Genomic DNA, 57,671 nt, shown 5'->3' on the forward strand with positions numbered 1-57,671 from the left:
CCCATATTGCAAATCGTAAACCTTAAAACTAAAAAGGCCTCACTAGAGGCCTTTTTAGATAGTTATTTAAGAATTACTCTCCCAAGAACGGGTATCTGTAATCGGTTGGCGTTACAAAAGTTTCTTTGATCAAACGCGGAGAAACCCAGCGCAATAAGTTGATCATTGAACCTGCTTTGTCGTTTGTACCAGAACCTCTAGCTCCACCAAATGGCTGCTGTCCTACAACGGCACCGGTTGGCTTATCATTAATGTAGAAGTTACCTGCAGAGTTTTCCAAGGCTTTAATTCCTACCTCAAGCGCGTACCTATCAGCAGAGAAAAGCGCACCCGTTAATGCATAAGGCGAAGTGTTGTCTACCAATTCTAAAGTAGCTTCGTAATCTTTTGGCTCGTAAACATAAATTGTAATTACCGGGCCGAAGATCTCTTCGCACATGGTTGTGTACTTAGGGTCTGTTGTTAACAGTACAGTTGGCTCAATAAAGTAACCTTTCGATTTGTCGTAACCACCACCCGCAATTACTTCTACTTTATCGCTTGCCTTGGCATCGTCAATGTATTTGGCAATTTTATCGAATGATTTTTCATCAATTACAGCGTTAATAAAGTTGCTGAAATCTTCTGTACCGCCCATTTTGAACGACTTCAAATCTTCGATTACATAGTTCTTCACATCTTCCCAAAGGTTAGAAGGAATGTATGCACGTGATGCGGCAGAACATTTCTGACCTTGGAATTCGAATGCACCTCTAGAAATAGCGGTCGCCACTTCTTTTGCTTTAGACGATTCGTGCACCATGATAAAATCTTTACCACCAGTTTCGCCTACAATTCTTGGGTAAGAACGGTACTTGTAAATGTTGTTTCCAATGGTTTTCCATATGTGCTGGAAAACACCTGTGCTACCTGTAAAGTGAATTCCACCGAAATCTTTATGTTCGAAAATCACCTCACCTGCTGTTGGGCCATCTACAAAGAAAAGGTTGATTACGCCATCAGGAACACCTGCTTCGCGGAAAACTTCCATCAAAACATTCGCAGAATAAATTTGAGTGTTTGAAGGTTTCCAAACTACGGTATTACCCATCATGGCTGGTGCCGAAGGAAGGTTACCTGCAATAGCTGTAAAGTTGAATGGAGTTAAGGCAAACACGAAACCTTCTAGTGGTCTTTGTTCTACTCTGTTCCAAATGCCTGGTGCAGAATCGGGCTGTTGCTTGTAAATCTCGGTCATGTACTGAACATTGAACCTTAAGAAATCTACAATCTCGCAAGCCGAATCGATTTCTGCTTGGTAAGCATTTTTAGACTGACCCAGCATGGTTGCTGCGTTCAATTTGTCTCTATAAGGTCCAGCAATAAGCTCGGCAGCTTTCAAGAAAATACTTGCTCTGTTTTCCCAACTTGTGTTGGCCCAATCTTTTTTTGCAGCCATGGCAGCGTCAATCGCAGCCGAAACATGAGAGGCATCTCCGTTAGAAAAGTAACCTAAAATATGTTGGTGATCGTGTGGAGGGCTTAGTGGAGATTTATTGTCAGTTCTCACTTCTTTTCCCCCGATAAACATCGGAATATCCACTTGTTTCGAACGCGCTTCGGCAAGAGCTGCCTGCAAGCTTTCACGCTCAGGAGAGCCTGGCGCATAGTTTTTTATTGGTTCGTTTCTAGCGGGAGGTACGTTGAAGAATCCTGTTGCCATAATTTCTTTTTTTGAATTTGTTTTCTGTTTTTTCCCCAAAGCATTTCAGGGTCATAAATTGACTTGGGCAAATATAAGGTTTCGCCTATGGATTAAAAACCCGATTAGCTAGAGTAAGTTCCTTAATTGGCTAAGCATTTGAATCTCGTATGTAGGCGGAAAATCGCTTGTTAGTTTGGTGGGGTTAAACCAAATATGATCCATACCAAAATTTCGTGCGCCTTGAATGTCAGATTCCAAGTTATCGCCAATCATGATGCTCTCATTTAGCTTGGCGCCAGCCCTTTGTAAGGCTTGTTCAAAAATAGGAGCGGAGGGTTTTCTGGAATTTGAGTTTTCAGAAGTTACGATCGCATCAAAGTAATGATCTAGTTTGGCGCTTTTCATTTTAATTGTCTGCACATCGTCAAAACCATTAGTGATAATGTGTAGTTGGTAGCGCTCTTTCAGGTAATCTAAAACATCGTGAGCTCCTTCGAAAACAGCCTCTTTAGTTGGGCAGAGTTCTACATATTCACAATCCAATTGTTGCGGTATAATGTCGAGTTTGGCATTTAATCTCTCAAAAATTGTGGCAAACCGCCTTTCTCTAATTTGTTCGCGCTGAATTTGGTGTTTGTTAAAAAGGCTCCAAAGTTCGTTGTTCACCTGAAAAAAGTGCTGTACAAAAGTGTCTTTGTCAAAATGAGTAATGTGCTCGAACCTATAATGGTCATAAAGTTCGTGTAGGGCCGTCATGGCGTTGGTGTCATAATCCCAAAGTGTATGGTCCAAATCGAAAAAGATATGTTGGTAGTTTTTCAAAATAAAGAATGGAAATTATGGAAACTCAAATTGACCAACCTTGTTTAGAAATTCTATTTTCGGCCAGTTCACGATTCGATTTAAGTATTTCGTAAGTCTCTTGGTCTTTTTGTAAACGAGCATCTTTATTTAAGAAATTGAAAATTTGTATCATCACTAGTTCCACTTCTTCTCTAATACTATAAAAAACCCACTGGTCGTGTTTGCGGGCATTCACAATATTTGAATTCTTTAAATAAGTAACATGTCTCGAAGTTTTGGTTTGGGTGTAATCTAAAATGTGTTCTAGGTCAGAGATCGTCATTTCTCCGTTTTTCAAAAGTAAGTGAAGAATTCTTACCCTAGCTTCGTCAGATAAGGATTTAAAGATTTGCGCCCCAAAGGGAAGACTAAAATTTTTGAGTTTCATTGAATTGACTTTGCTTTCATGGTTTTAAAACTGTTGTTAATCTATGATTTTTACCAAAGAAAGGCTGGGGTTAATTATTGTTAAATTGAGAAGAATAATTGGTTTAAGCCAACACAATTCCCCTTTTTGATTGTTAATATTGCGAAGCGAAAAAAAATAAGTTCTATCTTCTTATCTTTAAGTCTAAGTTCACGTAGAACACAATCAAAAGCACAAGTATATTGAAACAAACTGTAATCACATATTCTCTACGCGCCATTGTGCTTTGTGCTTTTCTTTTTTGCAGTGCTCAAAAGGGTTTTGCGCAGAATAACAATTCTGGTGTAGTTCAACTTTCGGGGCTTGTTATGAATGCCGATAGTACCGAAACGGTTTTTGGAGTTCATATTTTTGCCCTCAAAACAGGCCGGGGAACAGTTTCAGATTACAGAGGTTGGTTTAGCAAGGCTTTTTACGCTGGCGATACACTGATATTCACTTCCATAGGCTTTAAAGACCGTAAAATAGTTGTTCCTGATTCAGTGGGCGATCAATACACTATTATTGTGGCTATGGAAGAAGAGGTTACTCAACTTCCTGATGTAGAAGTAAGTCGTTTTCCGAGTGAGGAACTTTTCAAAGAGGCATTTTTGGCCATGAATTTAAATGAAGAGCAAGAAAGTGTTCTGAATGCTTTTGCGCCTGAGGCTGTACAGCGAATGGTGCTCACCATGCCTATGGGGGGTAGCCCTGATGCCAATTATAGGTACATGATGAATCAGCAATATAATCAGATGCAGTACCGTTCGGGGCCAACAACAAATCCACTGCTGAATCCTTTTGCTTGGGCAAAGTTTATCAATTCGCTGAAAAAGAAGAAGTAGCTTTTTCTAATTCCTCGTTAGCTTTAGGCTAATAAACCTGTCTGTTCCCAGCCAACAATTTTCATTATTTGTATACCATGCCCTGTGCATCGGAATTCGCATTCCATTCTGAATTTCTAAACCTTCAATAACAATGTATTCGCCATCATTTTCGGCTTCGTTATGAAAGAAACGATAACCTACTAAAGCATAAGTTTCTGGGTGGAAATAGAAATACCAAGTGTCGGAACCTACGTTTTTATCATAGGTAACTTTGAGTGCTAAAACAGGCTTTCCGTCAAAAGTAGTGCTTTGAACCACTGGGTCAATATTCGTTCCCTTGTCCTTTAACTTCATTGGTAAGCCGTATAAATAACTATAATAGTTTCTCCATCTTCTGGCCCTATCGGGGCTCAATTGTAACGTATCGACCCTTACGGAATCCGTGATTACTCTGTAATCCATAAATGATTCGGTTGAGTCTAGTCCATCTACTTTCCAGTTAAATAAGTGGTTGTCTTTTACAAACGATAACTCAAACGCTCCTCTCTGATTGTCAATAATAACATGTGAGGGGCGAACCGATCCATTTGGCATTTCCTGATCAATCACTAATTCCATTTTTACTTTTTGCCATTGCCCGCTGGGGTCATGAAAGGAAATGCTTCGATTTAAAAGTTCTGTACCAGAGATTTGCTCTTCTTGAGCACTCAATACCGAGCAGGAGATAAACAATAAAAGAAAGATGGGTGTAAAGTAGCGGGTCATAATGTTAAATGATGTTGAATTTAGATGGTTCTACACGTAAATGTAAGAGATGTTCTTATTTTTGCAATCTGACTCAACGGTAGCAACAGCATGCAAATTCCAATTTGGGACCCTTCCTTTTTAGAACCAATTTTAGCAATTGGCCTTCTCACTATTGGATTTAGTGTCTATCACTTCGTTTCTATTTCGCCAAAAGTTAAAGAGCGTTTTGCTAAAAAATATGGTGAAGTAAGAGGTAATACAAAGGCCTTGTGGTATTTCAGGTACTTAGGAGCCATGACTATCGGAGTAATTCCGGCTATAATCATGATGGTGATTTTAGATAAAACCCCTGCTGATTACGGAGTAACATTTAAGAATCATGCCACGTCTCTTTATTGGATTTTAGGTTTGGCTGCCGTGATTGTACCGATGAATTTTTTCAATTCTAAAAAAGAAAAGAACTTAGCCTTTTACCCAAATGTAAGGGAGAAGGAGTGGACAAAAGCCATGGTAGCCAAAAACGCCTTCACCTGGGTGTCTTATTTATTCGGTTACGAATTAATGTTCAGAGGATTGTTGCTTTTTGCTACAGTTCCCTTGCTGGGCGAATGGCCGGCTATTGTATTGAATGCGGCTTTATATGCCTTAGTACATGTGCCTAAAAACTTAGAAGAAACCATTGGGGCAGTTCCATTGGGGCTGTTGCTCTGCCTCATTACTTTAACAACAGGAACGATTTGGGTGGCTTTTTTCGTTCACATTACCTTGGCACTGTCCAACTTTTTCTTTTCGCTAAGGCATCACCCTGATATGAAAGTTATTTAATGAGTAAAAAGATATTTATTACTGGAAGTACAGGCTTTATCGGTCAAAAATTGACTCACACTTTAGCCGAACAAGGGCACAGAGTAACTGCTTTGGTTCGATCTAAGGCCAAGGCTGAAACGTTAATTCACCCCAATATTGAAACCGTAGAAGGGGACTTATTTCATACTGATGCCTTGCAAAAGGGTATGGAAAATTGTGATGAGGTTTATCATTTGGCGGCCTTTGCAAGCGTTTGGGCCAAGGACGATACCTTTAAAAGAGTGAATATTGATGGCACCACCAATATTTTAGATGCGGCCAAAAACCAAGGCGTTTCTAAAGTAGTGGTTACCTCAACTGCAGGCGTAATTGGTCCGGCCATTGATGGCCCGGTAAATGAAGACACACCACGACAGGTTGATTTCTTTACCGATTATGAAAGCACAAAACACCAATCGGAAGAACAAATACGTCAGCGCGCTGCTGATGGACAACATATTGTAATTGTAAACCCAACAAGGGTGTATGGTCCGGGGCCTCTCAATGTGAGTAATTCTGTAACCAAATTGGTGAAGCAATACATTGATGGTAAATGGAAGTTCATGCCAGGTGACGGGCTCAGCACTGGCAATTATGTGTATGTAGAAGATGTAATTCGTGGGCACATGCTGGCCATGGAGCATGGAAAATCAGGGGAACGTTACTTGCTTGGAGGCGAAGATGCTACCTATCATGAGCTCTTTGATATGATTGCTGAGATTGGTGGTAAAAAATATAAGCTCTATAAAATGCCCTTGGGAGTTATGCTTACCTTCGGCAAGGTTCAGTTATTTTTAGCTGAAAATTTTGGTAAACAACCTATGATAACGCCAGGATGGGTAAGAAAATACCTGTATAAATGGAGCGTTTCAAGCGATAAAGCTCAAAAAGAACTAGGCTACCAGATAACACCACTCATGAGTGGAATTCAGCAGACGGTAGATTGGTTAAGAACAGACAACAAATGACAAATTCAAAGAAATTCGCATTAGTAACAGGTTCTAGTAATGGCATTGGTCGTGCTATTGCAGAAAACTGTGCAGCCAGAGGCTTTAATGTTCTCTTGGTGGCACTACCAGAAGCTAAACTTGAAGAAGTAACTAATGCATTAGCTGCTAAATACCCGAAACAAGAATTCCACTGTTTGGGAGTAAACCTAATGGATGCTGAGGCACCTCAAGAGGTTTTTCAATGGTGCCAGAAGAACAATTTTGTAGTTGATATTTTGGCAAACAATGCTGGTTTGGGTAATTCTGGAGACTTCCTTTCTAAAAAAGCAGAGTTTTATTTTGGCCAAATGCAATTGAATATGGTGGCTATGGTAATGCTTACCCACCATTTTTTACCCGAAATGCAAAAGCTTGATAAGGCATATATTTTAAATGTGGCCAGCATGGCCTCTTACTATGATATTCCGTTCAAAGGCATTTATGCAGCCAGTAAGAAATTTGTGAGTTCATTCTCTCATTCGCTTCGTTACGAATTGAAGGACTCTAACGTTTTCGTTTCGATTCTTTGTCCTGCGGCTGTGCTTACCAACCCTGAAGTGATTAAGCGCGATGCAAACATGGGTTTCGTTTCTAAAATAACAAGGCAAACGGCTGAGCAAGTGGCCGAATATGCGTTAAGCCGAATGTTTAATAGAAAACCAGTGTCTATTCCGGGCGTTTTCCCTAAATTTTACAGAACCTTGGGGCGGGTAATTCCACACCGAATGCAATTGCGAATGCTCGCAAACGCTTTTATTAAGCAGTCGAGGGAGTGAGAGACATTAGATATAAACAAGGCAGCTTAACGGCTGTCTTTTTTATTAAAGTACCTCTAGTTGAAGCTTCTCGCTTCGACCTATATAACCCAAAGGGCATAAAAAAACCCGATCATTTCTGATCAGGTTTTCTTTCTCTGTAGCCCCAACCGAACTAATGTCGAACCTTTTTCTTGCAGATTTAGAAAGGCTAGGGAGATTATATAATATTTCAAAGACATGTTAACTTAGTGCTCTAAGACGCTTTAAAAGCATCTGAAACAGCAAATGTAGTTAATTTCTATTCGGACAAATGGGTTCTGAAGGTCATCTAGCTTTTCGTTTGTTCTTTTGTAATCCGACAAACTAATAATCTTCGCTAGATTCATCATCCGAAAATTCGTCTAACATATCTTCCATCAGTTCTTCTTCAGAAACATCATCATCTAACTCTTCGATGTCAAGATTTTGGTACACTTCTGTTTGGTCTATTAAACCGGTTTCATCCACTGACCGATCAGATTTTGAAGCTGCCTGAACTAGTTTACGCTTGTGCTTCTTTACGGACTGTATTAGATCGTCAAAAAAGATTTGATCAAGGCTTTCTTTGTGGATCTCTTTTTCAAATATCTCAACCGATGGAAGTTGAATATTAAGACCTTCTCTAGTTAAGAAGGCTTTAAGCTCCTTATAAGCTTCTATGTTAGTGGTATCAAGATTAATCGCCATCAAATTACATTCTAAGGAAAGGCTTTTGCTTATCAGATCGTTTTCTTCATTCTCCATTAGATAAGGGTTTAGAATCAGCGACTTCTGAAAAAAGTTTCTTGAATTTTGGATGAGGCTTAGTGCCTTGTCTATGATTTCTAATGACTCAACAAATTCCTTAGCGTACCATAGGCTCTTGGCTATAAAGTAATGTGCAATACTACAGTCATCGTGCTTCAAACAGGGTCTAAGGGTTTGAATGGCTGAGCTATGTTCTCCAGATAAAAACTGAACTGTTCCGCTTAAGAGGTTTAGCCTATATGATGGTTTACTCGTCTGTGAAGAGGCGTTTATGGCCTCACTTGCTTTCGACAATAAATTCAAAAAGATATTATTTCTTACGAAGTCCTGATCATTTGAAGTGTAGGCAAAGGCCTGCAAAAGGTGTTCATAACCCTTTGTGTAATCTGATTTAATTATGTCATTTAAAGCATTGTGTAGGTAATGATTTCCTACTAAAATTGGATTTGTATACTTAAGTAAGCCATACTGCCTTTTGCCCTCAATATTGAATGATTCCAGTTTGTCGCTTGCCGAATTCTTGAGAAAGTCTTTTATCGTATTGTCAACCTGTATATCAGAGAATTGAACCTTCTGGCTCAAATACAGCCCTTCAAAAGATGTCACTCTACTTAAGGCAACATAGGCCTGACCATAGGCAAAGGTACCATCACCAAAATCCACCCTCAATCTTTCAAAGGTCATGCCTTGGCTTTTATGAACAGTGATTGCCCAAGATGGCTTTAGTGGGAATTGTTTATAGGAACCAACCACTTCCTGTTCTACCTTGCCCGTATCTTTATTGAACTTGTATTTTACATTCTCCCATACTTCTTTTTCTACGGTACACATACCACCATGATCCAACTCTACTCTAATGATGGAGTCGGATAATCCAGCGACTATGCCCAAAGATCCATTGACCCATTGACCTTCTGGATTATTCTTAATAAACATGACCTGCGCACCAATTTTTAACTTAAGGTCTAAGTCAGAGGGATACGCCACTGAATCAAAATTACCTGATATTTCCGCTCTGTAAAGCCGCGATTCTCCATCAAGTTCTGATAATTTGGATTGATTGATCTTTTGGGAAGCGTCAAGCTTTGTGGTGAGAGTTAAAATGTGGTTTCCAGTTTCTGAGATTGGCACCGGTAGAACTCTGGAATTCAATTGATCCAGTTCTGCGTTAGTTAATGTTTTAGTTCTAATCTTATCAAGAAGGCTTACAAAAAGTGGGTCTTTTTGACGATATACCTCTTTTAACTCGATAGTAAACAGTTTTAAATGCCTGAAAACATGAGCTTGATAAAAACGTAGCCCTCCATAAATCTCATTAAGTGTCTGCGTTTCCTCATTTTTCCCTTGAACGATTGGTTCAAGTTGATATAAGTCACCTACTAAGACTATCTGCTTACCTCCAAATGGCAAATTAGGGTTTCCTCCATTTTTCCGTAAAGAAAAGTCAATGGCATCAATCACATCTGCCCTGACCATTGAAGCTTCGTCTAAAATTAATGTGTCAAGTGATTCAATTAGCTTTCTCTTCTCCGAACCCTCCCAAAAGGTCTTAATTCCTTTGTCTTTGGGTAAAAGAGGTCTTGGTGGAAATTGAAAAAACGAATGGATGGTAACCCCTTTTATATTAAGGGCAGAGATTCCAGTAGGGGCTAAAACAACAAAGTTCTTGTCTATTTTGCGGGTGATTTTGCTTAGGAAAGTAGACTTTCCTGTACCTGCCCTTCCGGTGAGAAAAAAGGATAGGTTTGTGTTTTCCACAAAGTCAAATGCAGCATCAAATTCCGTATTGTTCATTTTTATAGAAGCTCCTTATATAAATCAATTTCCAATACTCATCATGAAGGATAAATTTAACTATACTTCCTTCTTTAATAAGCTAACCATTTTCTGTTCATGTTCAGGAAAGCCAGTGGGGTTTTTCCAAAACTCTTTCCAGGCAGTATTCAATGTGTCTATTATCAGCGTATCTGTATTGTCAGAAGCTATCTTGCACCCAAGCGCTTTAATGCCTTCCAGGCAATAAGTAGCTGCACTTTTTAAGAAATGATCAGGTAGAGCAATATGATATTCGGTTTCGGGAGAAATATCCAGAACTCCAACAAAGTCATTCCATTCTTTTTCTATTGCTGCTTTCTCTTGAGTAAAGCCCATTAAATCTAGTGCATGAAACATAGTGGTCATTCTCGCACCAGCTGGTGGATGAGAGGTTTTTTGATAGTAAGGAACTCCAAAAAGATTCCAATCCATTTTCGCGCACATGTGAAGATTACTCCAGACAAAAGCTGGCCCCAGAGTATAGGTGGCAAACAGATCACAGAAAAACTCCTCAGCCCAGCTTTCTATCCAGCTGTCACGCCAGATATAATAAGGGCGTATGTTATTGCCATCACCGAACTTATTCAACTTAAGCCGGGCAATCTCTTGGGTAAAGTGTTTTTTTATATCTCGATTGAGTTGCCCCATACTGACCCTTATAGGTTCTGTAGTAGGGTTATCCACTGATATGAGAGGATGGCAAAGCTCGTGGTAGAGATCTGGAAGATGCAGCAGGAAGTCAGCTTCCAACAGCGGCATGCACATCAAATTATACTGTGGAAAAATTCTATAATAGTGCTGTGAAAGGCACGAAACCACAGGGGGCTGAATAGGGTATTCGATTTCTGAACAAACGCGTCTTACCAGCTTGTTGACATATTCATCATCATCATGTTTTCGGCTAATGGCTGCGACAATCACATTTTCCAAAACGTGAAGCTCGCTCAATATGGATTTGAACTTGCTGAATTTATGTAGTAAGTTCTGTGGTTTCGAATAGTCCTGATTGTAAAGCAAAGCTGAAAGCCTGTCTATCATCAATTCAATTTCGACCATAGCTTTAGCGATCAATGGGTCAAAATACAAGCTCGACTCCTTAGCTCTGGGGAACTTACTTTTGAGTATTCTCGATTTTTGGATGCTTTCCATTATTGCACCATCAATGTATTCAGTCATGATTCTTTGCTCATTTTAGCCAAGGCATGAGAATATTCACTGTCTAAGGCATTGACAACATGGTGTAAGTTCTTGGATAGCGATTCATATTTTTTTTGATTGATATCAGCCGCAATGCCATTAAAAAACTTGGACTTCGAGAAGTTCTTTTTCCTCAGCTCAGCCTCAATTATCACACTTAACACCTGAATTCTCGGGTCAATGCTCTCATCGTCTTTGAGCTTCTCAAACAACTCCTTAACTTCCTTATATTTCTCAGCAGGCACTTTTTCTGAGTCGTTCTTTATGGCGATCATAAAGTCGTTAAGTAGTCCCAAGTACTTACTTGTCAAGTAGTAGATATTGGCATTCAATCCTGTATCACTCATGTCTGTATGTCTATTGATTAATGGATTTCATTAAATTGATCTTTTGAGAATTATAGGAACTCCCCAAAAGGTTGATTCTCCTGTCCGTCATTTTGATGGTTATTGGGTTTCGCGAACAGTCATCAGGTTTGGTATAGGCAAGATGAGATAAAAAGAATATGTCCTCCAGTACATTTTTGAAAGGCATAGAACCAGAAACATGTTTTACGTATAATGGCTTGGAAGTTCCTTTTTTACTATACTCCCTGCCTGTAGTGCATACGTAGGCTTCATAATCGTTAAGGAGTGCATAGGTTCCCATTTGAGGATTAAGAACTTTGCCATTGTCCTCATGTTCCTTCCAGATGTCAAAAGTTTTTGTGACGTCAAATAAGCGGAAAGGCACTTTGGATTTTTTTGGTATTTCAACAACTGTATATGAGGTGTCGGGAGGCAAGGTTCCTGTTTCAACTAGAAGTTTGATAGCGCTCTCTATACCCGCTTTTTCGGTTTGAAAGATGCGTCCATCTCTATGGAAAGTGATTGTTTTGATTGGTTGATCTGAGAACTCCGCAAATTTTGTGATATTTTCAACAAGAATCCGGCTCACTTGATCTGAAGAAAGCTTTTCCTTGTTCTGTGATTTGTCCCAAGCGGGTAGAATGTTCTTAGAATACTTATCTACAAATGTGAATCCGGCTATATGTTGCTTAACATCAATTCCAATTACCAAATCGGCATGGAGAGGGGTGGCTAGAATAAAGGGCCACCGCTCATTGTTGAGAAGAACCTGGTTAACGGCCACTCCAAAAAGGTAACCTTGATATAGCCTTTCAAGTTTTTTGTTTTCACCTCTTTTGATATAATACTTGGACTCCCCATTTACCTCTTCATGCCCATAACATTTTTCGAGTATTCTGGTGTGCATAATGCTCGCACTAACATTGTAATCATTCAAGCATTCCGAGACTACCAATGCAGCGGTTTCATCATGCATCTTTTTATTTCTCTCCAAATGGCTTGGTAGGATTACTACAGCATAACCTTCCAGCATCATAGTGGTGTTTTCACCTAGTTTTGAAATAATTTCTAGGCCAATATCCAAGGAATTGGTTTTGTTTCTATCATCATACGGTACAACTATGGGTTTCCATCCCGAGCTCGTGGGGTGCATTTTATCTACCATGGCAGCAAGGTCTTTCAAGAAATACTTCTCGTTGCCGAAGCTGTTGTGTATGGTTTCTGGCACAAGTATATATTGTCTGGTAAATGGAGCATTGGTATAAAAACCGACTTTGGGCGAAAGCAATAATTTCTTCCTTTCCATTCCAAGTTTTTGCTTTTCTACGCGAAGATTGGCTTTACTGGAGGTTTCGCATCCCAGAACTATATCGTTATTGAACTGAAGGTCCGGAAAGTCAAACAGACCTAAGTCTGGGCTTAAGGGAGTTGTGGAAATCTGAATTTGTACATTACCATGCTTTAACTTATTCAAATACTTTGAGATTACTGTGCTGCTATACTTTCTTCTGAAAAACGGAGGTATGATGGAAGCCCTGTGTAATCTACTTACCTCTCTATCTTCCGTATCATAGGTAGCATAGCACATAGCGGCCACAGCTCCTTTAGGTTGTTTTTCATTGTTCCGATAAACTAAAACAGAGGCACTATCTGGAATCTTGGCTAAGTGGGGAGGCATAGTTCCATTGTAGATTTTTCGAATATCATCAAGTAAAGTCACAGAGCCCGATTCTCTTTTGAAACGATATTTGGAGATATCCAAGCTACTGAGTTCGTCTGGTTTGATCTCAAACCAGTTTTTGCCGTAGCGGTAAACCAGCCTTCTTTTCTGTCTTTTGAGGTTGTTGAATTCGGCATTGGAAAGGTGCGCGCGTAAGGGGTTTTTGGCCATGTACTTTTTGGTGATATCTACACAAATCCCATATCCACCAGTAGGCAATGCCACAACACGAGGTATAAATCCATTGAAGATAGCAACTTGGTTTGACCCTGCATTTCGTGCTGGTTCTTTGCTATAAAAGGCATCACCTGTTCGTGGCTGCCATAAGCGTGGGTCTTTTCTTATCTCACCCGAAAGGTCAAACTGCAAAAAGCGTAGGATGATCTGTTTTTCTGATTCATCCTCACTTTCAAAATCAAGAAACCTTACCTGATCGGTATCTTTAAAATAAACAAAATCACCATATTTTGCTTCCAAACCATCATTCGGGATAGCCCGTAAAATCTCTGCTTCATCTTTCACAATCAAGAAAGGTATGCCCTCACGGTGAATGACGATAACGGGATGTCTTAGGGAATAGGAAAGCTTTTTGGTGATATACTGTATGTTGATATCATAATCATCTCCTGTGCTGTTAAGGCCGATAATTTCCAAAAGTCTATAGTCAGCTGATAAGGCCGATAGATTCTCAATTGGGAAAATGTTGCTTTCTTTAATCATATCAATCGGGTTTGCAAATTGGTTTAAAAGAACAATTACCACAGGCCGATGGGTCGGTTGTGGTCGGGAATTCCTCTGGGGAACATTCACTAAATTTTCGATTAGCTCCTAATCGGTACATCTTTAAAAGACCTGTGGCGATTTCGTCTTCGGTATTCCTAATGTCATCTTGGGTGATTTCATAATCACGGGACTCATCGGTAAGCAGTTGAAACTCGGTCAACCTGTAGTCAAGCACGCTATAGCTTTTCAAATTCGCTGGAAAATCCTTATGAGGGTTTACTTTGCTCAGCGAAAATGCATAGGCCAGTAACTGATCTTGGTACGTTTTAGTAGCAAAAGTGTGAACCTTCCAATCAATAATGTGCGGTGGTTCATCTTCAAAAAACAGGATTAAATCTGGACGGCCGATTACCCGAAACCTACTGAAAGGGAGGGAAAGTGTCCGTTGGGTTAGCCATTGATCGGCCGTGCGTAAATACTCAATTAAATCTTCCCTTTCTATGAAATTCTTGAGGGCTTGATGTGTATCGTTTCTAACGCGTTGTAATTCGCTTTCTGCTATTCCTTTATCGTTATCAAAATCAATAATCGCTGAAAAATCATCATAATCTGAAAACACAATGTTGGGTTCACGGTATTTCTTTTTTCTGGCAAAATCGAGTCTTTCATCAAACTTTCTGTTGGCTACCCATAACAAGGTATCCTCGTGCAAGCTCTCTTTCTTACGAATTCTACTGATCGCTACCTGACCTATAACTTCATCAACAATATCTCCTCTCCAGGCATCAAGTGTCTTTAGTTTGGAAAGGATTGTCACTTCCCTGCGAAAAGGATCTTTGACCGTTCCGTGCGCTACAATATTTTTATAGTACCATTGACGGTTACATTTGAGAAATTGCCTATATCCAGAGTATGACCAATTCATTATTATGACTTTCTGTTCCTGATGAATTTTAGATACTGAAGAAGTTCTACTTCTTCTTCATTGCTTATCTCACCAAGTTTATTTTTAGCAGCTGATGAAATGCTCTGGTCTTTTGGCAGAGCATTGCTTTTAGAAACCGGATAGCCCACTTTTTCCATTAGCATTTCATAAGAAACCTGATAAAATTTGGCAAGTCTATATAGGGTATTGGGTGATGGTTGCTTGACTTTACCAGATTCCAATTGGCTCAGATAAGCATTTGACACATCTGTCTGACGTTCCACCTCTCTTAAGGTCGCTCCTTTTGATTCTCTGAGGGCTTTGAAATATTGACCATATCCATCCATTGCTTAAAAATTGTTTCGTTGCTAAATATCGCAAGCAAATATATGTAGCTTTGCTTGATATCGCAAGCAATAGATAAAATTATTTTATCAAAGGGTTGTGCTTTAAGGAAATATATGCCTTGCCACTGGCTAAATCCTTAAACTTAGTAGCAGTAACTCTCATAGCGTACTGCGCAAATCTCTTTACTATGGGTATATTCATGTTTATCATTTCATTAAAAGCAGACTAAAAAGGTTTACAAGGAATCTCTTAAAGCTTGGCTGTTTTTTAGGTTTTACTCCCTAACGTTCATCTTTCAAAAACGCTACCGGGTTTTTACAGATCACCCGAAATACCCGTGCACTCACATAGCCAAATAAGAGGGCTGCAAGTATACCAATGGGCAACAAAAAATGGGCGGGTGACAATGTTATGCGGTATGCATAGGCTTCCAGCCATTGCTCGGAGGCGTAATAAGCTACGGTAAGACCAATAAGGATGGCCAAGGCAAAGAGTAGGGCAATCTCGCGGCTCACAAAGCCAAACAGAGCTTTCCTTGAAGCACCCAGAATCTTTTTGATGTTCAGTGCTTTGGTTTTTTGCAGGATCAATTGGTTTAAAACCCCAACCAAACCGATCAGACTGATAAGCAAGCTTACCAAACCTGCACCCAGTGCCAGGTCTGATTGCAATTTTTCAGACGCGTACTGGGCATGGAGCTGGTCTTCCAAAAAGCTGTAGTGCAGTTCAGCCCCTGGAAAAACCTCTTTCCAGATACTTTCTATTTGAGGCAATACGCTGGCGTAGGATACACCATCGGCCAGTTTCAGACTGAAATACCGCCCTATGACCGGATTGAGCATATAGGCCACCGGTTGAATGTTTTCTTTGAGCGATTCCTGGTTGAAGTCACGGATTACCCCTTTAACTGTATTGCCCACACGGTTGCTGAATAGATACAAGCGCTTGCCAATGGCCTCTTCGGGAGTACCCAGGCCCAACTGGCGCACGGCCTGTTCATTCAAAAGGACATTTTGAGCGGTATTGTCCTTGGAAAGATGGGCATAGAGCTTTTCCCCTGCCACTACATCAAAACCATAGAGGTCAATGTAATCCGCTTCGATCACCGCAGCGCTGACCATAGTTCTGGAGGAACTTTCAAACCCATGTGCCTGATAGGTTTTCCACTGTATGGCACTACCGGGTATGGCGGTAGAATTGGCCATGTACTTAACCTGTGGCATCCGGCTCATCTCTTGCTTAAAACGTTCGACCTGATAACGGATGGAATCGCTGTTTGCCAAAAGGGGCTTTTGAAGGATCATCACGTTGGAGGGGTCATAGCCCAGATTGTGGTGCTGTTGAAACTGAAATTGCCTTATGGTGGTAAAAGCAAACAGGATAAACCCAAGGGAAAGGGTGAGCTGCAATGCAGTAAAGACCTGCCCAAGGCGGTTTTTACCACTTTCTGCCAACAGGCTGGAGGGCCTGCGCGAAACACCCGCCTGACGATGTGCTGTGCGGCCTAACAAAAGCCCGTGCAGCAAACAGAAACCCAGCACGATAACGGCCAACCACAAAGCCTGTATATAGGTTAAGGGCATTCTTTCACCAAGCCCCAAGCGTGTCAAAAGTGATCCGGGCAAGCTGTACAACAGTCCCAATGACAGCAGCAATGCCACACCCATATGGGAAAGGTTGTAGCGCACAAAAGACCGGACAAAGTGCTGTTTTGATGCCCCCAGAATGTTGCGGATTGCATAACTTTTTAGCTTGCGCCTGTAGGCAGAAAAGCTAAATACTGTATAATTTGCCAGGGCAACCACCAGCACAAAAATTGCGGCCAAAGACAACATGCGGATGTTGCTTTGGTCTATCATGGGGTTTTCTTCTCCTATATCCCCATAAGTCAAATGCACCTGTTTTAAGGGAGTAAGCGATACCTGCATATTGTCCGTGGTTTTCAGGGCGGAGCGCAAGGTCTGTTCTACCTGATTTTGGAGTGCCGAGGGCGGAACATGTGAAGGCTTTAAAAGATAGAAAGCATAATAGGCACGGTCAAGATCAGTTGCGGTTTTAAAGGAATCCCAATTGTCGCTTTCTGACAAAGGCAAAATCATATCGAAAGAGAGGTGTGAATGCGTTTGATCTTCTACCACGCGGGCAATCTCAAAATCACCCTTTTTATCGACATGTAGAACCTGGCCTTCTACCTTGGTATGGCCAAACATGCGTTCGGCAAGCTCTTGGGTTACAATAATCTGGGAAGGTTTTATGAGTTGGGCATACCCATTGTTGGGCAACAGCAGGGACACCGCAGCGGGGTCTGCATATAGGCTTTTGCGCACAATGAACATCTGTTCGCCCAATCGGACATACAATCGGGAGGTTTCGGTCAATATCCGCCCCACCTTATCCACCGCATCGGGAGATTCTAAATTATACAAAAGCCCGGCAGGTAAGGCAGGGTGTTTTTTAAGCTGACCATCACTTTGGGTGGTCACCGATACACGGAAAATGTCCGATTGTTTGTCGAGGTGGGTATCATAAGTGTTGTGCCAGCTGACAGTGTTGAAAAGGATCAGGCCAACGATGAAAGACAGTGCCAGTCCGGCCACAAGAAAGGTAGAATTAGGGGTGAGAAAACGCATAACTACAAGTTAATCAGATCATTGTATTGACACAAGAAAATAGCCATATATTTATACTAATCAAAAACAACAAGTCATGAATTATTCCATCACCGGGCAGCGTTTACTGTCCTGGCCTGCGCTTTTCTTAAGCGTTTTGTTGTTCTCTTCCTGTAATAAAAATGAAGTTTCTTCAGATCGGGAAGCACAGAAGTCTGCCATTGCCATGCAGGCCCCTGAAGGGTTTTTGGTACTGCAAAAGGAAAAGCAGCTTAAAGTGCGCTACCATGCTTATTTGACCGATCATTTTGTAAAAGCCGCAGAAAGAAGGTCAGAAATAATTTCTGAGGTGCCCATCTCGGGCCTGCGCTTAACTCAAATGGATATTATGGAAGGTGAACGTATCAATTATTTGACCTTCAACGCGGATTATCAAGACATCCACCTCAAGGCTGCTTTTCCGGTCTACAAGGATAAGAAAGGCATTTACCTCTATGGTAGCCCTACAGAAGCAGGAATAGATTCCCGCAAGGCCGCCATGTTTGAATGTCCGTGCAATGGTCACACCTGTGAGGGTTCCAACTGTTCGGAATGTGTTTTCAGGAAAACAGGGGATTGTATTACGGGCTGCCTGTGCAACCGGTCCAGCGGGGTTGGTCAGTGTGACCACTCGGTAAGCACCTTTCCGCCAGGTGCTTGCGACCCGCAATAAAAGCAATTTTTAAATCATGCCCACATCCTGATTTGTATCAGGATGTGGTTTTTTTACAGATGGCTTGGTAAGTGTTTTATTCTAAAAGTCAGGATAAAAGATGTGCTGGTGATTTGAGCAAGGTTCACCTCGAAACTCATGCTACTCCATAGAGCCCAATGTCAACCAGATATGAACCCATACATATTCTGACCAAAATAACAGACGCACCTATAGCTTCTCTATATCCCCGGGTTATCATACGGTTACCCCGGCCTGACCATACCTCAGCCGTGCTTTGCTGTTGGTGAATTGTAACCCATTTTGTAATATCCCAACTGGTTGTTAAGGACTTCGATCTTTGGAAAAAAGTAAATTAGTCTGTGTATGAATTTATCGCTTGTGATAGATTCCTAGTTGAAAATCACGAACTTTGATTATTCATGGCAGGACTAATTTAGAGAATCGAACCCTCCAAAAACCAAACTTGAAAGTTTCATTGTTTTAGCTAATGGCTTTGAAACTAAATTTACCTACTCTTAAAAGTCTATGAAACCACTTCCTCTTCTCCACATCAAAAACATGGTTTGCCCCCGCTGTATTATGGCGATAGAAGGAGTATTGAAAGAGCTAAATATTGATTACAACAAAGTGACACTGGGCGAAGTAAGTCTGAACAAAGAAATCACTCTGAGCCAGCAAGTGGCCTTGAATAAAAAGTTACAAGCCCTGGGTTTTGAATTGCTGGAAAGCGGTAAATCCGCACTGATCTCCCGTATTAAAACCCTGATTGTGGAGCAGATCCACCATAAAAAGGAAAATCTACAGGTCAACTTCTCTACCTTTCTGTCCGATCAATTACACCATGACTACAGCAACCTGAGCCGCCTGTTTTCTTCGGTGGAGGGCATTACCATTGAGAAATTCATTACCCGGCAAAAAACAGAGCGTGTAAAGGAATTACTTTTTTACAATGAAATGAACCTGTCTGAAATTGCTTTCCAAATGAACTACAGCAGCGTAGCCCATCTTTCCGCCCAGTTTAAAAAGGAAACCGGAATGACCCCTTCTGCATTTAAAAAAAATGCAAAGCCTGGTCACAATGCATTAGATTCACTTTGACAGAATTCTGATTAGTGTCAAAAGTATATTTATTAAGATTAGGAATAAAGGATGAGAAGATAAGAAGGGTCTATCGGTTTTATCTTAAAAAACGATACAGGATTAGGGTAAGTAATAATTATGAACGTAGGGTTTAAAATAAACTAATGTACTGACTACATAACCCAATCGCCATAATGCTAAATTTAAGGTGGTAATAAAAAATTTCTAAATTGCTACATTGGAATTATGAGTATATATAAAATTAGCATTTCATTTTAAGACTTGTTTAAAATTGATATAAAATTATGAGCACTACATTGTTATCTAAAGCATATCCTACAGCGGATGAATGGAAAAAACTTGTTAACCAATTTGCTCCAGAGGCTATAGCTCATAAATTGCTCCTTGCAAGTGTGCCTTTTGTTTTCAAAGAGGAGCCTTTAAAATTTGCATTGTTCAAAAGAAATATAGCTGACGCTTTTGGAGTAGCACCAACTGACGTATTTATTGTGGGAAGTGCTCTAGCTGGAAGAAGTCTGAAAGGAAGTAGCATAAATAAAGAATATTCTTCAGCCAGCGATATTGATACTTTGATAATCTCTGAACACCTTTTTTCAAAGTATGTGATGCATTCTTTTGATTGGGTTAAAAGAATTACTACTCCTGAGGATTATGATGAGATCTATAAACCGCCCAAACTAAATGAACAGGATATTACAAATATTGGTAGACTTTCCATGAATGCTTCAAAAGGAATATGGAGACCAGATAGCTTACCTCCAGGGGCAGCTGCAAGAGATGACTTTTTCAAAAAGTTCGGTGACGTATCCTTAAAAGTTTTGGGTCTACAACTTTCTGAAGACACTGTTTCAAAGGTAAATGGAAGGGTAGCACGCTCATTTGATGATGCTGTGGAAGACCTATCCCATAGCATCTATAAACTTAAAAAAGAATTTGAATTTATTGAAAAAGATAAAAATAAACTAAAGAACTAAACAAAGAGAACCTAGATGAAAGACATTTAAAATAATTTTGACTTTCACTCTTACTAATTAAAGCTACTGATGTTTAGCCTATCTTTCCGCTCCGTTTAAGAAGGAAACCGGCATGACCCCTTCTACATTTAAAAAATCTAAAAAGCCCGGTCATGCTTCATTAGAAAACCTCTGACAAAATCTTGTAACTCTTAAACCAGATTGTATAACAACCATTTCCTTATAGTGGGTGAAATTTGTAGTGTTTAAAAATTACAAACGCTTATGGAGACTATCACCCTTCCCACAGCCCCTGCACCCAAAGGGAAAACCGTTAAAGAATCCTTTCCCGTAACGGGGATGACCTGTGCCGCCTGTGCTTCAAGTGTAGAATCTATCTTGAGCCATACAGAAGGGGTGCATGGAGCCACCGTAAATTTTGCCAATAGTTCAGTATTGGTGGAATACAACAAGTCATTCACGCACGATGATTTACAAAAAGCCTTACAGTCTGGAGGCTATGACATCATCGTAGATGTAGAAGACCCTTCAACAGTACAGCAGGAGCTTCAGGAAAAGCATTATGAGGAGGTGAAAAAACGAACCATTTGGTCGGCCATTTTAACCTTGCCCGTATTCATTATAGGGATGTTCTACATGGATTGGGTGCCGGGACGATGGATTTCATTGGTGTTTACCATTCCGGTTTTGTTCTGGTTTGGTCGTAATTTTTTCATCAATGCCTTCAAGCAAGCCAAACATGGGAAAGCCAATATGGATACCTTGGTTGCGCTAAGCACAGGTATTGCCTTTATTTTCAGTTTGTTCAATACCTTATTTCCGGAGTTCTGGCACAGCCGGGGTATACATCCTCATGTCTACTACGAAGCGGCTACCGTAATTATCACGTTCATCTCTCTGGGGAAAGTGCTGGAAGAGAAGGCTAAATCCAATACTTCTACTGCCATCAAAAAACTGATGGGCTTGCAACCCAAGACCCTGAAAGTGATTGTGGATGGTGAAGAAGTGGAAATGCCTATAGCCTCTGTGCAAAAAGGTTATACCATCGTGGTTCGTCCAGGAGAAAAAATCCCTGTAGATGGTGAAGTGGCCGAGGGAAATTCTTTTGTGGATGAAAGCATGATCACCGGAGAACCTATTCCGGTGGAGAAAACCAAAGGTGAAAAAGTTTTTGCCGGGACAGTGAATCAAAAAGGTAGTTTCCGCTTTATTGCTGAGAAAGTGGCCGGGGAAACCCTACTCGCCCAGATCATTAAAATGGTGCAGGAAGCTCAGGGCAGTAAGGCCCCGGTGCAAAAGCTGGTCGATAAAATAGCTGGTATTTTCGTTCCCGTAGTCATGGCCATTTCAATTATCACCTTCATCACCTGGATGTTTATCGGTGGAGATGATGCCTTTACCCATGCGCTGCTTACTTCGGTGGCGGTACTCGTAATCGCTTGTCCCTGTGCATTAGGCTTGGCCACACCAACGGCTATTATGGTAGGTGTGGGAAAAGGAGCCGAAAACAATATCCTGATCAAAGATGCCGAAAGCCTGGAATTGGGACATAAAGTGAATGCTGTGGTATTGGATAAAACAGGTACCATCACAGAAGGGAAGCCGGTAGTAACCGATATCATTTGGGAAGATGAGGGTCAATCCGAAAAACTCAAACCCATACTGCTTGCAATGGAGTCGCAATCCGAACATCCGCTGGCAGAGGCTGTGGTTCAAAAGCTAAAGGAGGAAGGAATTAAATCTACAACCATTACCCGGTTTAACAGTATCACGGGGCGTGGTGTTGAGGCAATGTATGCAGATGACACGATGTTCTATATCGGTAATCAAAAATTGCTGACTGAACATAATATCAACGTCAGCAATGAACTTGACAAAAAAGCAAAAGCCCTTCGGGAAGAAGCTAAAACGGTTATCTTCTTTGCCAATCAAAATCAGGCATTAGCCGTACTGGCCATAGCTGATAAGATCAAGGAAACGTCCAGACAGGCCATTAAAACCCTTCAAGACAGAAACATTGAAGTGTATATGCTCACAGGGGATAATCAGCAAACCGCTCAGGCAGTTGCCAACCAGGTAGGACTGAAGCATTTCAAAGCAGAAGTGTTGCCCTCCGACAAGGCAGATTTTGTAAAAGAATTACAAGCTAAAGGCAAAATTGTGGCTATGGTGGGTGATGGTATCAACGACTCACATGCCCTGGCACAAGCCGATGTGAGTATTGCGATGGGGCATGGTTCTGATATAGCGATGGATGTAGCCAAAATAACCCTCATCACTTCAGACTTGCAGTCCATACCTAAGGCATTGAACCTTTCTAAAAAGACGGTTTTGGGTATCCGTCAGAACCTGTTTTGGGCATTTATTTACAACATTATCGGCATCCCAATAGCAGCAGGACTTTTGTATCCCATCAATGGGTTTTTGCTAGACCCAATGATTGCCGGGATGGCGATGGCTTTCAGTTCAGTATCGGTTGTGGCCAATAGCCTGCGGTTGAAGGCAGCTAAAATTTGATAGGGATGGAAAAGACGATAAAAAAAGCAGAGGTACACCTTAAAGGCTTGAAAGAGGGTACGATACAGCTAGAAGTATCTGAATCCCAAACTATTCTCACGAGTGGACTGGAAAAGGGACTCGAACTGCCTCATTCATGTAAGCAAGCCCTTTGTGGAAAATGTGCCGCCAAACTACTGGAAGGAGAGGTGTATATGAAGGCAAACTATGCCCTTAACGAAGATGAGCTTAAAGAATGTTCTGTATTGCTGTGTCAAAGCCTGCCCATGAGTGAATGCATCGTCCTGGCTTATACCTGATGGGTCAAAACTTCATAAAAAAAGAACAAAAATCTATAACGGTTGCCGGGGTTAGAACGGATAGATTTGAATCATTAAAAATCAGATAAAAATGGAAATACTAAAGTTTAAAACTTCGATAAAATGTAACGGCTGTTTAGAAAAAGTAAGCCCCCGCCTCAACGAAACGGAAGGCATTGAGAAATGGGAGGTTGATCTTAAAAACCCCGATAAGGTACTAACGGTAGAAAGTAATGGAGCCACTAAGGGGCAAGTGATTTCTACACTAGATAAAATTGGGTTCAAGGCTGAACCCATTGATTAATCCATAACCCTTAAACAAATATATTATGATAGATGAAAAATGTATAGACGAATGTCTGGCCTGCGTAAAGGCCTGCGAAATTTGCATTGATGGATGCCTGGGCGGTGATGCTAAAATGGAAGCCTGCTTGAGGGCCTGTTTGGATTGCTCTGACCTGTGCAGTATTACTGCCAAATTGGAAGCGCGTAACAGTGCTTTTGCATCAAAACTCAAGGCATTGTGTGCTGAAGCATGTGAAGCCTGTGCCAAAGAATGTGAAAAACACGCTGACCATCACGACCATTGTAAAGCCTGTGCTGAAGCCTGCCGTAAGTGTGCCGAGGCTTGCAGAAGTTAATGATTGGAAAAAATGTAGTTAAAAGGGAGCCATCAAGTGGCTCCCTTTTTTAGTATGAGAGTATTCTGCAAGACGACAATCACATACTTACTGTAAATGCTCGTCTAAATGGAAGAGTTGCAAAAAAGCTTTCAATGCCGATACCATAAGGCAAGAGGGTTTCTACATATTTAAACGGCTCTTAAAGCTCCTTTTTAAGAATTTTCAAGTTGAACTTTGCAAACCTATTGCATTGATTTTGTTATAGCTTTGCACTGTGCGAATCATATCGATCATATTATCTGTTTGGATTCTGGGTTTGTCAGTACTTCCATGTGCTGACAATCAACCAGCAAAAGAGCACATTGAAGTATCAACAAGTGATGTCGGAGATGATCAGAATCATAATTCTACTGAAGATTTATGTTCACCCCTATGCACATGTCACTGCTGCCACAGCCATTTGGTAGTGCATCAATCATACAGATTGCATTCCCAGCCCCTTTCCTTCGAAGATCCGCTGGCGGGTCATGCCTGTTCTCTGTCTGAAGGGTTTAAGGAATCTTTTTTAGAACCCCCGAAGGTTTAATATCAGTCTTTACCGGCCCCTTTTCTCCATGCAGTATTCATGCCTGGGCTGGTCATCCTATTTTTCTAACTGATATTAAATCATAATTAATGATCAATCAAATCATTTCTTTTTCAATAAAGAATAAATTCATCGTGGGCTTGTTGACACTGGCACTGATTGGAGTCGGTATCTACTCCATGTCCACAATCAATCTGGGATCAGTCCCGGATATAACCAACAATCAGGTACAGGTAATTACAGTTTCGGAGAACCTTGCAACCGAGGATATTGAGCAATTCGTCACCTATCCTGTGGAGTTGGCGATGGGCAATTTACCAGGCGTTGATGAAATACGATCTATTTCACGCTTTGGGCTTTCTGTCGTCACCATCGTCTTTGATGATGATATGGGTACTTACCTGCCCAGGCAATTGGTTCAGGAAAAACTCAATGAGCTTAAGGAGACTATCCCTCAGGAATTTGGAAGCCCATCAATGGGACCCATATCCACAGGCTTAGGACAGATTTATGAATATACTATTCAACCCAAAGCAGGATATGATACAGTTTATTCTGCAATGGAGCTTCGGACTATTCAGGACTGGATTGTTAAGCGGCAGCTAACCCTACTCGAAGGAGTAGTAGAAATCAACTCCTTTGGCGGCTATATTAAGCAATACGAAGTGGCTATTAATCCGGAAAAACTGAATGCTATGAACGTTAGTATTTCAGAGGTATATGAAGCATTGGCCCGAAATAATGTCAATACGGGAGGTGCCTATATCGAGAAAAACAAAATGGCCAACTTCATTCGAGGTGAAGGGCTAGTACGGACAATTGATGACATAGAGAATATCTCAATTCGCAACGAAAATGGCGTTCCAATACTCATTAGAGATATTGCTGAAAAAGTTCATTTCGGTCATCAAGTTCGATATGGTGCCTTTACTCAGGATGGTCATGAGGCTGTGGGTGGAATCATTATGATGCTGAAAGGTTCAAACCCAAATGCGGTCATTCAAAATGTCATCGAGCGAATGACAGAAATTGAAAAATCACTTCCTGAAGGCCTTGAGTTTAACGCATACCTTGACCGTAGCTCTCTCATTGAGCGAACTACTAGCACTGTTACCAAAAATTTAGTTGAAGGTGCACTCATTGTGATATTTGTCCTGGTTGTTCTTTTAGGAAGTTTAAGAGGTGGTATTGTCACTGCATCATTAATTCCACTCTCGCTGCTCTTTGCATTTATCCTCATGAAAGCCACCGGGGTTTGGGCGAATTTGATGAGCTTGGGAGCCATTGATTTTGGAATCATCGTGGACGGTGCTGTGATTATTGTTGAAGGCACAGTTCATGAAATTGAAAAGCGGATAAGGGCTGGCAAGAATAAGTTTGATCAGGCTCAAATGGACGAAATAGCCTATGAATCCGGGAGCACCATGATGAATGCTGCTTTTTTTGGACAGCTCATTATTCTTATTGTATTCACTCCTATTCTTTTTCTAACCGGTGTTGAAGGTAAGATGTTTACCCCTATGGCCTACACGTTTGGGTACGCGGTTTTAGGAGCAATTATTCTATGCTTGACGTATGTACCAATGATGACCGCATTGCTAATGCGTCCAATAGGTAACCCGAAAAATTGGTTTGCAAGATTGGAAAACGGAATCCATAAGTTTAGTGAGAAGATCATCAATGCACTAAACAAGGTGTATCATCCATTGATTCTTGGTGCATTGAAATTGCGTTTATTGGTCATTGGTATTGCTTTGGCTCTTCTCGTTGGTGCAGGGTTCATTTTCTCAAGAATGGGAGGTGAATTTATTCCTCAATTGGATGAGGGAGACATAGCAATGCAAGCACTCATTCGGCCAGGTAGTGGTCTTACTGAAGCAATTGATGTGTCTATTAAAATTGAGAACATCTTAAAAGAGAATTTTCCAGAAATAACTACAGTAGTAGCTAGAATCGGAGTTGCAGATATACCGACCGACCCCATGCCTTTGGATATAGCAGATATGTATCTGATTCTGGAGAAGGATATGGAAAAATGGGTTTCAGCAGACTCTAAAGAAGAGCTGATTGAACAGATTAAAGAGAAGCTGGATATCCTTCCCGGTGTTAATCTTGTCTTTACACAGCCTGTTGAACTTAGATTCAATGAATTGCTTGAAGGTGTTCGGGAAGACGTGGCGGTGAAATTGTACGGTGAAGACCTAAACATACTCTCACAAAAGGTAGAAGAAATGGCTGCCATCATCCAAACAGTGCCTGGAGCAGGTGATGTAAATGCAGAACGGACGGCTGGTCTGCCCCAAATGACGGTAAGATACGACCGTAAGAAGTTGGCTCAATATGGATTGGATGTTCAAAAGCTCAACGAGTACGTGAGTGCCGCTTTTGCGGGAGGTGTTGCTGGGGTGATTTTTGAAGGCGAAAAGCGTTTTGAAATGGTCATTCGCTTCGATGAATTACATCGACAAAGCATAGAAGACCTCAGAACCCTGTACATCGATTTACCTGATGGTACTCAAGTACCAATTAAGGAGGTTGCTGATATCGAATATGTCCCAGGCCCTATGCAAATATCCAGGGAGAATACATTTCGAAGAACTTATGTGGGGGTAAACGTTCGGGGCAGAGATGTGGAGTCTGTGGTAACAGATATTCAGCAAAAACTGGATGCAGAGCTAGACTTACCACCAGGCTACTACATCACCTATGGAGGAGAATTTGAAAATTTACAACGCGCCAAGGCAAGGTTATCAGTAGTGGTACCGATTGCGCTCTTTCTTATTTTCATACTGCTCTATTTCGCCTTAAAATCATTCCCACAATCAGTAATGATTTACATGGCGATTCCACTTGCAGCCATTGGAGGTGTGTTTTTCATGGCCATGAGAGAAATGCCTTTTAGTATCTCCGCTGGAGTCGGATTCATTGTCCTCTTTGGTGTGGCTGTCCTTAATGGACTGGTTTTAATCAGTCGTTTCAATTCACTAAAAATCGAAGGTATGACAGATTTAAAAGAACGAATTCTCACAGGAACGAAAGAACGTCTTAGACCTATATTGCTAACCGCCACTGCTGCCATTATGGGTTTTACACCGATGGCGTTTTCAGCCTCTGCAGGAGCTGAAGTGCAGCGGCCTCTGGCAACTGTAGTAATAGGTGGTCTTATCAGTGCAACCCTGTTGACACTCATTGTACTGCCAGTTCTCTACTCATATATTGAAGGGCGTAAGTCTAAAAACCCGAAGTTAAATACCGGTTATTCGGTCAATGTAATTATAGCTCTGGCTGTATGTGGCGCACTTTTGGGAATTCCTTCCAATGTACAAGCACAGGAGTTGGAACAGAAATCAATTACTACTTTGGATGAGGCCATCGTGATAGGGTTGGCCAATAATGGCAATGTTCAAGTCGCGATCACCAACATAGAACTTCAGGAGCAAGGAAAGAAGGCAGCTTTAAATTTAGGAAAAACAAGTCTTGGTGTTCAATATGGTCAATACAACAGTTTTGAAAATGACTTCTCATTTAGTGTAGGTCAGTCGTTTGAGTTCCCTACTGTTTATGGTAAACAAAAGCTACTTGCTAATGAACAGGTAGTTGGCGGGCAAAAACGATTGGCCGTGACTGAAAATGATTTAAAATGGAAAATTCGTAAGGCTTGGTATGAGCTATCCTATCTGCATGAAAGGCGCAAGCTACTCCTGTATCAGGACACCATTTATGGGCGATTCCTAAATGCAGCAACCATACGTTACGAAACGGAAGCAACCAGTTACCTAGAGAAAGCTTCTGCTGAAACAGGTGTAATGGAAATTCAAAACCAATTAAAGCTACTTGAGGCGGACATAATTATTCAGGAAAAGCAACTTCAAGTCTTGCTGAACGATATGTCCAGTTTGGTCTTTGAGCCATCTGCTCTTAGCGAACGGGATATCATAAGAATTCAGGACAAAGCCTTGATTATGAACAACCCACTTCTTGGCTTGGCCAGGCAGCAGGTGGCCATTGCAGATGCCGAAAAATCCGTTCAATCAGCCAAACTGTTGCCTGATCTCTTCATTGGGTACTTCAATCAATCATTGATAGGGGGAGAAACGTCAAAGGGGGGAATTGCCACTTCGTCTGATAGATTCGGAGGGGTTCAGGCAGGGATTGCAATCCCTTTATTTTATGGCTCGTACAAAGCAGACATTAAGGCCGCTCAATTACGATCACAGATGGCCAAAACCAGTTCGGAGTATTTTTATGTCTCCCTTCAGGGGCAGTACAGCCAGCAATTGGAAGTGATAACAAAAACCAGGGGAAGCCTAAATTACTATAGACAAAAGGCCATACCTCAGGCTAATTTAATTATTAATAATGCGCAAAAAAGCTTTGAAAATGGTGCCATAGACTATGTGGAATATTTTCAGAACCTCAATCAGGCCTTGAGCCTTAAATTCAATTATATCGAGACCATGAACGAATATAATCAGGCCGTTATTAATCTGGAATTTCTTATAGGTCAATAAATCCAAAATTAAAAAACATAAAAATGAATAATAAAATCATATACATAATTGTGGCTATTGCAATGACAACATTCCTTTTAGGTTGTGGTGGTAATGAGTCACCCACTGAATCTGCTTTACCTGCTATACAAGGGAATACAGAAGATGGAAATAAAGTTGAGCATGAAGAAGAAGGCAGTGGAGAAGTTCATTTATCCCAACTCAAGTTTAACAGCCTAGGCATAAAGGTCGGTGAAATACCCACAAGGCCTCTATCAGGAATCGTGGAAGCCAATGGGCAGCTAGAGGTGCCTCCTCAGCATGAAGCTACCGTCACGGCCATATTGGGGGCAAATGTTACTTCTATTAAGGTAATAGAAGGTGATAAAGTAAAGAAAGGTCAAACCTTGGCCACTCTGGCACATCCAAATCTATCTCAATTGCAAACTAACTATGTGAGAGCCTACAATCAGATGCAATTCCTTGAAAAGGAATATGAACGTCAGAAGAAGTTATACGAAGAAAAAGTAGGGTCAGGCAAATCTTTTCAGCAAACTCAGGCTGATTATATGTCAATTAAGGGTGAGGTAAAGGGGTATGAAGCTCAGTTGCGCCAACTCAGTTTGAATGTTGAAAAGGTGAAAGGGGGTGATATTTATCAAAATGTTCCAGTGGTTAGTCCTATTGACGGTTACATCGAGAAAGTGGAAGTTCAGATTGGTCAGTATGTAGATCCTCAAAAAGGCATGTTTATGATTGTCAATAATGATCACATTCATGCTGATCTGATGGTCTTTGAAAAAGATATATATAAGGTAAAGAAAGGCCAAACTATATCTTTTACTGTAGAGTCAGTACCTGGTGCCACTTTAACCGCAAAAATATATTCGGTGGGTAAGCAATTTGAACAAAATCCCAAAGCAGTTCATGTGCATGCAGAGATAGATCAAAAAGAAGACTTTCTGATCCCGGGAATGTATATCAATGGTAAAATAAAAACCAGTAACAACTCTGTTAAAGCACTACCTGAAAGTGCTTTAATTGAAGAAGAAGGCAAGCCCTATATTTTTATAGTAGAAACACATCAAGAAGATGGAAAGACCGAATGGACATTTAGACCGATAGAGGTACGAACCGGTATAAGCGATGATGGTTGGGTAGAAATCAAGCTTTTGGAGTCTTTACCAAAAAACACCCAGGTAGCATGGAACAATGCTTATTACCTGATCTCTGAAATGAAGAAAGGCTCTACAGAGCATGGCCATTAATAAAGCTAGCTATGATAAAAGAACTAGAAGAAAATTTAAAGGTGCACAATATAAAACCCACTGCCATGCGGCTTTTGGTGTTGGAGTATCTCATGGATAAGGAGGCAGCTATTAGTCTTACTGATATGTATACGGAATTTGAGAAATCAGACAGAACTACCATCTACAGAACTTTGAAAGTATTTGAGGAAAATGGCATAGTACATAGCATAGATGATGGTACGGGTGTGCCTAAATATGCCTTATGCGAAGATGGCTGCAAATGCGATATAGGAAGAGACTTACACCTGCACTTTCATTGTAGAATATGCGGACAAACCAAATGTCTCACCAGCTATAAAATTCCTAAAGTAGAACTGCCCCCGAAGCACATTGCTGAAGAGGCAAACTTAGTAGTAAAGGGAGTTTGTAACCATTGCTCTAGTTAAAACTAATTCAATGAAAAAACTACAGATAAAAATTCCTCTGATACTTCCTGAAGTGACTGATGAAAAAGACCAATGCGTAGATAAACTCATCGAGCAACTTCAGGGTAAAAACGGGCTGGAAGAAGTGCATGTGGCTGATGAAACAGATAATGGTGTGCCACAGCTTTGCATTCATTATAACCACGAACTAATTTCGATTGATCAGATTCAAAAATTAGCTAAACGGGCTGGGGCTTCCATTATTGATAAGTACGGTCATCGATTAATCGAGGTGGAAGGGATTCGTCATACCCGTCATGCCAGAAAAATTGAAGAAGCACTCAATAGATTAGATGGAGTTTTACAGTCTTCCGTGTCTGCTTCTGGTATGATTGGATTAGAATTTGAAACAGTAAAAATAGATGAAGCGGAAATCTTTAAATCATTGCGTAAAGAAGGTTTGAACATTATTACCACAGAAGTGGAAGTCGAAAGATACATAAGAGAGACTGCCAGAGACGATGAACAAATGGGGCAAACTGAAAAAAAAGCGCATTCACATGAGGACGGTGAAAACCATGACCACTCACACGGTGGTATTTTCGGTAAAAATACGGAGCTGATCTTTTCCATCATTTGCGGGGTGCTGTTAGGTATTGGTTTTGGACTTTCTTACATAGAAGCTGTTCCTTCCTGGGTAAGCCTTTCCCTTTACATTACAGCCTATTTCTTTGGCGGCTATTTTACAGCTAAAGAAGCCATTCAAACAGTGGCCAAAGGAGGTTTTGAAATTGACTTCCTAATGCTGGTGGCAGCCATTGGAGCGGCTATTCTGGGCGAATGGGCAGAAGGCGCCTTGTTATTATTCCTGTTTAGCATGGGGCATGCTCTGGAGCATTATGCCATGAACAAAGCCCGTAAATCCATTGCTGCTTTGGCAGAACTCGCTCCTAAAACAGCATTGCTTAAGAGAAATGGTAAGACCGAAGAAGTCGGTATTGAGGAATTGAGCATAGGCGACATCATCGTGGTGAAGCCCAATAGCAAAATCTCAGCCGATGGTGTGGTTGTAAGCGGTACCAGCAGTGTTAACCAGGCTCCTATCACCGGAGAAAGTGTGCCGGTAGATAAAGAACCAGTAGATAATCCCGATAAAGACTGGTCGGAAGAAAAAGACATCAAAGACGAGAACCGGGCTTTTTCGGGTACCATCAACGGCAACAATACGCTGGAAATCAAAGTGATTAAGGTAGCGAAGGACTCAACACTCTCCCGCCTGGTGAAACTGGTCAATGAAGCCCAAACACAGAAGTCGCCTACTCAGCACCTTACCGATAAGTTTGAGAAATACTTTGTGCCTGCTGTTTTGGTACTGGTGGGATTGCTCAATTTTGCTTTTCTGGTGATTGACGAAACTTTTAGTGAAAGCTTTTACCGAGCTATGGCCGTACTGGTAGCTGCCAGCCCCTGTGCATTGGCTATAGCCACCCCGAGTGCAGTACTTAGTGGAGTAGCCCGAGCAGCCAAAAATGGGGTGCTTATCAAAGGTGGCCGCCCATTGGAAGATTTAGGAGTACTTACTGCCCTTGCTTTTGACAAAACCGGAACACTAACAGAAGGTAAGCCTAAGTTAACGGAAGTAGTAGCCCTGAGTGATGTAAAAGTAGAGGAACTATTGAAAATAGCAGTAGCGGTAGAGAACCTGAGTGATCACCCACTGGCAAAGGCCGTAGTACGTGATGGGAAAGAGCGACTGAAAGATGCTGACATACCTGAGGCGAAAGACCTAGAGGCAGTGCTTGGGAAAGGGGTAAAAGCTTCACTGGGAAGTAACAAAGTTTTCATTGGCAATCTGGACCTGTTTGAGTCGCTGGATGACAAGAAGCCATCAAAGGAAACAGAAGAAAAAGTAAGATCATTGGAATCTAATGGTAATACCACTATGTTGATCCGTCAAAATGACGACTACATTGGCATCATTGCTCTTATGGATACGCCCAGAAAAGAAGCAAAAAACACCCTGAAAAAATTAAAAAAACTTGGTATCAAGCGTATGATCATGCTTACCGGAGATAACCAGAAAGTGGCTGATGCGGTAGCCAAAGAAATAGGGCTTACGGATGCCTGGGGCAGCCTGCTGCCGGAAGAAAAAGTAGAAGCCATTAAGAAACTCAAAGAACAAGAATCTAAAGTGGCAATGATAGGCGATGGTGTAAATGATGCCCCGGCCATGGCGAATAGCACAGTGGGCATTGCCATGGGAGCTGCGGGTAGTGATGTAGCCTTGGAAACGGCCGATATTGCCTTGATGGCTGACAAGCTCGAAACATTACCTTTTGCGATTGGCTTAAGTAGAAAGGCCAAAAGTATCATTAAACAAAACCTTTGGGTTAGTTTGGGAATAGTAGCCTTGTTGATACCCGCCACGGTTTTCGGTTTTGCCAATATCGGTATTGCAGTACTCATCCATGAAGGCTCCACTTTGGTAGTGGTATTTAATGCGCTGAGGTTGTTGGGGTATAAGAGAAACTAAGGATTCTCTATTGCCCTCTTGAGGAATGTATTTAAGAATTTGCTTAAATAAGCAAATAAACTACCTTTGTAAGCATGGATCACAACTCTTGCGTAAGACAACAGGCAGACCCTGAACAAATAAACCGCTGTAAAGACAGGGTTTCAGAGCTTAATGACACATTCCATTATTTATCCAACGGACTGGCTTTGGTGGGTAACAATGTGAGGTTAAAAATCCTATACCTGCTTTACGAAGAAAAACGGCTTTGTGTCTGCGACCTGAGCGACATTCTTGGAATGAACATCTCAGCGGTATCCCAACATTTACGTAAACTGAAAGACAGAAAGCTCATTCAGACTGAACGGGAAGCACAAACCATTTTTTACTCTTTGACAAAAACTTACGAAGAATTGATGATCCCATTTTTCAAAATTCTTGATGAAAACCAAATATTGGAAACGATATGAGATCAAATAAAAAACTAGCCGGAGCCGGGCTCGTGACAGCTATTGCAGCTTCATTGTGCTGTATAACACCGGTCTTAGCCCTTATTGCGGGAACAAGCGGGATTGCTTCAACTTTCTCCTGGCTTGAACCATTTAGACCGTATTTAATAGGCCTGACGATTGTAGTCCTGGTTTTTGCTTGGTATCAAAAATTGAAACCCCGCTCCCAAGAAGAAATCGAATGTGCTTGCGAGGATGATGACCTGGCCGGCAAGGCAGGAAAACCTTCTTTTCGGCAATCCAAAACATCCCTGGGAATCGTTACTGTTTTTGCAGCACTCATGCTTGCATTTCCTCTGTATGCAGATGTTTTCTATCCAAAGTACAATAAACAAATAATGGTTGTTGACAAGGCGGATATACAAACCATTGAGTTTACAATCAGCGGCATGACCTGCAACGGGTGTGCAGAACACGTAAAACATGAAGTGAACAAACTTGACGGAATAATAGCAGTCAATGCTTCCTACGAAAATGGAAATGCAATTGTCGAATTTGACCAAACAAGGGCCAGCAACATACAAATTGAAAAGACAATTAACTCAACTGGCTATAAGGTTACGGGCCAAAGTAGAAGAAACCATTAACCTGTTTGCAATAGCAAAGAACACTGGCTTGAAAACCAGTCAACTGAAAAGCATGGTACTCTCTTACCCAACCCTTTCTTCCGGCATATCACATATGGTTTAAAAAGCTTACAGAAAAAATGAAGGTCATCTTAAAATCAAAAATCACCTGCCCAAACTGCGGGCATCAAAAAGTAGAGGAAATGCCAACTGACGCTTGTCAATTCTTCTATGAGTGTGAAAGCTGTAAAACCGTTCTGAAACCAAAGCAAGGAGACTGCTGTATATTTTGCAGCTATGGTTCGGAAAAATGTCCGCCCATTCAGCAAGACAAGGGTTGTTGCTAAAAAAGCTATGAAAAAAAGTACCTTCCATATCACCAAAATGGACTGCCCTTCTGAAGAGCAGATGATCCGGATGAAGCTGGAACCTTATAATGAGGTAAAGCAACTTTCATTTGATATCCCCAATCGCAAACTGGAGGTATATCACACTGAAGAAGTTGAAAAGATCCATCGAGCCATTAGCGAACTCAACCTCAAAGACAGGCTGGAGGCTACGGAAGAAGCTGATATGCCTTTAGTTGCTGACGAATCGCACCAGCGAAAAATACTTTGGTGGGTGCTGGGCATCAATTTCGTTTTCTTTGTAGTAGAGATGACTACCGGATGGATATCTCGCTCTATGGGCTTGGTGGCCGACTCACTGGATATGCTGGCTGATTCCATTGTCTACGGCCTGAGCTTACTTGCTGTTGGTGCAGCCATATCTCGTAAGAAAAAGGTAGCCAGAATCAGTGGTTATTTTCAAATGGGATTGGCACTCTTAGGCTTTTCAGAAGTATTGCGCAGGTTCTTCAGTAAAAGCGAAACACCATTGTTTCAATGGATGATTATCATATCAGTACTGGCCCTCATCGGCAATCTGATTTCGCTCTGGCTGATCAATAAAGCCAAAAGTGAGGAAGCCCACATGCAGGCCAGCGCCATATTCACCTCCAATGACATTATAGTGAATGGCGGAGTCATCCTGGCGGGGGTGTTGGTTTATTTTCTGGATAGCAAATGGCCCGATTTAGCCATTGGGGGAATTGTGTTCGCCTTTGTGATGAGGGGGGCGGTCAGAATATTGAAATTGGCTAATTAAGGATGATCTGATTTTAAGTTTTGAGCCTCTCCAATGCTCCCGGTAATTATCAGGATTACACCCTTTCAAGCTCTGTAAATCCCATTGAACCAAACGTATGTATCAGGAACACAGTAACCACAATCAGAGCACCAAAACCAAAACTTCATAACATTTAAACAAGATTTCATAAACTATCCCCCTTCGGCTTGTTGTACATTTGTTTTCAATGAAAAAAATATTCTCCATAACATTAGCCCTCATGTTGTTGCTAAGCAACATAGGTTATACTATGGCCACCCACTATTGTGGTGGGGAAGCTGTGGAGAGTAAGTTAATGTTAGTGAAGCACAATCTGGATTGTGGTATGCCTGACATGGAACAAGGGTGTGAAGAAGACATGCCTAATGGTCACCAATTTAGCTCCAAACCCTGTTGCCAAAACGAATACCAGACCTTCCAGATAGAAGACACCTTTAAAACCCCGGTAATACAGGCCTCCCCCAACTGGATGTTTGTATCCGCCTTTGTGCAGACTTTTTTAAACCCTGCGCTTTATACCCCCACCTCATTACCTCAATACAGGAATTACAGCCCTCCACTGCCGAAACAGGATAACCAAGCCCTTTTCCAGTCTTTCCTGATTTGATTTAATACTATTTGATTTCCCTGTGTGCCAATCTCAGAACTGGCGCAGCTTGTCCTGACCCTTCGGACTCAAATCAGTACTTCATCAAATTATCGTTTAAATGCTCAATAAAATCATAAAATATTTTTTGGAGAATAAGCTTGTCACCCTGCTTATTCTTATTGGTTTCATTGCCTGGGGTATCGTTACCGCCCCCTTCGGCTGGCAGGTAGGGGCTTTGCCTTCCGACCCAGTGCCCGTAGATGCCATCCCCGATATTGGCGAAAACCAGCAGATCGTTTTTACCCAGTGGCAAGGACGCTCTCCACAGGACATCGAAGACCAGATCTCCTACCCCCTGACTACTTATTTACTGGGAATACCCGGAGTGAAATCCATTCGTAGCTCCTCCATCTTCGGCTTCTCCAGTATCTTCATTATTTTCAGTGAAGACGTAGAGTTTTATTGGTCGCGTTCCAGAATACTCGAGAAACTGAGTTCCCTGCCTTCAGACCTCTTGCCGGAAGGCATACAACCGGCACTTGGACCCGATGCCACGGCTTTGGGTCAGGTGTATTGGTATACCATTGAGGGGCGCGATAAAGAGGGAAAACCTACTGGAGGTTGGGACTTGCATGAGATTCGCACCGTACAGGACTTCTACGTGAAGTATGGACTGAATGCTACTGAAGGTGTGTCCGAAGTAGCCTCCATCGGTGGTTTTGTCCAAGAGTACCAGATAGATGTAAACCCCGATGCTCTCAAAGCCTACAACATTCCGCTGCATAAAGTAATGCAGGCCGTGCAGAAGTCTAATAAAGATGTAGGTGCCAAAACCATTGAGATCAACCAGGCGGAATACTTGGTACGTGGCCTGGGCTACATCAAAAAAGTAGAAGACATTGAAAAGGCTGTAGTGGCCGTGCAAGACAACGTACCCATTCGCATTAAAGATATTGGGGTGGTTTCTCTGGGACCTTCCACCCGAAGGGGACTGCTGGATAAAGATGGTGCAGAGGTAGTCGGAGGAGTTGTGGTGGCTCGCTATGGTGCCAACCCCCTCCTGGTTATCAACAACGTCAAGGATAAGATCAAAGAAATTGCCCCCGGACTGCCCAAGAAGATATTGGCAGATGGCCGGGAGAGCCAGTTGACCATTGTACCCTTTTACGACCGTTCCGAACTCATTTATGAAACATTAGGAACTTTAGAGGAAGCTTTGTCACTGGAGATCCTGATCTCCATCCTGGTAGTGATCGTAATGGTGTACAACCTCAGGGCATCCCTGCTCATTTCCAGCATTCTGCCCATAGCCGTATTGATGGTCTTTATTGCCATGCGCTATTTTGGAGTTGATGCGAACATCGTTGCTTTATCTGGAATCGCCATTGCCATTGGTACGATGGTAGACCTGGGCATCATCCTGTCCGAAAACATTATTAAACACATAGATGAAGCCCCACCCGGGCAAAAGCTTATAGATACCATCTACAAAGGTTCTACGGAAGTAGCCACCGCCATACTTACAGCCGTTTCTACCACCATCGTCAGTTTTATCCCGGTGTTTACCATGCAGGCAGCCGAGGGTAAGTTATTCGGGCCATTGGCCTTTACCAAAACCTTTGCGCTGATTGCCGCATTGATCGTATCCTTAATCATTTTACCAACCCTGGCGCACTGGTTTTTTGGAACCCGCATCAAAAATAAGTCCATTGCAAAATGGGTGAATGTGGCCTTATTGGCGATTGGCCTGCTCGTGCTTGTTCCCGGGTACTATTGGGCAGGTATTATTCTGGTGCTCTACGGTCTGGCTGGTATCCTGAAAAACCGTTACCCTGAAGATCATACAGACTCCCGAAAATGGTATGTGAAAATTATTCAAAAGGCCGACCTCATTATTGTAGTGCTGGCTATTACCTGGCTCTTGGGCAAGTACTGGCTACCACTTGGGGCGGGCAACAGCTTATGGGTCAACGTACTTTTTGTTGCCTTATTGGTAGGATTGATCTTAGGGTTGTTTACGCTTTTAGAACATTTCTACAAACCCATTTTAAAATGGTGTCTGGATAATAAGGTCAAATTTCTATTGATCCCCAGCTTCCTGATCCTTTTAGGCGCTACTACCTGGATTGGCTTTAACAGCATTTTTGGTTTCGTAGCCAAAGGATTGGATACCGTGGGCTGGAATATACGCCCCACCAAAGTATGGTCAGGCCTGACCCATAGCTTTCCGGGTGTTGGTAAAGAATTTATGCCCTCGCTCAATGAAGGCAGCTTTTTGCTAATGCCCACCTCCATGCCTCATTCCGGAATGGAATACAACCGCAAAGTAGTAGGGCAACTGGACATGTTATTGACCAACATTCCTGAAGTAGACCTTACCGTGGGTAAACTCGGCAGGGTGGAATCAGCCCTTGATCCCGCCCCGATTTCCATGTATGAGAACATCATCAACTACAAACCGGAGTATATGCTCAATGAAAAAGGGCACCGGGTCAGGTTTAAGGTAGATAAGGACAATCGCTATATCCTTAGCAGCGGTGATAGCCTTAGCAATGAGGAAGCTATAGGGCGGGGTGTCACAGTAGAAGAACTCATACCTGATAATAATGGAAATTACTTCCGCAACTGGCGACCCTCCATTCAATCTCCTGATGACATCTGGAAGGAAATTATCAGGGTTACCAAAATACCAGGCGTTACCTCTGCACCCAAGCTACAGCCCATTGAAACCCGGCTGGTGATGCTCCAAACCGGAATGCGCGCCCCGATGGGTATCAAGGTGTATGGCCCCGACCTGAAAACCATCGAAAATTTTGGAATGCAACTGGAAGGGATATTAAAGGAGATACCTTCGGTAAAGGCCGAAGCCGTATTTGCTGACCGTATTGTAGGCAAGCCCTATCTGCATCTCAATATAGACCGGGACGAGATTTCGCGCTACGGCTTAAATGTAGAGGATGTGCAGCAGACGATAGAAACCGCTATCGGAGGCATGAAAATAACCTCTACCGTAGAAGGCCGGGAACGTTTCCCTGTACGGGTACGCTATCCGCGTGAATTGCGGGACGACCCCGCTTCCCTGGGCAAGATCTTAATACCTACACCTACAGGGGCACAAATCCCCATCAGTCAGGTGGTCGATTTTGAATACATGCGTGGCCCTCAGGCCATTAAAAGTGAGGAAACCTTTTTAGTGGGTTATGTGCTGTTTGATAAAAGGGACGGATACTCGGAGGTTGGAGTAGTTAATGATGCTCAGGCTGCAATTCAGGATAAAATAGACAGAGGTGATTTAGCAGTTCCTGCCGGCATCAGCTATAAGTTTTCTGGCAGCTATGAAAATCAGGTTAGAGCGGAGAAAAGACTCTCCATCATCGTTCCGCTGGTTTTGGCGATTGTCTTTCTGATCCTGTATTTCCAGTTCAAATCGGTGACAACCTCCCTCATGGTGTTTACGGGGATCGCTATGGCCTTCAGTGGTGGCTTTATCATGCTTTGGTTCTATGGGCAGGGCTGGTTTGCTGATTTCTCTGTCTTCGGCACCAATATGCGGGACCTCTTCCAGATGCACACCATCAACCTCAGTGTAGCTGTTTGGGTAGGGTTTATCGCCCTTTTTGGCATTGCCACCGATGATGGAGTGCTGATCGCCACCTACCTGGATCAGAGCTTCGGGCGCAATCGACCGACCAATTTAAAAGAAGTACGAGAGGCAGTAGTAGAAGCAGGATTGCGCAGGATACGGCCAGCTTTGATGACCGTTTCCACTACCATGATCGCATTGTTGCCGGTATTAACATCAACCGGACGTGGAGCGGATATCATGATACCGATGGCGATTCCATCCTTTGGCGGGATGGCCTTTGCGCTGGTGAGTATTTTCATTGTTCCCGTGCTCTACAGTATGAGAGAGGAGCGAAAATTTAAAAAAACACAATCATGAAATCAGTTGTAAATATTATCATACTTGTGCTGCTCGGAAACACTGTGGGCTATGCCCAAACACTGGACGACTATTTCAAAATAGCAGCCGAGCACAACCCGGGCTTGCAAGCCAAATACAAGGACTTTGAAGCTGCATTGCAACGGGTGCCACAGGTGAGCAGTCTGCCCGATCCCACCTTTTCTTTTGGCTATTTTATATCTCCGGTAGAAACAAGGGTAGGCCCACAACAGGCTCGGTTTTCCCTTACCCAGATGTTTCCGTGGTTCGGGACGCTAAAGGCGCAGGGCGATGCTGCAGCGTTAATGGCAGAGGCGAAATACCAATCTTTTGTGGATGCTCGGAATCGACTGTATTACCAGATGGCGGCTGCCTACTATCCGCTATACGAACTGCGGGAGTGGAAACGGATTGAACAGGAGAACATTGACATCCTCCAATCCTTCAAGACCATTGCCAACGCAAAGTTTGAGAACAGCAATGGCACTATGGTGGATGTGCTGCGGGTGGATATCATGCTCAAAGATGCCCAGACCAGCTTGGGCATTCTTAACAATAAGGAAAAGCCGCTGCTGACCGGGTTTAACAAACTGCTCAATCGGGACGAAGACAATCAGGTACTTATCATGGATTCACTGGGCATAGAAACTTTACCCGATCACTTCCGGAAAGATTCCCTGCTTACCAATCATCCCGCTTTAAACGCACTGGATTTAAGAATAAAGGCCAGTGAAGCCCGTGAGGAGGTAGCTTATAAGCAAGGTTTACCCCGGCTGGGCGTAGGGCTGGATTACGTGATGGTGGGGGAAAGAACCGATGCCGATGTGTCAGATAATGGCCGGAATGCCCTGATGCCTATGGTATCTGTCAGCATTCCGATTTTCAGAAGTAAGTACAGGGCTTCGGTAAAAGAAGCGCAACTGATGCAGGAAGGCTACACTTTGCAAAAGCAGGAGTATGCCAATAACCTGACTTCGGGCTACGAGATGGTTTGGTTCCAAATACAACAGCAATCCGATCTGATCGCTTTGTACGTGCAACAGACCCTGGAATCGGAACAGGCGCTTAACCTGCTGTTTTCGGCCTATGCCAACTCAGGGCAGGAATTTGAGGAAGTGCTACGGATGCAGCAGCAACTGCTGAAATATGAAAAAATGAAAGCCACGGCACAGGTGCAGTACCACATAGTCCTGGCCCAGCTTAACTATCTAACGGCAAAAACATATTAAGATGAAAATCAATAGAAAAACAATTATCGTCATGCTACTCACACTGGTCACCGGTCTGTTGATGGGGTGGCTGATCTTTGGTGGCTCGTCTGGCCAAAAAATGGAAGAAGACCACCAACACACCAATGAAATAGCAGGCGAAACTATATGGACATGTTCTATGCACCCGCAGATCAGGCAAAACGAGCCGGGAGATTGCCCAATTTGTGGCATGGACCTCATCCCTCTTGAAAATGATGATAACCAGGAACTTGACCCGATGGCCATATCTATGTCACCTACGGCCATGCAACTGGCCAGTGTCAGTACTGCTATAGTAGGCACTACTGCCCCTGTGAAAAGTGTAAGGCTCAATGGCAAGATACAGGAAGATGAACGGCTGGTATTTTCTCAAACCAGTCATATTCCTGGCAGGATAGAGCAGTTAAAGGTCAATTTTACCGGGGAATACGTGCGCAAAGGTCAGGTGATCGCCTCCCTTTACTCTCCCGAACTCGTTACCGCCCAGGAAGAGCTTTTTGAAGCCCAAAAGATCAAGGCCACCCAACCCGCTCTCTATCAGTCCGCTCGGGAAAAACTTAAAAACTGGAAACTTTCCGAAGCACAAATAGAGGAGATACTGGAGGAGGGAGAAACCAAAGAACAATTTCCGATTGTAGCCGATGTATCTGGTTATGTCATCAGCAAAAATGTCAATCTGGGCGATTACATCCGTAAGGGAGAGGCCATTTATGAAATTGCCGATTTGTCAAAAGTATGGGTATTGTTTGATGTGTATGAATCGGACCTGGCCTGGATAAAAAAAGGCGATAAAGTCAATTTTACTGTAGCCTCTCTGCCCGGTCAGGAATTTAACGGCACCATCAGCTTTTTAGACCCGGTTATTGATCCTAGAACCAGAGTAGCCAAAGCCCGGGTGGAAGCAACCAATAAAGGCAATACACTTAAACCAGAAATGTTTGCCAGTGGTGTAGTGCAGGCAGCACTTGAAAATAAGGCGAATACCCTGATTGTACCCAAATCGGCTGTGATGTGGACAGGCGAACGCTCGGTAGTATATGTAAAAACACCTTCCGATAACGGCATGCACTTTATGATGCGGGAAGTGGTACTGGGGCCGGAGATGGGCGAAGGTTTCATTATAAAGCAAGGACTTGAACCGGGCGAAGAAATTGCCGTACACGGTACCTTTAGCATAGATGCAGCCGCTCAACTCGCTGGCAAGCCCAGTATGATGAATCCGGAAGGCGGGCCCGCCATGACCGGGCATAACCACGGAGGTAGCGAAATGCCTTCCACAGCAAGTCCTGTAAAGCCAAAAACAGTGCAATCATTTACCATCGATCAAAAAGCAAAAAAGTCCCTGCGGCCACTTTATACCACTTACCTCGATTTCAAAAACGCATTGGTAGCGGATCAACTGGTTGAAGCGAAACAGTATGGTGGCCAGTTGGCAACAGCTATTGAGAAAGTAGATATGGCCTTGTTTACTGGAGCGGCACACAATGCCTGGATGGAACACAGCCGCACGCTGAAAAAAGCCCTGGAACATCTTCCGCATTTTAAAAGCATGGAAGAAATTCGGGGTGCTTTTCAACAGGTGTCTGAGGGAATGATCAATTTAACCCGATCCTTTACCCCGTTTGACACACCTCTTTATATACAGCATTGTCCAATGGCCAATAACAACAAAGGGGCGGATTGGCTCAGCATTAACGCTGAAATCAAGAACCCCTATTTCGGGGAAGCAATGCTGACCTGTGGAGAAATAACCGACACTATTAAATGAAAGACTGTTGTAAAACAGGGGATGAAATGCCCCAGTCAAAATTTGGAATATGGGCGAAACGCATCACCTGGGGGCTTGTAAGTCTACTGGTTGTGGTAATCGCCCTGATGCAAATTTTTAATCTCTAATCGAAATGTTTAATCCCGGCCTGACACTGAGCAGGCCACAAAATCAAGTAAAATGAAAAAAACAACCCTAATCGTTTGCATGACCCTGATAAGTTGGGGAGCCTTTGCACAACATGATCACAGCAATCATGATGACAAAAAGGAGATGGATCAGAAGGCTGAACCCACCTTCAAAGACAAGAATACAGGTATAGCCTACGGTCATTATATTCATCTTAAAGAAGCACTGGTGGCCTCGAAGACGGATGAAGCCAAAAAAGCGGCCACAAAACTGGAAGCTTCTTTAGGCACGGTAAGCAAAGGAGAAAAGGCAAAGACAGAAGCAGCAAAAGTAAGTGCTGCCAGCACCTTGGATGCTCAACGTAAAGCTTTTACGGCACTGAGCAATGAAATGGCCACTCTGGTGAAAGGCAGTACACTTACTTCGGGAGAAGTGTACCTGGAGTATTGCCCCATGGCTAACAAAAATACTGGAGGTTATTGGCTTTCCAACCAAAAGGAAATCAAGAACCCCTATTTCGGTGATCGGATGTTGAAATGTGGAAGTGTAAAGGAGATCATCCATTAGATCATGGAAGCGCTACTTCCCGACTGGGCACCCAATCTACACCCACTGATCATTCACTTTCCCATTGTGCTGTGGGCCGTAGCGGTTTTGGCCGATCTGACCTCCCTGTTCTCCGGTAAAAGCTGGCTGAAACATATGGCAGTGGCACTTTATACTCTGGGGGCACTGTCCGCTTTGGCTGCCTATTTTAGTGGAGAACAGGCTATTGACGGAGTATCCGTTCCCATGCAGGGCGAGCTTACTGCCGGTAAGCATTCTGACTGGGGCCATTACACCCTGTATTTCTTTGGGGGCTATACCCTCATCCGCCTTCTCTTTTTATGGAGAAAGTGGGATAAAAAGAAATGGGTGGCCATTGCACTATTTATACTGGGCACAAGTGGTCTGGGCATAGTAGCCAAAACAGCCGACCTGGGTGGGAAGCTGGTATACAAATATGGAGTAGGAATCAAAAAATAAATCTTTAAATCAATAATATCATGAAGAAGTTACAAGTAGTGTTTTACGCAATTGTTTTTATTGGGGGCACCCTGGTTTTTACCGGCTGTTCACAAGGAAAACAAGAAGAACAATCAGAAGAAGAAAATCACGATGAAATGATGGATGGAGAGGATCTTCATATGGGGGGCGAAGACCATTCTGGAGATGACCATTCTATGAGCATGGAAACCGGGGAGGATAAAACATGGACACCCAGCGGAAATGGTGCCGAGCTTATGCGGTCAGATTTTCACTTTTTGGCGGGTGCTGCAACAAACATAAAGCCTGAAGTTAAAAATGCAGAGGGAGCCATGGTGCTTGAATTAACCGCAGATGGCACACCAACGGCCTTTGTTTTTCATAATCAATACGATAATGTAGGAATGATCGCCACCCTTAAAAGACTCGATTTTAAAGGGTCTGTTAAGATAATCCATCACGCCAAAGACCTGTCCAACTATGAGTTTGTAGCCATTGATGGAGCCAATATGAAACTGGGAAGGGTAGTAAACGGCAAGGAAGAAGTATTTGATGAAAGTAACTTTGAGGCTGGTTCCGGCTGGATGCCGTTAAAGGTTACTGCCGCAGGTACTCATTTTAAAGGTTATATGGGCGACCAGACCATTACCCACGGACATGGCGATAAAATGGAAAAAGGTTTTATAGGCATAATGCTGGAAGGCACCGGCAAGGTGCAGCTAAAGTCTATTGAAACAGCCATTCTTGAAGATGAATAAGTAACAGATAAGAGATCACAACTCCCGTGTAAAATATGGGAGCTCATTATACTTTCTAAAAAATTATTTAAAAATAAACCTATGAAAAAGCTTTACACAATAGTAATTACCTTAGTTCTTTTTGTTTCATCGTTTACTGCCTTTGGCCAAAATGACCAGCAGCAGGTAAAACAGGTATTAAATGCCTATAAAACAGGAGTTGAATCTTTAAAAACAACTGACTTAGCAAACCTTTTTATGGAAAATTCTCAGGTATTTGAATCCGGTGGAGTCGAAGGTACTTTTAATCATTATCTGGATCATCATCTCGGGCCTGAACTCAAGGCTTTTAAGTCCTTTAAATTCAATGATTACAGTGTGGATGTAATTGTAGATGGGGATTATGCTTTTGCTACTGAAGCATACACGTACAGAATTGAGTTGGCAAAAGGAGAAAGGGTGATTGAGAAAAAAGGAGTAGCTACCTCTGTTTTAAAAAAAGTAGATGGCCAATGGAAGATCATGAAAACCCATAGTTCCTCAAGAAATAAATAACATAAGACAATTAATCTTAGCCGCTACAGAATCTCTACGAAATAACACAATAAGGAGAAAATAAGCATGATACATACCTATTGTAAATCCATTGTAATACTCTCTTTTTTACTTTTTAGTTTTTCTGCTTGGGCGCAGATGGATACCTCTACGTATACTATCACTCTCCGGCAGGAACGTGTAAACATAGGAGGAAAAGAAACCACTGGTATGACAGTAAACGGTGGTATTCCAGGCCCTACGCTTCGTTTTAAAGAAGGTGGCTATGCCGTTATCTATGTAAAAAACGAAATGGATGTGGAGACCTCCGTCCACTGGCATGGATTACTATTACCCAATTTTTACGATGGAGTGCCCTATCTCACCACTCCGCCCATCAAACCCGGGGAAACACAGAAATACGAGTTCCCACTTATTCAGTCAGGTACCTATTGGTATCATTCCCATACCATGCTGCAAGAGCAAAGCGGGGTGTACGGCTCCATTATTATAGATCCTAAAGAAGAAACCCTGGAATACAATAAGGAATTAGTAATGGTGCTTTCCGATTGGACACACCAAAAGCCCATGAACGTATTGCGCAACCTCAAGCGGGGCAATGAGTGGTACAACATTAAAAAAGGAACGGCCACTCCGCTGAACCAGGTAATAGCCCGCGGTGGTTTGGGCGCACAGCTCAATTTTTGGAAGCAGCGTATGGAAAGTGCCGATATAGCCGACATCTATTATCCCGCTTTTCTCAACAATGGGCAGGAAAGTCAGGAATATTCACAGTTCCAACCCGGTGAAAAAGTACGCCTGCGTATTATTAACGGGGCAGCCTCCACACAATTCTGGATGACCTTTGGCGGAGGAAATCCCTTGCTGGTAGCGGCAGATGGGCTTAATGTAGTGCCCGTGGAACGGAATAAAACCTTCATCGCCATTGCCGAAACCTATGATTTTATCATCACCATTCCCGACAGCGGAAAAATAGAATTCCGCGCTACTGCACAGGATGGTTCCGGTTATTCTACGGCCTATATCGGAAAAGGAGATGTACTACCTGCCGCTGAAGTACCCCGACCCGATAAGATCGGGATGATGATGCAAATGGTGCAAATGGATATGCGCATGGGTGCCCCTGCCATGAAATACAGACCCGGCAAAGAAGAACCCTACGAGCTCATGCAAAACTGGGGCATGCAGATGGACGGTGAAATGAAGGGGATGGATCATTCTAAAATGAAACAAGACACCACCCAAAAGATGGAAATGGAAGGCATGGATCACTCCAAAATGGACCATGAAAAGCAGTCTGAACCAGCAATGAAAATGGAGAAGGAAGATGCCTCAATGACCGGTATGGGGATGTTTTCAGAATACAATTACAATTACCTCCAATCCCCCGAACCCACTGATTTTGCAGAAGATAAGCCACGTAAGGAAGTGTTGCTCAACCTCACCGGGAATATGTGGCGCTACATCTGGAGTATGAATGGGGTGCCCCTGTCCGAAGCCGATAAGATCAAGATCGAAAAAGGCGAAGTGGTGCGTATTACCCTGAACAACCTCACCATGATGCACCACCCCATGCACCTGCACGGCCACTTTTTTAGGGTGATCAACGAAAACGGAGATCGCTCTCCGCTCAAACACACCGTAAATGTGCCCCCCATGCAAAAAACCGTCATTGAATTTGATGCCAATGAATCCGGAGACTGGTTTTTTCACTGCCATGTACTCTACCATATGATGGGCGGTATGGCCCGGGTGTATAGCTACGATACCCCCCGTGACCCGCGCATGAAACCCTTTCCACTTTCCAAACTCATCCATGAAACCGATCAGTACTATAGCTGGGGCATGGCCGATGTGGCCTCGCACATGACTGAGCTCAACCTGGTAACCTCGAATACCCGCAATCAATTTAACCTAAATGCCGAACTGGGTTATAATGAAAATATGGAAGCCGAATTTACCTACGAGCGCTACCTCTATGATTACTTCCGGGTATTTGCCGGGGTAAACATGGAAAACGAAATGGAAAACAGCCTGGAGGAGATATCCACCACCGCTATTGCCGGTATCCGCTTTTTCACTCCTTATATGTTTAACCTGGATGTCAGAATGGATAACAAATTAAGGCCTGAGATTAGGATAAGCCGAGAGATCATGATCTTCCCCCGCACTGCCATTTTTGGTAATTATGAATATCAGGCAGATTTTGGCTGGGTGAATGAACTTACCGAAGAAGGAACGGGTGCCCCATTGGATTTTAAGGGAGAAACTACCTGGTCAGCCGGGCTCGAATATTTTCTTTCCAGAAACTTTTCTCTAATGGGAAGCTATGACAACCGCTTTGGGGCGGGAGGAGGCCTCTCTATCAGATTTTAACAAATTGACTTAAATAAATAATATCCACATGAAATATTACTTCGAAAAAACATTGAAAGACACTGGCTTTGAAGAGGCCATTGATAAAGTAACCCAAGCCCTGAAAAAAGTTGGTTTTGGTATTTTAACTGAAATTGACGTAAAGGAAACCCTGAAGAAAAAGCTGGATGAAGATTTTCGTCCCTACAAAATCCTGGGTGCATGCAACCCTCCCTTTGCCCACAAAGCCCTGCTAGCCGAAGATAAAATTGGTGCGATGCTGCCTTGCAATGTTATTGTACAACAAACTGAAAAGGGGGTTGAAGTAGCAGCCGTAGATCCGGTAGCCTCAATGCAGGCTGTGGAAAATAAAGATTTAGAGGGAATAGCTAATGAAATACAGGCAAAATTGAAAGCAGCGATCGATAGCCTATAAGCTGGTTATAAGAACTCCAGATTATAATGTTTAACACCATAACATATAAAGCGACTAATCCATGGGACAATACAAAAAGAACAGTCTGAGCCTGAATGGGGCAATAGCCCTGGGTACTGGTGTAATGATAGGCGCAGGTATTTTTGCCCTGCTCGGTCAGGTAGCTGAATTATCAGGCAGTTTATTTCCCCTGGCTTTTATGGCCGGAGCTATCATTTCCGGCTTCAGTGCTTATTCTTATATCAAAATGTCTAATGCCTACCCTTCAGCCGGAGGCATTGCCAAGTATTTAATAAAAGCCTATGGCAAAGGCACTATTACTGCTTCGGCAGCCCTCTTAATGGCCCTTTCCATGGTCATTAACGAAAGCCTGGTGGCACGGACTTTCGGCACTTATACCCTGCAATTATTTGATGTAGGAGAAAATAGCGTTTTGGTTCCTCTGCTTGGTGTGGGTTTGCTGATCATCGCCTTTCTGATCAATATTTCCGGTAACACTATTATCGGTAAATCTTCCCTGATCATGGCGGTGGTCAAAATTGGTGGTATTGCCATATTTGCTATCGGTGGCCTGTGGGCAGCCGGTTTTTCCTTTGGTGCATCTCTTACGGCCAACCCTGCAAGTGACTATTCCATTACCAGCTATATAGGGGCACTGGCGCTTTCCATACTGGCCTACAAAGGCTTTACCACCATTACCAACAGTGGAGATGAAATTGTAGATCCACACAAGAACGTAGGCCGTGCTATTATCTTTTCGCTCCTTATCTGCACGGTGATTTACCTTTTGGTGGCCTTTGCCGTTTCCACCAATCTTTCTATCTCACAAATAATAAAAGCCAAGGATTATTCCCTGGCAGAAGCCTCGCGCCCTGCCTTTGGACAATACGGCCTGTGGTTTACGGTAGGCATCGCCATTATTGCTACCGTATCAGGTATCATCGCCAGTATATTTGCCGTGTCGCGCATGACGGCCATGCTCACCGATATGAATCTCATTCCCCATCGCCATTTCGGAATGCCCGGACGCATACAAAAGCATATGCTGGTTTACACCGTGGTAGTAGCTATCTTACTGACCGTGTTCTTTGACCTTAGTCGCATTGCCTCCATTGGGGCAATTTTTTACCTGGTGATGGACATTACCATCCATTGGGGGGTGCTCACCAAACTGCGCGAAGAACTAAAACCCAAAATAGCCATCGTCATTACAGCTATTGTACTGGATGTAGTAGTACTGGGCGCTTTTTTATGGATAAAGGGCAGCAGCGATATCTTGGTCGTGATTGTTTCAGCCCTATTGATGGGTGTGGTGTTTGCCGGGGAAAAATGGTTTTTGAGCAAAAAGGAGGAGTAAAAAAACTATCTTTTGGCTCATCGCTTAAAAGCCCCGACTTATCCCGGATTGGAATCTTTGTTTTTACCGGAAGCAGAGCGGCCAAAATATCATACATCTAAAACATAATCTTTTCCCCTTTTAAGGCCGCACAAGTCTATTTTTAGATATAGAACAAAACATTTTTTACTATGTCTGACATGAAGATTTTTACCCTGATTTTAGTGTTTTCCGTCCTGTCATTTTTGGCCTTTTCAAGCTCGAATACGCATACTTCAGATCAACAAAAAGGCCCTTGGAAATCCCCAAAAGAAGCGGATGGCCTAAAGAATCCATTTGTTGATAATACCACCGAATTGCTCAAAGGCAAGAAGCTGTATAATCAAATGTGTGCGGTGTGTCATGGAGCTAAGGGAAAAGGTGATGGTGTAGCCGGAGCTGCTTTGAACCCAAAACCAACCAACTTTACTTCAGCCTCCGTTCAGGCGCAAACCGATGGAGCCATTTTTTGGAAAATAACGGAAGGCAGAAGCCCGATGGCTTCCTACAAAACTATTCTCAAAGAAGAGCAAAGATGGCAGTTGGTCAACTATCTGAGAACATTCAAAAAATAGCGATATGAGACAATTTTTACTTGGGTTTCTGGCGGTGTTGAGTGCGCCTTTGCTGGCACAAACAACAGATAGTTCATTCTCACCAAAACCGGGCAATAGCCGCTACATGATCAGAGGCTATGCCGATGCCAACTTTATTGCGGGAGAAGGTGAAATCTCCTTTGGCAATGCCCGGCTTGTCCCACTCTTTATTTATAAGCAATCAGACCGTTTGCTGTTTGAAGGGGAATTGGAATTGGAAATAGAGGATGGGGAAGTAAAGATGGCTTTGGAATATGCCAATTTCTACTACCAGCTTACACCGCGCATGACGGTAAGGATGGGAAAAATTCTCGTTCCCTTTGGTACTTTTTTCGACAGGCTACACCCCTCATGGATCAATAAATTACCGACTGTTCCGCTGGGGTATGGACACGATGGCCTTTTGCCAACCTCAGACCTGGGAATAGAGGTACGGGGTGGTGCTTATCTGGCAGGTATGAGGACGAATTATTCGGTCTACCTTACCAATGGCCCACGTATCAATGATGGTGAAGAGGAGGCTGATGAGATCGGTATGATTGTGCCAGAAGCCGATATAGACAATAATAAAAACAAAGCATTTGGTGGGCGCTTTGGATTGTTTCCATTTGCCGACCAGTCACTTGAGCTTGGATTCTCCGCACAATCAGCCAAACTGGGTGATAAAGGATCTGATTTTGAAGATATCGGAGCATTCCTTTATTCCTTCGATTGGACTTTAGTGAAAACCTTACCTGCACTGGGAGGCCGGATTGATCTTCGGGGTCAGTTGAATTTTGTCAATATAGACAATAGACCTTACGAGGTTTTAGAAGATGGGAGCCTGGAAACCTTTGATTTTGACAACAAATCGAAAACTGCTTTCTACCAACTCGCTTACCGACCCACTTTCGGTAATCAGTTCGTGCAGAACCTTGAGTTGGTAGGGAGATATTCCACCCTTACTACTCCTGAAGAAGCCCCCTGGGAGTCACAAAGTACCCAATGGACACTCGGCCTGAACTATTGGGTGGATTGGAGAACCGCCATTAAAATTGCCTTACAATCAGATGAGGTTGAAGGAGGGCATGACTCTCCGGGGCTGACTAAAACCGATCTCTTTTTTATTCAATGGACTATAGGATTTTAATACTACGATCATGAAAAAGAACCCGATAATATTGACTATAGCATTTATGATTTTCATGGCCATGATGATCATAGGAGGTTGTGCAACTCCCGCCCATATATCCGCTAAGAGTGGTGCCCAACTCTGGGGAGAGGCTTGCGGAAGATGCCACAATACTGCGTCACCTAGCACTTTCAGTGATGTGGACTGGGATATTGCTGTGAAACACATGCAGTTTAGAGCACAGATTACAGAAGACGAGGCCAATAAGATTGTTGAATTTTTGAAATCTGCAAATTGATAAGGCTTTGAAGTGGATTATTAAATATACCACTGGTTTGATACTGGCTTTTGCACTTACCTTTCCGGTTAACGCTCAACAGATTGACGGAGAGGCCATATTCAACGGCTATTGTATGGCTTGCCATACGATAGGAAGTGGTAATTTGGTAGGCCCCGATCTCAAAGGAGTTAACAGCAGATATGAAAAAGATTGGTTATTGAATTTTATCAAATCTTCTCAGACCATGGTCGCTAATGGTGATGAAAGAGCTGTTAAAGTATTCAATCAATTCAGTAACATTCCCATGCCAGATCAGCCGTTGAGTGATGATGAGGTTAAAGCATTGCTGGCATTTATTGAAGTTCGTACAACAGCCCTGGACGAAGAAGAAAAAGTGGCCAGTCAAGTAGCAGAACCAGGCGAGAATACCCCAGATAACCCTGGTTCTGCCCTGGCCACCTCCAAGGATCCATTCCAGCCATTTATGTGGGTGATTTTTGGATTATTTTTCATAATCATCACACTCCTGGTTACCTTTATTATGGCACTACTCCACTTGAAAAAAATAATTTAGTACCTCCAAAGTTTAAAGTACCAAAGGGGTTGAAACTTAAGAACAACATAGATCACCGGTTCGTATAGATACGTATGGATTACATGATCAAGCCATAGTGCGTATTAAAAAATTATCCGAAATGAAAAGTTACGATACCCTTTACGAAGCCTTGAATGACCTGAAAAAAAGAGGTTATACCCTCGATTTTAACCTGAAGCCCCACTGCATTGAGTGCCCCACCTACAAACTGGAATTGCACCCTGAGAATTTTGAGATCAAGGAGACCTATCGCTTTGAGGGTATGAGCAGCCCCGATGACAATTCCATTGTGTATGCCATTCAATCCGGAAAAAGTTTAAAAGGCGTACTCGTGGATGCCTATGGGGTATATGCCGAAGCCCTATCTGATGCCATGATCGCTAAACTGAAGGTGAGCCGCGGGAGTTCTGACTAAACCACTTTGCCTATTCCATGATATAGATCATAATATTTCAGACAAAGGTTTCTTACCTTTGTTTCATAGCGTATTTAGCTAAAGAGTATGATGAGAAAATTAAACCAGCATAAATCCACAATTGTAGGTCTGTTCCTTACGGGCTTCATTAGTGTGTTTGTCTGCGATTTTCTTTGTGATATAGGACTAATTTTTCCTAAACATTATAACGTGAGTGAGGTGGCTCTTTCCGACCACCATGCAAATCGCGAAAGCCAGCAAGAAGATTCTGGTCATGACCACGATCACGGCACCCAATCACACGAGCATAAGGACACCGATAAAGATGACTGCTGTGATGATATGGTAAACAGCATTTACGCTTCACTGATAAAACGAAGCGCTGAAAAAGCCATATCCTTTTCTGTAGCTTTTTTATTCGTCCAACACCCGGTTTTTGAACTGCGCCCCCTTTATTTTTACAAAAGGTTTATTTCTTTCCAGGCCACAGACCTTCCACCGCCCCTTGGCGGATTTGGTATACGTGTGCGGATACAGTCCTTCCTTAATTAGCCCTCATCTGTCAGAGGTAGCCTTGCTATGCCCTTAGATCAGGCATGGCTCTTCCGGCTTTACCTCTATTTTGCTTTGTACATCCATCCTCTGTTCTTTTCTACCAGAGACTTGTATAAAGACCGTTTTTCTATAGTTCACCAATAAAAAAAGACAGATGAAAACGATAAATCTAAATATTAAGAATATGGTATGCCCAAGATGTATTCTGGTCATACAGAATGAACTTCAAGAACTTGGAGCCACCGTTTCAATGATTCAGCTCGGACATGCTACCATACAAATTCCCGCCACCTTAACGAGAGATACCATTGCATCCAGATTAAAGACGTACGGATTTGAATTACTCGAAGACAAAGAGAAGATTCTGTTGGAGCAGATTAAGCTCGGAATCCAACACTATATAGAACTACTGGAAAGTTCTAATAAAGAAGTAATGTTGTCTGATTTTCTGGCACATGAAATTGGTAAAAATTACAACTCTCTCAGCAAACTTTTTTCAAAGGCTGAGGGACTTACTATAGAGACCTACTATATAAATAAACGCATAGACAGGGTAAAGGAACTGGTGCAATATGATGAACTGAACCTGAGTGAAATTGGCGAAAAACTTGGATACAGTTCGGTACATTATCTGTCCAGCCAATTCAAGCGGGTTACCGGCCTTTCAGTATCTGATTATAAAGAAGTGATAAAAGATGAGAACCGCTACTACCGGAACTTAACCGAAGCGCTGGATGACCTTAGGGAAAAAGGCTATACCTACAACTTCAATAGGAAGGAAGATTGTCTTGAATGTAAGGACCTGTGCACCAGTTTTCAAATTGAAGATTTAAACGTTTCAGAATTCTATCGTTTTGCAGAAAACGAAGACCCAACAGGCAAGTCTGTTATTTATGGTATAGAAACAAAAGATGGCCTTAAAGGACTGCTCATTGACAATAGCAATCTCCAGAACAAGGCATTGTTTAAAAAGCTTTCTAACAAGTTGAAAGAAGCGTCTAATGCTAAGAAATAAGGGTTGATATAAACAAAATATCATACATCAAAGACAAAATTTCAAAAATAAAAGACCCGGTATCGGTTTAAATTTGAGTAGTAATATAAATCGTTGACAGGATATTATGGAGGAGCCCATTTTCACCTGTCATATTAAATCATAAAATCATGCATTTATACGAAGGACATTTTTGGGGCATGCACTTTATCTGGTGGATCATCTGGCTCGTTTTTCTCTTTTGGATCTTCCTTACCCCTTGGGACGTACCTGGCCAGAAAACCAGAAAAGAATCCCCTTTGGAAATTCTTAAAAAGAGACTGGCCTCAGGGGAGATCGATCCTCAGGAATTTGAAGAAAGGAAAAAGTTGCTGGAAAGAAAATAAACAAGCCTTTAAATTACTTTGATGTGAACACTTCAGGAAGCGCTTTGGCTGGTTTTGCAGTTGCCCAAGATAGTGTATTGGCCGATTGGATCAGCCGCGAAATTACCCAAAGCCCGGACCTCATGTTGATGACCGTACATCACTTTATGCCGGTGATCAAGGAACAGGGCCACTTAGGCGATGTCTTTTGCTAACATGCCTTGACGCAACCCGCCACCATGTGCAAAAAAATGAAAGAAGGAGAAAACGGGTGCCATTAAAAACTAGAAAGTAAGCATGAAAAATATATTAGTCCCTACCGATTTTTCAGATACTGCCAACCGGGCTTCCGAAATAGCCATTTCCATTGCGGAAAAGGCACATGCGGAAATTCACTTTCTGCATTTACAGGTAACTCCTCTGGAATGGGTAAAATTGGACAAGCAAAAGGAGAAACGTTACCCCCACATCCTGAAACAAATCGGGCATGCCCGGGGAGAATTACACAAATGGGTGAAAAAGGCTGAAGAAAGAGGTCTTGTCGCTAAAGACTTTCTGGTGTTTGACGTATCTCGGGATGAAATACTCAAGCACATCCCCCACCATCACCACGACTTTGTGATAATGGGTTCAAACGGAGCCTCCGGAGTCAAAGAACTGTTGATAGGATCTAATGCCCAAAAGATTTTACGACATACCACAGTGCCCGTGATCATTGTAAAAGAACGGTCTGCGTGGCCCATGCAGAACATAGTTTTTGCCTCCAGTTTTGAAGAAGATGTACAAGCTGCTTTTCATACTGTGGTAAAGTTTGCTGATCTCAGTGAAGCCAATATTCATTTGCTTAACGTGAATGTACCCACCGCTTTTGAGGAGACTGAAAAAAGCATTGAAAAAATGAAGGCTTTTCACAAATCTTGTCCCCGTAAGGGCACATGTACACTTAATATTTACAATGCTCTTAATGAAGAAAGCGGGATACTCAGTTTTGCAAAGTCTGTCAATGCCGATTTGATTGCAATGATCACGCATGGTAGAACCGGCTTTTTAAATCTGGCAGGGAAAAGTATTGCTGAGAGTGTGGCAAACCATTCCGAAACATCTTTACTGAGCTTAAACCTCAAGGAGTAGGTAAAATAAAATGGGCAGAGCTTTTTTAATCGTTAAACTATAGGACTATGAAAAATCACATGTTATGGATGCTGGTAGGATGCTTGAGCATTTTCCTGCTCCTCTTCCTCTTACCTGTTTTCGGCTTCAACGACAGTAATTCCCTCTTTATTTTCCTGGTTGTTTTCTTCCTCGGCCACCTCTTTATGATGGGCAGGCACGGAAGCCATTCGGAACATAACGACCATAGACTTGAACGAGACAATCAATCCCAAAACAAAAAAGATCATGCAACACATCAGCATTAAAAAATTTGCCTTCGCCTGGGGCGTGGCGAGCCTTGTGTTATATCTGGGCTGTATTATCCTTATGAGTACCGTAGGTCATGAAGGTACTGTGTTGTTTTTCAACAGCCTCCTCCACGGCCTGGACACCAGCACCATCATCCGCATGGACGTACCCCTGAGCGAAGCCCTTATCGGCTTGGTTGAAACATTCATTTTAGGCTGGCTCTTTGGGGCATTGATCGCCTCCGTTTACAATTTTTCCTTTAATAAGAAATACAATTAAACTACTGTGATATTCTGCTGCCAATGATTGATCACTGCGATATAGGGGAAAAAGTTTGTCTTCCTTCGGCAGATGCCCCCCGCATAGTGATTATCGGAGGTGGTTTTGCAGGGCTTGCCCTGGCAAAAGCTTTAAAAAAGACAAAAGCGCAGGTGGTATTGGTAGACAGGCATAATTTCCATCAATTTCAACCCCTCTTGTATCAGGTGGCCACCAGTGGGTTGGAGCCGGATAGCATCGTTTTTCCCTTTCGCAAACAAATCAGTGACAACAGAAACACTATATTCCGCTATGCCACGGTAGAGCAAATAAACGCAGATCAAAACCGGGTATTAACGGATAAAGGGGTAATTGACTATGACTACCTGGTGATAGCAACCGGCACAAAAACCAATTTCTTCGGTCTGTCTGATATCGAAAATGGGGGGCTGGGGATGAAGAGTATCCAGGATGCTTTAAACATTCGGCACATGATGATCCAGAACCTGGAACAGGCCGCGATCACCTGCGATGAACATGAAAAAGACCTTCTGACCAATTTTATCATTGTGGGAGGCGGCCCTGCCGGGGTGGAAATGGCAGGAGCTTTGGCAGAATTCAAAAAATACGTACTGCCTGGAGATTATCCTGAATATTCCTCTGAAATAATGGATATCTATTTATTGGAAGCCGGTGATCAACTACTGGCCTCCATGTCGGATAAAGCTTCCGAAAAAGCACTGGAATACCTGACACAGCTTGGTGTGAATGTGATACTGAACGAAGCCGTAGCGCACTATGATGGCTCAATGGTCTCTACAAACTCCGGAAACAAACTATATGCAAAAAACCTGATCTGGACAGCCGGTGTTACGGGCAGTTTTCCCAAAGGAATAGATAAAGAAAGCGTGGTTCGTGGCAACAGGCTCCGGGTAGATCATACCCTGCGGGTGAAAGGCTACCCCAATATTTTTGCCATTGGAGACATTGCTGCGATGATCACTGAAAAAACTCCCAAAGGGTATCCGCAAGTGGCTCAGGTAGCTATGCAGCAAGGCAAATACCTGGGTAAAGTAATCCGCAATAAAATAGCCGGCAAAGAGCCCACTCAACCATTTGAATACCGGGATAAAGGCTCACTGGCCACCATTGGCAAACGAAGGGCCGTAGCCGACCTGGGCAAGTTCAGGTTTGGTGGATATATAGCCTGGATGCTATGGTCTGTAGTTCACCTGTTTTCCATTAGTGGTTTCCGAAACAAGTTGATGGTAGCCCTGAACTGGGTTTGGAATTATTTCACCTATGACAAAGGCAACCGGTTGATTATACGGGATTATAAGAAGAAGGCCATGGAAAATGAGGGTTCCAAATGATAGGCAAACTCAATACTACCCTGAACAACCTCTTTAAAAATCAATCTGCTTCCGGCATTGCGATTTTTTTGGCAGTTCTGGCCGCCATGATCTGGGCCAACTCTCTCTTTCAGGGAGCATATCAGGATTTCATTCATACCGAAATATCCATAGGCGTTGGTCAGTTCTCCCTATCCGAGTCTTTACTGATCTGGGTAAATGATGGCTTAATGGCCATCTTCTTTCTACAGGTAGGCCTGGAGTTGAAAAGAGAAATCATAG

General features: G+C 42.6%; 56 protein-coding genes (1 of these 56 only partly in view). 44 read left to right on the top strand and 12 right to left on the bottom strand.

Going from position 1 to position 57,671, the window contains the following annotated elements; translation table 11 throughout:
* Positions 1-73: 73 nt before the first annotated feature.
* From pruA to AWW67_RS17320, 3 genes are all read right to left on the bottom strand, one after another.
* On the bottom strand, positions 74-1,702 hold the full coding sequence (pruA, locus tag AWW67_RS17310) for an L-glutamate gamma-semialdehyde dehydrogenase (protein ID WP_053222563.1): 1,629 nt from the start codon (positions 1,700-1,702) through the stop codon (positions 74-76).
* A 108-nt stretch (positions 1,703-1,810) separates the two neighbouring features.
* On the bottom strand, positions 1,811-2,506 hold the full coding sequence (locus AWW67_RS17315; RefSeq protein ID WP_062303318.1) for a YjjG family noncanonical pyrimidine nucleotidase: 696 nt from the start codon (positions 2,504-2,506) through the stop codon (positions 1,811-1,813).
* A 25-nt stretch (positions 2,507-2,531) separates the two neighbouring features.
* The gene (locus tag AWW67_RS17320; RefSeq protein WP_053222457.1) at positions 2,532-2,915 is read right to left on the bottom strand and encodes an ArsR/SmtB family transcription factor; all 384 of its coding nucleotides are present in this window, start codon (positions 2,913-2,915) and stop codon (positions 2,532-2,534) included.
* 221 nt (positions 2,916-3,136) lie between these two features.
* On the opposite strand from AWW67_RS17320, the gene AWW67_RS17325 reads away from it, so the two are divergent.
* The gene (locus AWW67_RS17325) at positions 3,137-3,778 is read left to right on the top strand and encodes a carboxypeptidase-like regulatory domain-containing protein (RefSeq protein WP_062303319.1); all 642 of its coding nucleotides are present in this window, start codon (positions 3,137-3,139) and stop codon (positions 3,776-3,778) included.
* A gap of 6 nt (positions 3,779-3,784) precedes the next feature.
* On the opposite strand, the gene AWW67_RS17330 is transcribed toward AWW67_RS17325, so the two are convergent.
* Positions 3,785-4,525: a DUF6503 family protein gene (locus AWW67_RS17330; protein WP_062303321.1), complete on the bottom strand. Its 741-nt coding sequence runs from the start codon at positions 4,523-4,525 to the stop codon at positions 3,785-3,787.
* 90 nt (positions 4,526-4,615) lie between these two features.
* Between AWW67_RS17330 and AWW67_RS17335 the strand changes: the two genes are divergently transcribed.
* The 3 genes from AWW67_RS17335 to AWW67_RS17345 are packed head-to-tail and all read left to right on the top strand — an operon-like array spanning position 4,616 to position 7,118.
* Positions 4,616-5,332 (top strand): CPBP family glutamic-type intramembrane protease, encoded by a 717-nt coding sequence (locus tag AWW67_RS17335; protein WP_062303323.1) that lies wholly within the window; start codon positions 4,616-4,618, stop codon positions 5,330-5,332.
* Entirely contained in the window at positions 5,332-6,321 is a 990-nt protein-coding gene (locus AWW67_RS17340) for an SDR family oxidoreductase (protein WP_053222461.1), read from the top strand. The genes AWW67_RS17335 and AWW67_RS17340 overlap by 1 nt, the downstream gene beginning before the upstream one ends.
* Positions 6,318-7,118, top strand: a complete 801-nt coding sequence (locus AWW67_RS17345; protein ID WP_062303325.1) for an SDR family NAD(P)-dependent oxidoreductase — start codon at positions 6,318-6,320, stop codon at positions 7,116-7,118. Before AWW67_RS17340 ends, AWW67_RS17345 begins: the two co-directional genes overlap by 4 nt.
* Positions 7,119-7,463: 345 nt before the next feature.
* Here AWW67_RS17345 and AWW67_RS17350 read toward each other — a convergent pair whose 3' ends face one another.
* The 8 genes from AWW67_RS17350 to AWW67_RS17380 form a co-directional block, all read right to left on the bottom strand.
* Positions 7,464-9,680, bottom strand: a complete 2,217-nt coding sequence (locus AWW67_RS17350; RefSeq protein WP_062303327.1) for an ATP-dependent DNA helicase — start codon at positions 9,678-9,680, stop codon at positions 7,464-7,466.
* 60 nt (positions 9,681-9,740) lie between these two features.
* Positions 9,741-10,877: a hypothetical protein gene (locus AWW67_RS17355; protein WP_062303329.1), complete on the bottom strand. Its 1,137-nt coding sequence runs from the start codon at positions 10,875-10,877 to the stop codon at positions 9,741-9,743.
* Entirely contained in the window at positions 10,874-11,245 is a 372-nt protein-coding gene (locus AWW67_RS17360) for a hypothetical protein (protein ID WP_062303330.1), read from the bottom strand. Before AWW67_RS17360 ends, AWW67_RS17355 begins: the two co-directional genes overlap by 4 nt.
* 10 nt (positions 11,246-11,255) lie before the next feature.
* Positions 11,256-13,685 carry an argonaute/piwi family protein gene (locus tag AWW67_RS17365; protein WP_062303332.1) on the bottom strand — a complete coding sequence of 810 codons (2,430 nt, stop codon included), beginning with the start codon at positions 13,683-13,685 and terminating at the stop codon, positions 11,256-11,258.
* A gap of 1 nt (position 13,686) precedes the next feature.
* Entirely contained in the window at positions 13,687-14,613 is a 927-nt protein-coding gene (locus AWW67_RS17370) for a PD-(D/E)XK nuclease family protein (protein WP_062303334.1), read from the bottom strand.
* A gap of 2 nt (positions 14,614-14,615) precedes the next feature.
* The gene (locus tag AWW67_RS17375) at positions 14,616-14,960 is read right to left on the bottom strand and encodes a helix-turn-helix domain-containing protein (protein ID WP_062303335.1); all 345 of its coding nucleotides are present in this window, start codon (positions 14,958-14,960) and stop codon (positions 14,616-14,618) included.
* A gap of 79 nt (positions 14,961-15,039) precedes the next feature.
* Positions 15,040-15,162, bottom strand: coding sequence for a hypothetical protein (locus AWW67_RS19220; protein WP_260311509.1), 123 nt, complete (start codon positions 15,160-15,162; stop codon positions 15,040-15,042).
* A gap of 80 nt (positions 15,163-15,242) precedes the next feature.
* Positions 15,243-17,591, bottom strand: a complete 2,349-nt coding sequence (locus AWW67_RS17380) for an ABC transporter permease (RefSeq protein ID WP_062303337.1) — start codon at positions 17,589-17,591, stop codon at positions 15,243-15,245.
* 76 nt (positions 17,592-17,667) lie between these two features.
* On the opposite strand from AWW67_RS17380, the gene AWW67_RS17385 reads away from it, so the two are divergent.
* The 40 genes from AWW67_RS17385 to nhaA all read left to right on the top strand — a co-directional run.
* On the top strand, positions 17,668-18,282 hold the full coding sequence (locus tag AWW67_RS17385) for a hypothetical protein (RefSeq protein WP_062303339.1): 615 nt from the start codon (positions 17,668-17,670) through the stop codon (positions 18,280-18,282).
* A gap of 528 nt (positions 18,283-18,810) precedes the next feature.
* The gene (locus AWW67_RS17390; protein ID WP_062303341.1) at positions 18,811-19,383 is read left to right on the top strand and encodes a helix-turn-helix domain-containing protein; all 573 of its coding nucleotides are present in this window, start codon (positions 18,811-18,813) and stop codon (positions 19,381-19,383) included.
* A 287-nt stretch (positions 19,384-19,670) separates the two neighbouring features.
* Positions 19,671-20,360, top strand: a complete 690-nt coding sequence (locus AWW67_RS17395) for a hypothetical protein (RefSeq protein ID WP_062303343.1) — start codon at positions 19,671-19,673, stop codon at positions 20,358-20,360.
* Between the two features lie 264 nt (positions 20,361-20,624).
* A complete protein-coding gene (locus AWW67_RS17400; protein WP_062303345.1) occupies positions 20,625-22,877 on the top strand; it encodes a heavy metal translocating P-type ATPase in 2,253 nt (750 codons plus the stop codon).
* Between the two features lie 5 nt (positions 22,878-22,882).
* The gene (locus tag AWW67_RS17405; protein WP_062303346.1) at positions 22,883-23,176 is read left to right on the top strand and encodes a 2Fe-2S iron-sulfur cluster-binding protein; all 294 of its coding nucleotides are present in this window, start codon (positions 22,883-22,885) and stop codon (positions 23,174-23,176) included.
* A 91-nt stretch (positions 23,177-23,267) separates the two neighbouring features.
* Positions 23,268-23,480: a heavy-metal-associated domain-containing protein gene (locus AWW67_RS17410; RefSeq protein ID WP_062303348.1), complete on the top strand. Its 213-nt coding sequence runs from the start codon at positions 23,268-23,270 to the stop codon at positions 23,478-23,480.
* Positions 23,481-23,505: 25 nt separating this feature from the next.
* Positions 23,506-23,817 carry a four-helix bundle copper-binding protein gene (locus AWW67_RS17415; RefSeq protein ID WP_062303350.1) on the top strand — a complete coding sequence of 104 codons (312 nt, stop codon included), beginning with the start codon at positions 23,506-23,508 and terminating at the stop codon, positions 23,815-23,817.
* Positions 23,818-24,073: 256 nt separating this feature from the next.
* Complete coding sequence (locus AWW67_RS19290; RefSeq protein ID WP_375596907.1) at positions 24,074-24,385, top strand: DUF6660 family protein; 312 nt, start codon at positions 24,074-24,076, stop codon at positions 24,383-24,385.
* Between the two features lie 89 nt (positions 24,386-24,474).
* Entirely contained in the window at positions 24,475-28,896 is a 4,422-nt protein-coding gene (locus AWW67_RS17420; RefSeq protein WP_062303352.1) for a CusA/CzcA family heavy metal efflux RND transporter, read from the top strand.
* Between the two features lie 23 nt (positions 28,897-28,919).
* A complete protein-coding gene (locus AWW67_RS17425) occupies positions 28,920-30,143 on the top strand; it encodes an efflux RND transporter periplasmic adaptor subunit (protein ID WP_089082057.1) in 1,224 nt (407 codons plus the stop codon).
* Between the two features lie 11 nt (positions 30,144-30,154).
* On the top strand, positions 30,155-30,571 hold the full coding sequence (locus AWW67_RS17430) for a Fur family transcriptional regulator (RefSeq protein ID WP_062303354.1): 417 nt from the start codon (positions 30,155-30,157) through the stop codon (positions 30,569-30,571).
* A 10-nt stretch (positions 30,572-30,581) separates the two neighbouring features.
* Positions 30,582-33,083, top strand: a complete 2,502-nt coding sequence (locus AWW67_RS17435) for a heavy metal translocating P-type ATPase (protein WP_062303355.1) — start codon at positions 30,582-30,584, stop codon at positions 33,081-33,083.
* A gap of 74 nt (positions 33,084-33,157) precedes the next feature.
* Positions 33,158-33,532, top strand: coding sequence for an ArsR/SmtB family transcription factor (locus AWW67_RS17440; protein WP_062303357.1), 375 nt, complete (start codon positions 33,158-33,160; stop codon positions 33,530-33,532).
* Positions 33,529-34,158: a mercuric transport protein MerTP gene (gene merTP / locus AWW67_RS17445; RefSeq protein ID WP_062303359.1), complete on the top strand. Its 630-nt coding sequence runs from the start codon at positions 33,529-33,531 to the stop codon at positions 34,156-34,158. Before AWW67_RS17440 ends, merTP begins: the two co-directional genes overlap by 4 nt.
* Before the next feature lie 119 nt (positions 34,159-34,277).
* Positions 34,278-34,484, top strand: a complete 207-nt coding sequence (locus AWW67_RS19225; protein WP_082794093.1) for a GDCCVxC domain-containing (seleno)protein — start codon at positions 34,278-34,280, stop codon at positions 34,482-34,484.
* A 7-nt stretch (positions 34,485-34,491) separates the two neighbouring features.
* Positions 34,492-35,283 (top strand): cation efflux transmembrane domain-containing protein, encoded by a 792-nt coding sequence (locus AWW67_RS17455; protein ID WP_062303363.1) that lies wholly within the window; start codon positions 34,492-34,494, stop codon positions 35,281-35,283.
* 208 nt (positions 35,284-35,491) lie between these two features.
* Positions 35,492-35,911 carry an HYC_CC_PP family protein gene (locus AWW67_RS17460; RefSeq protein WP_062303365.1) on the top strand — a complete coding sequence of 140 codons (420 nt, stop codon included), beginning with the start codon at positions 35,492-35,494 and terminating at the stop codon, positions 35,909-35,911.
* Between the two features lie 100 nt (positions 35,912-36,011).
* Positions 36,012-39,836 (top strand): efflux RND transporter permease subunit, encoded by a 3,825-nt coding sequence (locus tag AWW67_RS17465; RefSeq protein WP_062303367.1) that lies wholly within the window; start codon positions 36,012-36,014, stop codon positions 39,834-39,836.
* A complete protein-coding gene (locus AWW67_RS17470) occupies positions 39,833-41,065 on the top strand; it encodes a TolC family protein (protein WP_062303368.1) in 1,233 nt (410 codons plus the stop codon). Before AWW67_RS17465 ends, AWW67_RS17470 begins: the two co-directional genes overlap by 4 nt.
* A 1-nt stretch (position 41,066) precedes the next feature.
* Positions 41,067-42,854, top strand: coding sequence for an efflux RND transporter periplasmic adaptor subunit (locus AWW67_RS17475; protein WP_062303370.1), 1,788 nt, complete (start codon positions 41,067-41,069; stop codon positions 42,852-42,854).
* Between the two features lie 180 nt (positions 42,855-43,034).
* Positions 43,035-43,550 (top strand): DUF3347 domain-containing protein, encoded by a 516-nt coding sequence (locus tag AWW67_RS17480; RefSeq protein WP_260311511.1) that lies wholly within the window; start codon positions 43,035-43,037, stop codon positions 43,548-43,550.
* 3 nt (positions 43,551-43,553) lie between these two features.
* Complete coding sequence (locus AWW67_RS17485; protein WP_062303373.1) at positions 43,554-44,009, top strand: DUF2231 domain-containing protein; 456 nt, start codon at positions 43,554-43,556, stop codon at positions 44,007-44,009.
* A gap of 20 nt (positions 44,010-44,029) precedes the next feature.
* Positions 44,030-44,767, top strand: a complete 738-nt coding sequence (locus AWW67_RS17490) for a hypothetical protein (RefSeq protein ID WP_062303375.1) — start codon at positions 44,030-44,032, stop codon at positions 44,765-44,767.
* Between the two features lie 81 nt (positions 44,768-44,848).
* The gene (locus AWW67_RS17495; RefSeq protein WP_062303377.1) at positions 44,849-45,301 is read left to right on the top strand and encodes a YybH family protein; all 453 of its coding nucleotides are present in this window, start codon (positions 44,849-44,851) and stop codon (positions 45,299-45,301) included.
* A 66-nt stretch (positions 45,302-45,367) separates the two neighbouring features.
* Positions 45,368-47,677: a multicopper oxidase domain-containing protein gene (locus AWW67_RS17500; RefSeq protein WP_062303378.1), complete on the top strand. Its 2,310-nt coding sequence runs from the start codon at positions 45,368-45,370 to the stop codon at positions 47,675-47,677.
* A 28-nt stretch (positions 47,678-47,705) separates the two neighbouring features.
* Entirely contained in the window at positions 47,706-48,092 is a 387-nt protein-coding gene (locus tag AWW67_RS17505; RefSeq protein ID WP_062303380.1) for a DUF302 domain-containing protein, read from the top strand.
* A 61-nt stretch (positions 48,093-48,153) separates the two neighbouring features.
* Positions 48,154-49,449 carry an APC family permease gene (locus tag AWW67_RS17510; RefSeq protein ID WP_062303382.1) on the top strand — a complete coding sequence of 432 codons (1,296 nt, stop codon included), beginning with the start codon at positions 48,154-48,156 and terminating at the stop codon, positions 49,447-49,449.
* Between the two features lie 170 nt (positions 49,450-49,619).
* A complete protein-coding gene (locus tag AWW67_RS17515; RefSeq protein WP_221405279.1) occupies positions 49,620-50,042 on the top strand; it encodes a c-type cytochrome in 423 nt (140 codons plus the stop codon).
* A gap of 49 nt (positions 50,043-50,091) precedes the next feature.
* On the top strand, positions 50,092-51,192 hold the full coding sequence (locus AWW67_RS17520) for a hypothetical protein (protein WP_141655498.1): 1,101 nt from the start codon (positions 50,092-50,094) through the stop codon (positions 51,190-51,192).
* Positions 51,193-51,202: 10 nt separating this feature from the next.
* Positions 51,203-51,472 (top strand): c-type cytochrome, encoded by a 270-nt coding sequence (locus tag AWW67_RS17525; protein ID WP_089082058.1) that lies wholly within the window; start codon positions 51,203-51,205, stop codon positions 51,470-51,472.
* Between the two features lie 7 nt (positions 51,473-51,479).
* Positions 51,480-52,028: a c-type cytochrome gene (locus AWW67_RS17530; protein ID WP_062303385.1), complete on the top strand. Its 549-nt coding sequence runs from the start codon at positions 51,480-51,482 to the stop codon at positions 52,026-52,028.
* 121 nt (positions 52,029-52,149) lie between these two features.
* Entirely contained in the window at positions 52,150-52,464 is a 315-nt protein-coding gene (locus tag AWW67_RS17535) for a hypothetical protein (protein ID WP_062303387.1), read from the top strand.
* Between the two features lie 87 nt (positions 52,465-52,551).
* Complete coding sequence (locus AWW67_RS17540; RefSeq protein ID WP_062303389.1) at positions 52,552-53,016, top strand: hypothetical protein; 465 nt, start codon at positions 52,552-52,554, stop codon at positions 53,014-53,016.
* 157 nt (positions 53,017-53,173) lie between these two features.
* On the top strand, positions 53,174-54,034 hold the full coding sequence (locus AWW67_RS17545) for a helix-turn-helix domain-containing protein (RefSeq protein WP_062303391.1): 861 nt from the start codon (positions 53,174-53,176) through the stop codon (positions 54,032-54,034).
* 149 nt (positions 54,035-54,183) lie between these two features.
* The gene (locus tag AWW67_RS17550) at positions 54,184-54,399 is read left to right on the top strand and encodes an SHOCT domain-containing protein (RefSeq protein ID WP_062303393.1); all 216 of its coding nucleotides are present in this window, start codon (positions 54,184-54,186) and stop codon (positions 54,397-54,399) included.
* Between the two features lie 23 nt (positions 54,400-54,422).
* On the top strand, positions 54,423-54,593 hold the full coding sequence (locus AWW67_RS19115; protein ID WP_176700074.1) for a hypothetical protein: 171 nt from the start codon (positions 54,423-54,425) through the stop codon (positions 54,591-54,593).
* An 82-nt stretch (positions 54,594-54,675) separates the two neighbouring features.
* The gene (locus AWW67_RS17555; RefSeq protein WP_062303395.1) at positions 54,676-55,509 is read left to right on the top strand and encodes a universal stress protein; all 834 of its coding nucleotides are present in this window, start codon (positions 54,676-54,678) and stop codon (positions 55,507-55,509) included.
* Between the two features lie 267 nt (positions 55,510-55,776).
* A complete protein-coding gene (locus AWW67_RS17560) occupies positions 55,777-56,058 on the top strand; it encodes a DUF5676 family membrane protein (protein ID WP_062303397.1) in 282 nt (93 codons plus the stop codon).
* 23 nt (positions 56,059-56,081) lie between these two features.
* Positions 56,082-57,410 (top strand): NAD(P)/FAD-dependent oxidoreductase, encoded by a 1,329-nt coding sequence (locus AWW67_RS17565; protein ID WP_062303398.1) that lies wholly within the window; start codon positions 56,082-56,084, stop codon positions 57,408-57,410.
* Positions 57,407-57,671, top strand: the 5' end (the start) of a protein-coding gene (gene nhaA / locus AWW67_RS17570; protein WP_062303400.1) for a Na+/H+ antiporter NhaA. 1,064 nt of this gene lie beyond the right edge of the window; 265 of the gene's 1,329 nt are visible here — the first part of the coding sequence; it begins with the start codon at positions 57,407-57,409; its stop codon lies off the right edge, out of view. The genes AWW67_RS17565 and nhaA overlap by 4 nt, the downstream gene beginning before the upstream one ends.

This window comes from Roseivirga seohaensis, assembly GCF_001592945.1.
In the GTDB taxonomy this organism is placed as follows: Bacteria; Bacteroidota; Bacteroidia; order Cytophagales; family Cyclobacteriaceae; genus Roseivirga; species Roseivirga seohaensis.

Excerpts from the sequence above, each read along its gene's own strand:
- pruA (WP_053222563.1), bottom strand. The coding sequence starts at position 1,702 with ATGGCAACAGGATTCTTCAACGTACCTCCCGCTAGAAACGAACCAATA.
- AWW67_RS17320 (WP_053222457.1), bottom strand. The coding sequence starts at position 2,915 with ATGAAACTCAAAAATTTTAGTCTTCCCTTTGGGGCGCAAATCTTTAAA.
- AWW67_RS17330 (WP_062303321.1), bottom strand. The coding sequence starts at position 4,525 with ATGACCCGCTACTTTACACCCATCTTTCTTTTATTGTTTATCTCCTGC.
- AWW67_RS17335 (WP_062303323.1), top strand. The coding sequence starts at position 4,616 with ATGCAAATTCCAATTTGGGACCCTTCCTTTTTAGAACCAATTTTAGCA.
- AWW67_RS17340 (WP_053222461.1), top strand. The coding sequence starts at position 5,332 with ATGAGTAAAAAGATATTTATTACTGGAAGTACAGGCTTTATCGGTCAA.
- AWW67_RS17345 (WP_062303325.1), top strand. The coding sequence starts at position 6,318 with ATGACAAATTCAAAGAAATTCGCATTAGTAACAGGTTCTAGTAATGGC.
- AWW67_RS17350 (WP_062303327.1), bottom strand. The coding sequence starts at position 9,680 with ATGAACAATACGGAATTTGATGCTGCATTTGACTTTGTGGAAAACACA.
- AWW67_RS17355 (WP_062303329.1), bottom strand. The coding sequence starts at position 10,877 with ATGACTGAATACATTGATGGTGCAATAATGGAAAGCATCCAAAAATCG.
- AWW67_RS17360 (WP_062303330.1), bottom strand. The coding sequence starts at position 11,245 with ATGAGTGATACAGGATTGAATGCCAATATCTACTACTTGACAAGTAAG.
- AWW67_RS17365 (WP_062303332.1), bottom strand. The coding sequence starts at position 13,685 with ATGATTAAAGAAAGCAACATTTTCCCAATTGAGAATCTATCGGCCTTA.
- AWW67_RS17370 (WP_062303334.1), bottom strand. The coding sequence starts at position 14,613 with ATGAATTGGTCATACTCTGGATATAGGCAATTTCTCAAATGTAACCGT.
- AWW67_RS17375 (WP_062303335.1), bottom strand. The coding sequence starts at position 14,960 with ATGGATGGATATGGTCAATATTTCAAAGCCCTCAGAGAATCAAAAGGA.
- AWW67_RS19220 (WP_260311509.1), bottom strand. The coding sequence starts at position 15,162 with ATGAATATACCCATAGTAAAGAGATTTGCGCAGTACGCTATGAGAGTT.
- AWW67_RS17380 (WP_062303337.1), bottom strand. The coding sequence starts at position 17,591 with ATGCGTTTTCTCACCCCTAATTCTACCTTTCTTGTGGCCGGACTGGCA.
- AWW67_RS17385 (WP_062303339.1), top strand. The coding sequence starts at position 17,668 with ATGAATTATTCCATCACCGGGCAGCGTTTACTGTCCTGGCCTGCGCTT.
- AWW67_RS17390 (WP_062303341.1), top strand. The coding sequence starts at position 18,811 with ATGAAACCACTTCCTCTTCTCCACATCAAAAACATGGTTTGCCCCCGC.
- AWW67_RS17395 (WP_062303343.1), top strand. The coding sequence starts at position 19,671 with ATGAGCACTACATTGTTATCTAAAGCATATCCTACAGCGGATGAATGG.
- AWW67_RS17400 (WP_062303345.1), top strand. The coding sequence starts at position 20,625 with ATGGAGACTATCACCCTTCCCACAGCCCCTGCACCCAAAGGGAAAACC.
- AWW67_RS17405 (WP_062303346.1), top strand. The coding sequence starts at position 22,883 with ATGGAAAAGACGATAAAAAAAGCAGAGGTACACCTTAAAGGCTTGAAA.
- AWW67_RS17410 (WP_062303348.1), top strand. The coding sequence starts at position 23,268 with ATGGAAATACTAAAGTTTAAAACTTCGATAAAATGTAACGGCTGTTTA.
- AWW67_RS17415 (WP_062303350.1), top strand. The coding sequence starts at position 23,506 with ATGATAGATGAAAAATGTATAGACGAATGTCTGGCCTGCGTAAAGGCC.
- AWW67_RS17420 (WP_062303352.1), top strand. The coding sequence starts at position 24,475 with ATGATCAATCAAATCATTTCTTTTTCAATAAAGAATAAATTCATCGTG.
- AWW67_RS17425 (WP_089082057.1), top strand. The coding sequence starts at position 28,920 with ATGAATAATAAAATCATATACATAATTGTGGCTATTGCAATGACAACA.
- AWW67_RS17430 (WP_062303354.1), top strand. The coding sequence starts at position 30,155 with ATGATAAAAGAACTAGAAGAAAATTTAAAGGTGCACAATATAAAACCC.
- AWW67_RS17435 (WP_062303355.1), top strand. The coding sequence starts at position 30,582 with ATGAAAAAACTACAGATAAAAATTCCTCTGATACTTCCTGAAGTGACT.
- AWW67_RS17440 (WP_062303357.1), top strand. The coding sequence starts at position 33,158 with ATGGATCACAACTCTTGCGTAAGACAACAGGCAGACCCTGAACAAATA.
- merTP (WP_062303359.1), top strand. The coding sequence starts at position 33,529 with ATGAGATCAAATAAAAAACTAGCCGGAGCCGGGCTCGTGACAGCTATT.
- AWW67_RS19225 (WP_082794093.1), top strand. The coding sequence starts at position 34,278 with ATGAAGGTCATCTTAAAATCAAAAATCACCTGCCCAAACTGCGGGCAT.
- AWW67_RS17455 (WP_062303363.1), top strand. The coding sequence starts at position 34,492 with ATGAAAAAAAGTACCTTCCATATCACCAAAATGGACTGCCCTTCTGAA.
- AWW67_RS17460 (WP_062303365.1), top strand. The coding sequence starts at position 35,492 with ATGAAAAAAATATTCTCCATAACATTAGCCCTCATGTTGTTGCTAAGC.
- AWW67_RS17465 (WP_062303367.1), top strand. The coding sequence starts at position 36,012 with ATGCTCAATAAAATCATAAAATATTTTTTGGAGAATAAGCTTGTCACC.
- AWW67_RS17470 (WP_062303368.1), top strand. The coding sequence starts at position 39,833 with ATGAAATCAGTTGTAAATATTATCATACTTGTGCTGCTCGGAAACACT.
- AWW67_RS17475 (WP_062303370.1), top strand. The coding sequence starts at position 41,067 with ATGAAAATCAATAGAAAAACAATTATCGTCATGCTACTCACACTGGTC.
- AWW67_RS17480 (WP_260311511.1), top strand. The coding sequence starts at position 43,035 with ATGAAAAAAACAACCCTAATCGTTTGCATGACCCTGATAAGTTGGGGA.
- AWW67_RS17485 (WP_062303373.1), top strand. The coding sequence starts at position 43,554 with ATGGAAGCGCTACTTCCCGACTGGGCACCCAATCTACACCCACTGATC.
- AWW67_RS17490 (WP_062303375.1), top strand. The coding sequence starts at position 44,030 with ATGAAGAAGTTACAAGTAGTGTTTTACGCAATTGTTTTTATTGGGGGC.
- AWW67_RS17495 (WP_062303377.1), top strand. The coding sequence starts at position 44,849 with ATGAAAAAGCTTTACACAATAGTAATTACCTTAGTTCTTTTTGTTTCA.
- AWW67_RS17500 (WP_062303378.1), top strand. The coding sequence starts at position 45,368 with ATGATACATACCTATTGTAAATCCATTGTAATACTCTCTTTTTTACTT.
- AWW67_RS17505 (WP_062303380.1), top strand. The coding sequence starts at position 47,706 with ATGAAATATTACTTCGAAAAAACATTGAAAGACACTGGCTTTGAAGAG.
- AWW67_RS17510 (WP_062303382.1), top strand. The coding sequence starts at position 48,154 with ATGGGACAATACAAAAAGAACAGTCTGAGCCTGAATGGGGCAATAGCC.
- AWW67_RS17515 (WP_221405279.1), top strand. The coding sequence starts at position 49,620 with ATGTCTGACATGAAGATTTTTACCCTGATTTTAGTGTTTTCCGTCCTG.
- AWW67_RS17525 (WP_089082058.1), top strand. The coding sequence starts at position 51,203 with ATGAAAAAGAACCCGATAATATTGACTATAGCATTTATGATTTTCATG.
- AWW67_RS17535 (WP_062303387.1), top strand. The coding sequence starts at position 52,150 with ATGAAAAGTTACGATACCCTTTACGAAGCCTTGAATGACCTGAAAAAA.
- AWW67_RS17540 (WP_062303389.1), top strand. The coding sequence starts at position 52,552 with ATGATGAGAAAATTAAACCAGCATAAATCCACAATTGTAGGTCTGTTC.
- AWW67_RS17545 (WP_062303391.1), top strand. The coding sequence starts at position 53,174 with ATGAAAACGATAAATCTAAATATTAAGAATATGGTATGCCCAAGATGT.
- AWW67_RS17550 (WP_062303393.1), top strand. The coding sequence starts at position 54,184 with ATGCATTTATACGAAGGACATTTTTGGGGCATGCACTTTATCTGGTGG.
- AWW67_RS17555 (WP_062303395.1), top strand. The coding sequence starts at position 54,676 with ATGAAAAATATATTAGTCCCTACCGATTTTTCAGATACTGCCAACCGG.
- AWW67_RS17560 (WP_062303397.1), top strand. The coding sequence starts at position 55,777 with ATGCAACACATCAGCATTAAAAAATTTGCCTTCGCCTGGGGCGTGGCG.
- AWW67_RS17565 (WP_062303398.1), top strand. The coding sequence starts at position 56,082 with ATGATTGATCACTGCGATATAGGGGAAAAAGTTTGTCTTCCTTCGGCA.